Source organism: Mycobacterium angelicum, from assembly GCF_002086155.1.
GTDB classification, from domain to species: Bacteria; Actinomycetota; Actinomycetes; order Mycobacteriales; family Mycobacteriaceae; genus Mycobacterium; species Mycobacterium angelicum.
In genome coordinates this window covers 1-57,671 of record NZ_MVHE01000008.1, presented here as the reverse complement: position 1 = coordinate 57,671, position 57,671 = coordinate 1, and the positions used below count along the sequence as shown (strand labels likewise).

The window sequence follows — 57,671 nt, the reverse complement described above, 5'->3', positions numbered from 1 at the left end:
AACCCCAACCGCTCCGGGCCCCGGCACCACCTCCCCGGCCTCGCCTACATCCCCCACGACGTCGCCCACCACTAGTTCGTCGACCGTCACCGCGCTTCCCCCACCCCCACCGCAGCCGGGCATTGATTGCCGGGCGGCGGCATGACCACGCAGCTGCAGCCGCCGGTAACGGTGACACCTCCGCTGCCGACGCGGCGCAACGCGGAGTTGCTGCTGTTGTGCTTCGCGGCGGTGATCACCATTGCGGCGCTGCTGATCGTTGAGGCCAACCAGGAGCGCGGCTTGCACTGGGACCTGTTCAGCTACGGGCTGGCCTTCTTGACGCTGTTCGGATTCGCGCACCTGGCCATCAGACGTTTCGCTCCGTATACCGATCCGCTGCTGCTGCCTGTGGTGGCCCTGCTCAACGGGCTCGGCCTGGTGATGATCCACCGGCTCGACCTGGTCGACACCGAGGTCGGCCGGCATGGTCATCCCAGCGCGAACCAGCAGATGTTGTGGACGCTGGTCGGCGTGGCCGCTTTCGCGCTGGTGGTGACGTTCCTCAAGGACCACCGCCAGCTTGCCCGCTACGGCTACATCTGCGGCCTGACGGGCCTGGTGTTCCTGGCGATCCCCGCGCTGCTGCCGCGGTCGCTGTCCGAGCAGAATGGCGCCAAGATCTGGATTCGCTTGCCCGGCTTCTCAATTCAGCCCGCCGAGTTCTCCAAGATTCTGCTACTAATCTTCTTCTCGGCCGTGCTGGTGACCAAGCGCGGCCTGTTCACCAGCGTCGGCAAGCACCTGATGGGCATGACCCTGCCCCGTCCGCGCGACCTCGCGCCGGTCCTGGCGGCCTGGGTGATCTCCGTGGGCGTGATGGTCTTCGAGAAGGATCTCGGTACGTCGCTACTGCTGTACGCATCGTTTCTGGTGGTGGTTTATCTGGCCACGCAGCGGTTCAGTTGGGTCCTCATCGGCTTGGTGTTGTTCGCCGCGGGAAGTGTGGTGGCGTACTACCTATTCGCCCATGTCCGCGTGCGCGTGCAGACCTGGCTGGATCCGTTCGCCGACCCGGACGGCGCCGGCTATCAAAGCGTGCAGTCGCTGTTCAGCTTCGCCACCGGCGGCATCTTCGGAACCGGGCTGGGCAACGGCCAGCCCGACACCGTGCCGGCGGCATCGACGGACTTCATCATCGCGGCGTTCGGCGAGGAACTCGGATTGGTCGGGCTGGCAGCCATTCTCATGCTCTACACGATCATCATCGTGCGGGGGATGCGCACCGCGATCGCCAGCCGTGACAGCTTCGGCAAGCTGCTGGCCGCCGGCCTGGCATCGACCCTGGCGATTCAGCTGTTCATCGTGGTCGGCGGCGTCACCCAGCTGATCCCGCTGACCGGGCTGACCACACCCTGGATGTCCTACGGCGGATCGTCGCTGCTGGCCAACTATGTGTTGCTGGCCATCCTGGCCCGCATCTCCGACAGTGCCCGGCGCCCTTTGCGCACCCGACCACGAAATACGTCGCCGATCGCGGCGGCCGGCACCGAGGTGATCCAGAAGGTATGAACGCCTCGCTGCGCCGGATCTCGGTGACCGTGATGGCGTTGATCGTATTGCTGCTGCTCAACGCCACGTATACGCAGGTCTTTACGGCCGATGGGCTACGTGCGGACCCCCGCAATCAGCGGGTCCTGCTCGACGAGTACTCCCGTCAGCGCGGCCAGATCACCGCCGGCGGTCAGCTGCTGGCCTATTCGATGGCCACCGACAGTCATTACCGGTTTCTGCGGGTTTATCCCAACCCCGCGGTGTATGCCCCGGTCACCGGCTTTTATTCGCTGCGCTATTCCAGCGCCGGGCTGGAACGGGCCGAGGATCCGGTGCTCAACGGGTCCGACGAGCGTCTGTTCGGCCGCCGGCTGGCCGACTTCTTCACCGGCCGCGACCCACGCGGAGGCAATGTCGACACCACGATCGTGCCCCGCATCCAGCAGGCCGGCTGGGACGCAATGCAGCAGGGCTGCGGCGGTCCGCCCTGCAAGGGCGCGGTCGTCGCGCTGGAGCCGTCCACCGGCAAGATCCTGGCGATGGTGTCGTCGCCGTCCTACGATCCCAACCTGCTGGCGTCGCACAATCCCGACGTACAGGCGCAAGCCTGGCAGGCGCTGCGTGACAACCCGGACAACCCGCTGATCAACCGCGCCATCTCCGAGACGTACCCGCCGGGCTCGACCTTCAAGGTGATCACCACCGCGGCCGCCCTGGCCGCCGGAGCCAACGACACCGAGCAGTTGACGGCGGCGGCGACGATTCCCCTGCCCAACAGCACCGCCATGCTGGAGAACTATGGCGGCAACCCGTGCGGGCCCGGCCCGACCGTGTCGCTGAGCGAAGCCTTCGCCAAATCCTGCAATACCGCGTTCGTCCAACTCGGCATCCTCACCGGAGCCGACGCGCTGCGCAGCATGGCGCAGGCATTCGGTCTGGACACTTCACCCAGCCCCATTCCCCTGCAGGTCGCCGAATCGACGGTCGGAAGCATCCCGGACGCCGCCGCATTGGGTATGTCCAGTATCGGACAGAAAGACGTTGCATTGACTCCGCTGGAAAACGCGGAGGTAGCCGCGACCATCGCCAATGGCGGGATCGCGATGCGGCCCTACCTGATCGACAGCCTCAAGGGACCGGACTTGGCCAACATCACCACCACCGCTCCTTATCAGCAGCGCCGCGCGGTGTCGCCGCAGGTCGCCGCTAAGCTAACAGAGCTGATGGTCGGCGCCGAGAAAGTCGCACAGCAGAAAGGGGCCATCCCCGGCGTGCAGATCGCATCCAAGACTGGTACCGCAGAGCACGGCACCGACCCCCGCCATACCCCACCGCACGCGTGGTACATCGCCTTCGCGCCTGCGCAGGCCCCGAAGGTTGCCGTCGCGGTGCTGGTGGAGAACGGGGGCGATCGCCTGTCCGCGACCGGGGGTGCGCTCGCCGCGCCGATCGGGCGGGCCGTCATCGAAGCCGCACTGCAGGGGGGTGCATGAGTCCGAGAGTTGGAGTGACGCTGTCGGGCAGGTACCGGCTGCAGCGGCTCATCGCCACCGGCGGCATGGGCCAGGTCTGGGAAGCCGTGGACAGCCGGCTGGGCCGGCGAGTTGCCGTCAAGGTGCTCAAGAACGAGTTCTCGTCGGACCCGGAGTTCATCGAGCGGTTCCGCGCGGAAGCGCGGACCACCGCGATGCTCAACCACCCGGGTATCGCCAGCGTGCACGACTACGGCGAAAGCCAGATGGACGGCGAGGGCCGCACCGCCTACCTGGTGATGGAGCTGGTCAACGGTGAACCGCTGAACTCAGTCCTCAAGCGCACCGGCCGGCTGTCGCTGCGGCACGCGCTGGACATGCTCGAGCAGACGGGCCGCGCGCTGCAGGTCGCGCATGCCGCCGGCCTGGTGCACCGCGACGTCAAACCGGGCAATATCCTGATCACCCCCACCGGCCAGGTCAAGATCACCGACTTCGGGATCGCCAAGGCCGTCGATGCCGCGCCGGTTACCCAAACCGGCATGGTGATGGGCACCGCGCAATACATCGCACCCGAGCAGGCACTGGGTCAGGACGCGAGCCCGGCCAGTGACGTCTACTCGCTGGGAGTCGTTGGTTACGAAGTGGTTTCGGGCAAGCGGCCGTTCACTGGCGACGGTGCTTTGACGGTTGCGATGAAGCACATCAAGGAGCCCCCGCCGCCGTTGCCGCCGGACCTGCCACCGAATGTGCGTGAGCTCATCGAGATCACGCTGGTGAAGAATCCCGCTCAGCGGTATCGCAGTGGCGGACCGTTCGCCGACGCGGTAGCCGCGGTGCGGGCCGGGCGCCGGCCGCCCCGGCCCAGCCAGAGCCCACCGGCCGGCCGGGCCGCCCCGGCCGCCATCCCGTCGGCCACCCCGGCTCGGGTGGCGGCGACGCCCAGCAGCCGGACACCACCGCCGCGCCGGTCGCGCCCGGCGACGACGAGCCGGCGGCCGCCGCCGGCGCGACGCACCTTCTCGTCTGGGCAGCGCGCGCTGCTGTGGGCGGCCGGGGTGCTGGGTGCACTGGCGATCATCATCGCCGTGCTGATCGTCATCAATTCCGGCGCCGACAACCCGCAGCAACAACAGCCGCCGACGGTCACCGACACCGGTGGTCCTCCGGTGACCAAGACGCCGTCGGGACAGGGCCCGGCCTTCAATTGGACGGATGGCGAAGAAGCGGGTATTCCTGGACGTCAGGAACTGAGCCCGGCCGACGCCGCATTGACACTGCAGCATCGCGCGTCGCTGGCCCGATACGAGATAACGCGATGACCACCCCTCGGCACCTGTCCGACCGCTACGAGCTGGGCGACATCCTCGGTTTCGGGGGCATGTCCGAAGTTCACCTCGCCCGCGACCAGCGGCTGCACCGCGATGTCGCGGTCAAAGTGCTGCGTGCCGACTTGGCCCGTGATCCGAGCTTCTACCTGCGCTTTCGGCGTGAGGCGCAGAACGCCGCAGCCTTGAATCACCCGGCGATCGTGGCGGTCTACGACACCGGCGAAGCCGAGACGCCGGCCGGGCCGTTGCCCTACATCGTCATGGAATACGTCAACGGCGTCACCTTGCGCGACATCGTGCACACCGAGGGCCCGATGCCGCCCAAACGCGCGATCGAGGTCATCGCCGACGCCTGCCAGGCACTGAACTTCAGCCACCAGAACGGCATCATCCACCGCGACGTCAAGCCGGCCAACATCATGATCAGCACCACCAACGCGGTCAAGGTGATGGATTTCGGCATCGCCCGCGCGATCGCCGACAGCGGCAACAGCGTCACCCAAACGGCGGCGGTTATCGGGACGGCCCAATATCTGTCCCCGGAGCAAGCCCGCGGCGACCCGGTAGACGCGCGTTCGGACGTCTATTCGCTGGGCTGTGTCCTCTACGAGGTTCTGACCGGTGAGCCGCCGTTCACCGGTGATTCGCCGGTGTCGGTCGCCTACCAGCATGTGCGGGAAGACCCGATCCCGCCGTCGGAACGCCACGAGGGCATCTCGGCCGATCTGGACGCCGTCGTGCTCAAGGCGCTGGCCAAGAACCCGGAGAACCGTTACCAGACCGCGGCGGAGATGCGCGCCGACCTGATTCGAGTGCATAGCGGCGAACCCCCGGAGGCTCCCAAAGTCCTCACGGGTGCCGAACGGCGCTCGATGTTGTCGTCGTCGGGCGGAAGCCTCAGCGGCCCGCGCACCGACCCGCTGCCCCGGCAGCCGTACGACGTCGGCAGCCGCGACCGCAACGCCGGTTCGGTGGGCCGGTGGGTCGCCGTCGTCGCGGTCTTGGCGGTCCTGACCGTCGCCGTCTTCATCGCCATCAACACCTTCGGCGGCAACACCCGCAACATTCAGGTGCCCGACGTGCGCGGGCAGGCGTCCGCCGACGCGATCGCCGCCCTGCAGAACAGGGGCTTCAAAACCCGGACGCTGCAGAAGCCGGATTCGACCATCCCGCCCGACCACGTCATCGGCACCGACCCAGGCGCCAACTCGTCGGTGGGCGCCGGCGACGAGATCACCATCAACGTCTCCACCGGCCCCGAACAGCGCGAGCTGCCCGACGTCTCGTCACTGACCTACGCCGAGGCCGTCAAGAAGCTCACCGCCGCGGGATTCGGCAAATTCAAGCAGGCCAATTCGCCGTCGACCCCGGAACTGGCGGGCAAGGTGATCGGCACCAACCCGCCGGCCAATCAGACGTCGGCGATCACCAACGTGATCACGATCATCGTCGGCTCTGGACCGGAGACCAAGCAGATCCCCGACGTCGCGGGCCAGACCGTCGAGATGGCGCAGAACAATCTCAACGTCTACGGCTTCACCAAGTTCAGCCAGGCGTCGGTGGACAGCCCCAAACCGGCCGGCGACGTGATCGGCACCAATCCGCCGGCCGGCACTACGGTTCCGGTCGATTCGGTGATCGAGCTGCAGGTGTCCAAGGGCAACCAGTTCGTGATGCCCGACCTGTCCGGCATGTTCTGGACCGACGCCGAGCCGCGGTTGCGTGCGCTGGGCTGGACCGGGGTGCTGGACAAGGGCGCCGACGTCGACGCCGGCGGCTCCCAGCACAACCGGATCGTCTACCAGAGCCCCTCGGCCGGTTCCGGCGTGAACCGCGACGGCATTATCACGCTGAAGTTCGGTCAGTAGCCCCGGCCGGGCTCGTCGAGGCCGGGATGTGCGGCCGAACCGCCGTGAGGACTTCGTTTTCCAGCCGGCGCACCAGGGTGTCGTCGCGCGCCCATCCGCAGTACGCCAGCCAGTTCGCCAGCATCCGGTGTCCGCCCTCGGTGAGGATGGATTCGGGGTGGAATTGGACGCCGTGGATGGGCAGCGTGGTGTGCTGCACGGCCATGATCACACCGCTGCGGGTGTGGGCGGTGACCTCGAGTTCGGCCGGTAGCGACTCCGGCAGGATCGTCAGTGAATGGTAGCGGGTTGCCGTGAACGGATCCGGAAGTCCTTGCAGCACACCGATATTCGTGTGATAGACGCTGCTGGTCTTGCCGTGCAGTAACTCCGGCGCGCGGTCCACGGTGGCACCGAACGCAACCCCGATGGCCTGGTGTCCGAGGCACACCCCGAGCAGTGGCGTGCGCGCCTCCGCGCAGCCGCGGACCAGGTTGATCGACGCACCCGCACGCTCCGGTGTGCCCGGACCGGGGCTGAGCAGGACGCCGTCGAACTGGGTGGCGATGGCGGCCTCATCGGCGAGCCGGTCGTCGTCGTTGCGCCACACCTCGGCCTCGACGCCCAGCTGGCCGAGGTATTGCACCAGGTTGAACACGAAGCTGTCGTAGTTGTCGACGACGAGGATCCGCATCGTGACAGGGTACCGTCACGGATCAGCGCGCTTAGTATCCGATGGGACCCGCAGGCTTGGCGAAGTGCAGCTGGACGGGCTCGGAGTGGCCGGCGATCTGCACGTCGGACTTGACCTCTTCGCGATAACCGAGCCCGAAGCGGACCACGTACTGCTTGTAGAGCGTGACCAGTGGCGACGCGGCGAGTGCGCTTTGCATGGCGCCGGCGTTACCTATGGCGGTAATCGTGTAAGGCGGGCTGTAGGTGCGGCCGTTGAGCAATAGCGTGTTGCCGACGCAACGCACCACCGACGTGGCGATGATGCGCTGGTCCTGCATCTGGATCGCCTCGGCACCGGCGCTCCACAACGCATTGATGACGCCGTCGATGTCCTGCTGGTGCACCACGAGGTCGTCGGGGGAGGCGTCGCGCGGGAAGCGGCCGTTGGCGTCGCGTTGTGCGTCTTCCAGGCGCACGACCAGGCCGGGGCCGTGCACCGGATTCATGTCCGCCTCGGCGGCCAGCTCGGCGGATCGCTTGAGCATGGCCGCCAACTGGGTGTCCGAGGACCGGCCGTGTGCGGCGTCGATCTTCTTGGTCAGCGCTTCGCGCTGGGCATTGAGGCGGCTGACCGACGACTGCGCCTGACGAACCAGGTCCACCAGCCGCGGTGCATCGCTGCGGCGGATTTCGGCACCGCCGGACACCCCGTGCGTCGCGGCCAGCAGCAGCCCGGCCAGCACGCACACCAGGGGGACGCCGAAGCGCCACGGCGAGCGGCGCTTGTCGTTCGCCGCGTTGCGCACGGTGTCTCCGTTTCCTGGTAGGCGGGCCGGTTGGGTTAGTCTCGTAGCCAAGCTATACCGCCAGCAGCAACCGTAACCAGAGGTAGCAGATGCCGAAGTCCAAGGTCCGTAAGAAGAGTGATTTCACCGTTAGCGCGGTCAGCCGCACGCCGGTGAAGGTCAAGGCCGGACCCTCGAGCGTGTGGTTCGTCGCTTTGTTCATCGGTCTGATGTTGATCGGGCTGGTCTGGCTGATGGTGTTCCAGCTGGCGGCCGTCGGCAACAATGCCCCGACGGCCTTGCACTGGATGGCCGAACTCGGCCCGTGGAACTACGCGATCGCGTTCGCTTTCATGATCACCGGATTGTTGCTCACGATGCGGTGGCACTGACGGTTGACGCCGACGTAATGAATTCATCTTGGGGTCGCATTGTTACTGAGCCAGCAACCTTCGGGCCACCCAATCACACGCGTGTGATTTATCCCCACTGTTGATAGCGTCTGTGGATAGTTGTATCCGCGGTGGTGGGAGGGTCTAGACAGCGTATGCAGCAAACTGAGTGGGCGCCCCCTGCTGCGGGAATCGCTGGTTGCGGCGCCGCCGGCGTTGTGATGGCTATCGCCGCTGTGACTCTAGTCACAGACCCGCCCGGGCGCGTGCTGGCCGGAATTGCCGCACTGGGTCTGATCTTGTTTGCCGGCGCATCGTGGCGCGCGCGACCGAAGCTGGCAATTACGCCCGATGGTCTGGCCATCGGCGGGTGGCTGCGGACGCAGTTATTGCAACGGCGTCAAATCAAGATCATCCGGATCACCGAATTCCGCCGCCATGGGCGCACGGTGCGCTTGCTTGAGATCGAAACGGTGGGCGGGGGACTGTTCATCCTGTCCCGCTGGGATCTGGGTACCGATCCCTTGCAAGTGCTCGATGCCCTCACCGACGCCGGCTACGCCGGCGGTGCTAAGCGGTGAGGTTCGTCTAGGAGATCGTGATCGACTCGATGACCACCGGCTCGGTGGGGCGGTCGTTGCCGTCGGTGGCGGTCGAGGAAATGCTGTCGACGACACGCTGCGAATCCGCGTCGGTGACCTCACCGAAAATGGTGTGGCGCCGGTTCAGGTGTGGGGTCGGGCCGACGGTGATGAAGAACTGCGAGCCGTTGGTGCCCGGACCCGCATTGGCCATCGCGAGCAGGTAGGGCCGGTCGAACTGCAGCTCGGGGTGGAACTCGTCGGCGAACTTGTAACCCGGGCCGCCGCGGCCGGTGCCGGTCGGGTCGCCACCCTGAATCATGAAGCCCCGGATCACCCGGTGAAAGACCGCGCCGTCGTAGAACGGACCCGAGGGGCTGCCCGACGCGTTCTGGGTCGAGTACTCCTTGGTGCCCTGCGCCAGGCCCACGAAGTTGGCGACGGTCTTGGGCGCGTGGTTTCCGAACAGGGCGACCTTGATGTCTCCGCGATTGGTGTGCAGCGTGGCGGTTGCGGTCTGAATGGGGCTGTTAGTCACGGGATCACAGTCTGCCATTGCGTCTGGGCGAGGCCACACCGGGTGCGGCGTTCGCACCATAGGCACGCCGGCGTCTTTATGGTGTGCTAGGTACTTGACGCAAGCGAAAGGCGGCAGATGAGCGCTAAGGCGGAAATCCGGTTGACCCCGCGGGAGCGACTGACCCGCGGCCTGACCTACTCGGCGGTGGGACCGGTGGATGTCACCCGAGGCGTGGTCGGGCTCAGCGTCCAATCCGCGCACTCGACCGCATCCGAGCTTCGCCGCCGCTACCGCGAAGGCCGGCTGGCGCGCGAGATTGCGGCCGCCCAGGACAGCATTGCCGCTGAGCTGGCCGCTGCGCAGGAAGTGGTGGCCAGCCTGCCGCAGGTGATTCAGGATGCGCGCCGCAGGCAGCGCCGCAGTAAGCGGCCGTGGGTGATCGCCGGGGCCGCCGTTGCCGTGGTCGGCGGCGGTGCCATCGCCTTCAGCATTGTGCGGCGCTCGGTTCGTAAGGACCCGTCGCGGCTGCCGCCGAGCGTCGAGGTGCAGCCGCGTCCTTGAGTTTTTCGCGCCGAGATTGCCGTGGCGGCTGTGATTTTCGCTGAGCCACGACCCTGGCGGCAATCTCGACGAAAAATTTGTGGAGCCTAGGGGAATCGAACCCCTGACACCCGCCTTGCAAAGGCGGTGCTCTACCAACTGAGCTAAGGCCCCTCTTGGTGATTCACGATGGGATCCGAGGGTGCATCTTCGGCCATGTGCCAAACTTCGACGTCGCGCCGCGATCGCACTACCAGCGCCACCGCAGCGATCGCTGCCAGCGGCAATGCAATCTTGATGCGACGTCTCAACGGGTTCATGGTCGTGGGCCTAGGAGGACTCGAACCTCCGACCTCTTCGTTATCAGCGAAGCGCTCTAACCGCCTGAGCTATAGGCCCGTACTGGCTTGCGCCGAGCGACGAGATTACCGCAATCGCCGCCCGACCCCCAAAACGCCGTGGCGATCGCTAGCCCGGCGGAGCCGGGCGCTGCGGGTCGCCACGCATCCAACGCTAGTCGCGGTCGGCCAGCGTCACTTCGATACCGCCGATCAGATCGGTCGTCAGGTTGTAGACGAACGCCGCAATGGTGGCCATCGCGGTCATCAACACGATGTTGACCAATCCGATCAGCACCGCCCCGCCGAATATGGTGCCGCTGGAGACCAGTTCGCCGCTGCTGCCGCTGGTGTTGTTCAGCAGGTCGCCGACGTTGCTGTTCAGCTTGGCCCACACACCCATGCCGCCCAGCACCAGGTAAAGGAACGCCACCGCGATCATCCAGACGAAGAACAACGCAACCGAGAGCAACAGCGAAACCTTCAGCGTGCTCCACGGATCGATCCGCCGAATCTGCATGCTCGCCCGAACCGGCCCCCGCGCCCGCCGCGACGACACCTGCACCCGCGACTCGCGGCCCTCGCGGGCCTCGGCGGTCGCGGTTCGCCCCCCGCCCGATGCCGTCGCCGTCTCCGCCTTTCGCGGTGCCGACGGGCGCGGCGTGGGTCCGGACAGATCGGGCAATTCGCTGGCATACGCCTCAGCCGGCGGTTTCTCGGCGCGCGCCGGCAGGGCCTCGGGCTCCTTGGCCGGCGGTGGTGGTGGTTGGCTGGCCGACGGCGTCGACGTGCCCGAAATGAAGCGGTTCAGCCGGGCATCGATGCTCGACGGCGGGCGTACGTCGGTGGGCGGATCGGCCGCTTGACGTTGCGGTTGTTGAGCCGGCCGGGCACCACCGCGCTGCCATGGCGGTGAGTCTGCGGCATCGGGTATGCGGCCGGGCCCGGTCGCGGCGCGGTGCGCACCGGCACGATCGACCGAGCCATCCCCATTCGGGTTGTCGCCCCGATTGGGGGCGCCCGCCTCGTTCGGTGAAGTCACCCCGGGCTCCTAACGTATGTACTCAAGTGGCTGAGTCTAGTTGCCCGGGTTTTCCTGTCACCGGTTAGCTACTCGACTCGTCCTCGCCGTCCACGCTTTCGTCGCCGCTTTCCTCGGCATTGCGTGCGATGGCTAACAAGGTGTCGCCCTCGCCCAGGTTCATCAACCGGACGCCCTTGGTCTGCCGTCCGGCCTTGCGGACCTGGCGCGCCGCGGTGCGGATGACGCCGCCTCCAGAGGTGATCGCGTACAGCTCGCTGTCGTCGTCGACGATCAACGCGCCGACGAGCCGGCCCCGCCGCCGGTCGTACATGACCGTCAGCACGCCCTTGCCGCCGCGGTTCTGGACCGGATACTCCTCGATCGCGGTGCGCTTGGCGTAGCCCCCGGACGTGGCGACCAGCAGATAGGTGCCCTCGCGCACCACGTTCAGCGACAGCAGCCGGTCGTCGGCGTTGAACCGCATGCCCTGCACGCCCGAGGTGGCGCGTCCCATCGGCCGCAGCGCCTCGTCGGTGGCCGAGAATCTGATGGACTGGCCATTGGCCGAGACCAGCAGCAGGTCCTCTTCGGAGGAACACAGCACTGCGCCCACCAGTTCGTCGTTGTCGCGCAGGTTGATCGCCACGATGCCGCCGGAGCGGTTGGAGTCGAAGTCGGTCAGCTTGGACTTCTTGACCAACCCGTTCTGAGTGGCCAGCACCAGATACGGCGCATCCTCGTAACTCTTGATCTGGATGACCTGGGCGATGCGCTCCTCGGGCTGGAAGGCCAGCAGGTTGGCGACGTGCTGGCCGCGTGCGGTGCGCGACGCCTCGGGCAACTCGTACGCCTTGGCCCGGTACACCCGGCCCTGGGTGGTGAAGAACAGGATCCAGTCGTGGGTTGAGGACACGAAGAAGTGCCGCACGATGTCGTCCTGCTTGAGGCCGGCGCCCTGCACACCTTTACCGCCGCGTTTTTGGCTGCGGTACAGGTCGGTCTTGGTCCGCTTGGCGTAGCCGGTCTCGGTGATGGTGACGACGACGTCCTCGCGGGCGATCAGGTCCTCGTCGCTGACGTCACCGTCGGCCGCGATGATCCGGGTACGACGGTCGTCGCCGTGCTTTTCGACGATCTCGGCGAGTTCGTCGCGCACGATCTTTCGCTGCCGCTCGGGCTTGGCGAGGATGTCTTCCAGATCGGCGATCTCGGCCTCGATCTTGGCCAGGTCGTCGACGATGCGCTGGCGCTCCAGTGCGGCCAGTCGCCGCAGCTGCATGTCCAGGATGGCCTGGGCCTGGATCTCGTCGATGTCGAGCAGCTCGATCAAGCCTTGCCGGGCGATGTCGACGGTTTCCGAAGCCCGAATCAACGCGATGACCTCGTCGAGCGCGTCGAGCGCTTTGACTAGACCGCGCAGAATGTGGGCCCGCTCGTTGGCCTTTCGCAACCGGTAGGTGGTGCGCCGGACGATCACGTCGAGTTGGTGCTCGACGTAGTAGCGGATCATCTGGTCGAGGCGCAGCGTGCGCGGCACCCCGTCGACGATGGACAGCATGTTGGCGCCGAAGCTGGTCTGCAGCTGGGTGTGCTTGTAGAGGTTGTTCAGCACCACCTTTGCCACCGCGTCGCGCTTGATCTCGACGACGATGCGCAAGCCAACCCGGTCGCTGGACTGGTCCTCGATGTTGGAGATGCCGGCCAGCTTGCCGTCCCGAACCTGCTCGGCGATCGAGGTGATGAAGTTGTCGTGATTGACCTGATACGGCAGCTCGGTGATCACCAGCGAGGTGCGGCCGCGTGAATCCTCTTCTACTTCAACGACTCCGCGCATCCGGATGGAACCGCGGCCGGTCTTGTAAGCATCGGAAATGCCCTGGGATCCGACGATCAGTCCAGAGGTGGGGAAGTCGGGGCCTTTGACCCGCTCCATGACCGCGGCCAGCGTCGCTTCTTCGTCGGCGTCGTAATTGTCGAGCGCCCAGAACACCGCCTCGGCGAGTTCGCGCAGGTTGTGCGGCGGGATGTTGGTGGCCATGCCGACCGCGATCCCGCCGGACCCATTGGCCAACAGGTTGGGGAACCGGCTGGGCAGTACCGTCGGCTCCTGTACCCGACCGTCGTAGTTCGGGATGAAATCGACTGTCTCCTCGTCGATTTCGCGCAACATCTCCATGGCTAGCGGAGTCAGCCGCGCTTCGGTGTTGTGGCTTACAAATCCGTTAGTGAGGAAGGCGTGATCGTCGGTGTCGACACGCAAGCTGTAGACAGCCTGGACGCCGGCTTCGGTCACCGAGGCGACGCGTGCGTAATAGAAGCGGCCGTCGGTGAGGTCGGTCGCAATCGCACGCACATCCGGATCGGCTATGTGCGAAAGGATTTCGTCGCCGTCGCGCCGCCACCGCGAAAGGCGGTCGATGTTGTGCTTTCGCAGCCATTCCTTATCGACCCACCGGCTGCCGCAATGCCGGCGGATAAACCGGGCCAGCCCCGGGACGTGATCGCTGTCCATGCCGGCGCATGGCGGCATGGACGACAGGATCGTGGTGAGCTTGGCTTGCTTGGCGCCGCCGAAACCGACTTGACTGGCGAATAATTCAGCTTGCGCACGATTGGTGATGACGACCTTGTACTCGCCGACGGCATGCAGATAGCGCCGCGAGACCACCCCGAATTCGAGCAGCATCTGTTGTACGTCGACGGCCAACTGCTTACTGCGCGTTGAGTACGAGATCTGAATCGTGTTGCGCGGCAGCCTAGAGCAGGATCCATCTCCCTCGAAGAGCGCCTGTAAGAACACTCGCTTGATGGCGGCAGGGGCGTGCCACATCCACTCTGGAACTGACTTGTCGGCCGACCGTTGACCACTCAGGTCACGCAGTCGCGTCTTCTGCAATTCAGTGAGATTGTGAATATCGAGCTCGAACAGTGTCGAACCAGAGGCGATGGTCCGAGACGACGTGTAGCGCCGGCCACCGACCACCGCGTCGTATGCGGCGACCACCATGTCGAAGTAGTCCGGGTCGAGGTTGTTGAACCCGGCACGTGTGTTGGACACGAAACCCTCGCTGATGAAGGCTCCCAACAGCAGCGCTTCCATGCCGTCATGCACGTCTGCCGGACCGAACTCGACTGGCGGGGTCCGCTGAACAACCACGTGATCATCGGGGCGGATTTCCTCTATCAGCTTCCACAGCAGCGTCGGTACGCCGGCGACGTCGACCAGGCATAGCAACGGGTGGTTGGCGGTGCCGGTGACCTCGTAGCCTTCGGCCGTACGCACCGTATAGGTCTGATGCTCGCCGGAATGGAACAAGCGGTCAACCGCAACGGGGTCGCCGTGCCGGTCGAGGACCTTGAAATCGACGGCATTATCCGAATTCGGCCGCGCGCCCGGAACAACATCACCGATCCGCACTGAACGCCCGAATGGCAACCGTACCAACGCATCTCCGGCCAGACAGTACCGCATGGCGGCTGGCGGGTCGTTGCCCGGCGAGCCGAAGTTGCCCTGCCCGTCGACCAACGGATAACGCAGCGACCACGGTTGGGCCATGCGCACCAAGGTGTCGTAAATCGACGCGTCGCCGTGCGGGTGGTAGTTACCCATGGTCTCGGCGACCGAGCGCGCCGACTTGGCGTGGCTGCGGTCGGGGCGGAAGCCGGAGTCGTACATGGCATACAGCACCCGGCGGTGCACCGGCTTGAGCCCGTCGCGCACCTCGGGCAACGCTCGGCCGACGATCACGCTCATCGCGTAATCGATGTAGCTGCGCTGCATCTCCTGCTGGATGTCGACCGGCTCGATGCGGTCGACCGAGTCGTCACCAGGCGGCAACGTCGTGTCAGTCATCTATTCCTCGTTTTGATCGAAGGCGGACTGGTTAAACGTCTAGGAAGCGAACGTCCTTGGCATTGCGGGTGATAAAGCTGCGGCGCGCGTCCACGTCCTCACCCATCAGAATCGAGAACAGCTCGTCGGCCGAAGCGGCGTCGTCGAGGGTGACTTGCCGCAGCACCCGCACCGACGGGTCCATGGTGGTCTCCCACAACTCCTTTGCGTCCATCTCGCCCAGACCCTTGTAGCGCTGAATGCCGTCTTCTTTGTTGATCTTCTTGCCCGACTTCAGTCCAGCCTCGAGCAGACCGTCGCGTTCGCGGTCGGAGTAGGCGAACTCCGGTTCGGTGCGTTGCCACTTCAGTTTGTACAGCGGCGGCTGCGCCAGGAATACGTGCCCGTTCTCGATGAGCGGGCGCATGAACCGGAACAACAACGTCAACAACAGCGTCGAGATGTGTTGGCCGTCCACGTCGGCGTCTGCCATCAGCACGATCTTGTGGTAGCGCAGCTTGCTGATGTCGAACTCGTCGTGAATACCGGTGCCCAGGGCGGTGATGATCGCCTGGACTTCGGTGTTCTTCAGCACCCGATCAATGCGGGCCTTCTCGACGTTGATGATCTTGCCGCGCAACGGAAGTATCGCCTGAAACATCGAGTCGCGACCGCTCTTTGCCGAACCACCGGCCGAGTCCCCTTCCACCACATACAATTCCGACTTGCGCGGATCGGTGGAGCGGCAGTCGGCCAGCTTGCCGGGCAGCCCGCCGAGATCGGTAGCACTCTTGCGGCGCACCAACTCTCGCGCCTTCCGGGCGGCGATACGCGCCTGCGCCGACGAAACCGCCTTGTTCACAACGGTTTTGGCTTCCGACGGGTTGGCCTCGAACCAGTGCGTCAGCTGCTCGTTGCAGACCTTCTGGACGAACGACTTGACCTCGGTGTTGCCCAGCTTGGTCTTGGTCTGGCCCTCGAACTGCGGTTCGGCGACTTTGACCGAGATGACGGCCGCCAAGCCCTCACGAATGTCGTCGCCGGTGAGGTTGGCGTCTTTTTCCTTGAGCAGCTTCTTGTCTTTGGCGTACTTGTTCACCACCGACGTCAGCGCGCTGCGGAACCCTTCTTCGTGGGTGCCGCCCTCGTGGGTGTTGATGGTGTTGGCGAAGGTGTGCACCGACTCCGAATAGCCGCCGTTCCACTGCATTGCGATCTCGACCTCGTGCCCCTCGCCCTTGCCTTCGAAGGCGACGACACTCTGCTGGATGGGGCTCTTTGTCCGGTTGATGTGTTTGACGAAATCGATCAGCCCGCCCGGGTAATGGAAGGTGCGGTGCTTAACCTTGTGCGGCCCTTTGGATTCGGCCGCCTTTTCCTCGGCGGACTTGGGCGCCTCGGCGGTATCGCTGACGACCTCGTCGACCACCTCGTCCTGGGCGACCCGCTCGTCGGTGAGGTTGATGGTCAGGCCCTTGTTCAGGAATGCCATTTCCTGTAGCCGGCGCGCGACGGTCTCGAAGTCGTATTCGGTGGTCTCGAAGATGTCGGGGTCGGCCCAGAACCGGATGGTAGTGCCGGTCTTCTTGGTGGCCTCACCCTGTTTGAGCGTGCCGGGCACCGCCTTGTCATAGAACTGCGACCACTCGTGGCCGTCGCGTTTGATGTCGACCTCGAGCCTGGTCGACAGGGCGTTCACCACCGACACCCCGACGCCGTGCAAACCGCCACTGACGTTGTAGCCACTGTTCTCGCCGCCGAACTTGCCGCCGGCGTGCAGTTGGGTCATGACCACGTCGACGGTGGGGGCACCGGTGGCATGCATGGCGACCGGGATACCTCGCCCGTTGTCGGCGACTTCGACGCTGCCGTCGTCCAGTAGTCGCACATCGACTCGGTCGGCGTAGCCGGCCATGGCCTCGTCCACCGAGTTGTCGACCACCTCCCAGACGAGGTGGTGCAAACCACGCTCGCCGGTAGAGCCGATGTACATGCCTGGGCGTTTGCGGACGGCCTCGAGGCCTTCAAGAACGGTGATCGCCGAAGCGCCGTATTCGTCTTGTGCCTTCTTCTTTTGGGCAGCCACGTTCGGAATGCTCTCCTTGGGGTTGCATGCGAGCGGTTCAGTCACCGCAGCGGTCGCATCACACCACTCTACCGTGAGGGACCGTCAGCACCGATTTTGTGGGCGCGTTTCCACCTATCTGATTGCGCCGTGCGCTTGATTTCTTCATTCAAGTCGCGTCCCGACGTTCGAGAAACGGCTCTGATTCGTCCTCGTGGCTCTGAGACGTCCCTCGTTTCGGGCCGGTTCAACCCGTTTCAACACACTATCCATAGGTGTCGCGAGGCCCCCGGCCGGCGATGTGCCGCGGGCCTTTGCGCCAGGACGGGCTGACCGGACCGGTGATTTTCAGCGACGTGACCACACCGTTGCCGACGGCGGCGGCGATGCGGCTCAGCAGCTGGGCTTGGATGATGCGCAACTGCGTGGCCCACGCCGTCGATTCGGCGGTCACACTGAGCACCCCGTCGTTGAGCGCGGTCGGGGTGGCATGGTCGGCGATCTGCTGGCCGACCACCGATCCCCATTGGCCGAACACCATGCCCTCGGCGACCTGCGTGGACCAGCCGCGTTTTTTTGCCATATCCCGCGCCAGCCGGCCCAGGGGCTGGGGATCACGAGCGTCGGGCCCCGGCCCCGACCAACTGCGGCGCTGGCCCGCAACGCGCCTCGGTACCCCGGGTCCGGCGCGGCCGCGGCCGGCATCCATGCCCCGGGCCCGGGCTGCGGCGCGGGCCTCCTCCAGCGTGCGTTTCACCAAATCGATGCCGCGCAGCTGGTTCGCCTCGCCCTCGTTCTGGCCGATGTCTTCGTTGTCTGTCATTCCTGCACCTCCGAAACCCGGCCGGATTCGCCGTCGCGCAGCTCGACGTGCACCCGTCGCGCGTCCCAGCCTTCGGGAATGTCCTCTAATACCGCGGCGGTCACCAATACCTGCTCGGCGGATTCGGCGACCGTCGCCAGCGCACGCCGACGCTTGGTGTCCAGTTCGGCGAACACATCGTCGAGCAATAACACCGGCTCGCTGCCGTCGGCGCGTAACAACTCGTAGGCCGCCAACCGCAGTGCCACCGCCATGGACCAGGATTCCCCATGGCTGGCAAAGCCTTTCGCGGGCTGATCACCCAGCCGTAACTCCAGATCGTCACGATGCGGACCGACCAGGCACACCCCGCGTTCCAGCTCCGCCTCCCGCCGGGCGGCCAGCGCGGTCAACAACGCCGCTTCGAGCAGTTCCCGGTCGGTTCCGGCGCCCGCGATGTCCATGCTGGCGCGGTAGCCGATGGCGGCCGCGCGTGATTCCGGTGCCAGCACCTGGTAGGCCTTCTCCACTTCAGGCGCCAGTTGATTCACCAAATCGATACGCGCGGCTATCAATTCGGCCCCGTGCCGAGCCAACCGGCTGTCCCACACGTCGAGGGTGTCCAACGCACCGCGATCACCGCGGTAACGCGCGCCCGACACGGATTTCAGCAAGGCCGTGCGCTGCCGCAGCACCTTGTCGTAATCGGCGCGCACCCCGGCAATCGTCGGGCGGCGCACCGTCGCCAGATCGTCGAGATAACGGCGCCGCTCGGAGGGATCCCCGCGGACCAATGCCAGATCTTCCGGAGCAAACAGCACCGCGCGCAGCACCCCGACCACTTCACGGGTGCTGCGCACCGGCGACCGGTTCAGCCGGGCCTTGTTCGCCCGCCCCGCCGCAATCTCCAGGTCGACCGCGCATTCGCGACCCTCGTTGACAACGATGGTCGAGATGACCGCGCGCTCGGCACCCGCGCGAATCAACGGCGCGTCAGTACCAACCCGATGCGAACCCAATGTCGTCGAATACCACAGCGCCTCAAGCAGATTCGTTTTACCGAAGCCATTGCGGCCGACAAACACCGTCCGGCCCGGAGCGAGTTCGAGGTCGGCGTGGGCCCAGGACCGGAAATCGCGCAGTCCTAAATGCCGGACATACACCTATCCGGGCAACCGAACCGGCATCAACAGATAAACGTAATCGGTGGGCACCGCCGGGAACGGGCCGCTGCCGGTCGGCACCGAATCCTCGGCCGACGCCGGGCGCAGCAACGCCGGCTTGCCCGGAGTCGTGAAACCGAACGACACCCGCTCAGAATGCAGCGAGCCCAACCCGTCGGTCAGATACGTGGGATTGAACGCGATGGTCAACGGTTCACCGGCGTAGTCCACCGCGAGGTCCTCTTCGGCACGCCCCACATCGTCGGCGCCGGCCGACAACCGCAGCATGCCGTCGGCGAACTCCATTCGCACCTGTGCGCCGCGGTCGGCCACCAGGGCAACCAGCTTGATCGCTTCGGTCAGCTGGGCGACGTCGATGCTGGCCACCGCGGTGTGTTCGGCCGGCAACAACTGGCGAAACTTCGGGAATTCGGCGTCGAGAAGCCGGGTGGTGCTGCGCTTGCCGTTGCCGGTGATGCCAAGCAGGCCTTCCTTGCCCACGCCCGGTCCAGATCCCAGGGACAACCGAACGTCGCCGCCGTCGGTACCGGCTTTGGCCGCTTCGGCCAGTGTCTTGGCCGGCACCAGAACCGAGGCCTCGATGTCGGGCGACAACGCGGTCCAGGTCAGCTCGCGGACCGCCAGCCGGAATCTGTCGGTGGCCGCCAAAACCACTGTCTCCCCGGATATTTCGACACGAATGCCGGTCAGCATGGGCAACGTGTCGTCGCGCCCCGCCGCGATGGCGACCTGGCCGATCGCCTCGGCGAACAACTCCGCCGGCAACGACCCGGTCTCCTCGGGCAGCGAGGGCAGCGTCGGGTAATCCTCAACGGCCATCGTCGGCAGCGAAAACCGGGCGCTGCCGCAGGTCAAGGCGACCCGGTTGCCGTCAACGTAGAAGTCGACGGGTTTGTTGGGCAGCGCCCGAGTGATGTCTGACAACAACCGTCCGGACACCAAAACACTTCCCGGAGAAGCGATTTCGGCAGGAACCTGTACTTCTGCCGACACCTCGTAGTCGAAGCCGGAAATCGTCAGGCCCTCGTCCGAACCGGTCAGCAGCACCCCGGAGAGCACCGGCACCGCGGGCCTGGTGGGCAGATTCTTTGCCACCCACGACACCGCATCGGCAAAGGACTCTCGCACCAAACGAAACTTCAAGTCGGTGAGACCAGCTCGGGTCGTAGCCGCGTCCATTGCGTCCCTTCACCTAACAGTGAGTTCGAAATCCGTCAAGGCGATTGGCAAGCGCCCCCGCCAGCGCATCGACGACCGTAACGGCAGTCGAACACCAACCGTAGAGCTTCTCGCGCCAAGTTGAAAGCTAATCACTCACCCTGACAAGCACCGTCAGGCGGGCTCACTAAACGCACTGTGCGTGCGGTGTCCCCAACGCTGTTTTGCAAAGAAGAAACAACGAAGAGATCTCAATAACAGTATTAAGGGGTGTGGATTCTGGGGACAGGCGCCTCTCGGCGCTGCTAGGTGACCAGACGGGGTTGTGGATGACGGCCGGGACAGTTGTGTGGTGCGTGTTGGGCCGCTGGGGATGAATCAGATGTGTGCACGGAAGGGCAAAGCTTCCACGGGATTCTGCGCGCTCTGTACACAGGGCTGCGCACAACGCGGCCGTGTGGCTGGTGTGACATACGGGAGAGAAGTTTTTTGGAAAAAGTGCGCGGGGAGGTGCGCCGGTGCGCGGGAAGATGTGCGAGTCAGCGCTTGGAGCGCTGCCGGATGCGAGTGGTCAGCTCTTTGACGTGATCGAAGACCTCACGACGCTCGGCCATCTCGGACAGGATCTTGCGCTGGGCGTACATGACCGTGGTGTGATCGCGGCCGAAGGCCTGGCCGATCTTGGGCAGCGAGAGATCAGTGAGCTCGCGGCACAAATACATGGCGATCTGTCGCGACTGGGCCAGCGCCCGGGTCTTGCCGGGGCCGCGTAACTCTTCGACAGTGGTGTCGAAGTATTCGGCGGTGGCAGCCATGATGGTCGCCGAGCTGATCTGCATCGTGCTCGCGTCGGCGATCAGGTCGCGCAACACGATCTCGGCCAGCGCCTTGTCGATCGGCGTCTTGTTCAGCGACGCGAAGGCGGTGACCCGGATGAGGGCACCCTCGAGTTCGCGGATGTTGCGTTCGATGCTGGACGCGATGAGTTCCAAGACATCGTCGGGCACCGCGAGCCGTTCCATCTGTGCTTTCTTGCGCAGGATGGCGATGCGCGTCTCCAGCTCCGGCGGCTGCACATCGGTGATCAGCCCCCACTCGAAGCGGGTGCGCAGCCGGTCCTCGAGGGTGGCGAGCTGTTTGGGCGGGCGGTCTGAGGAGATGACGATCTGCTTGTTGGCGTTGTGCAACGTATTGAAGGTATGGAAGAACTCCTCCTGGATACCTTCCTTGCCTTCGATGAACTGAATGTCATCGACCAGCAGCACGTCGACGTCGCGGTAGCTGCGCTTGAAGGCGACCTTGCGATCGTCGCGCAGTGAGTTGATGAAGTCGTTGGTGAATTCCTCGGTGGAGACGTACTTGACCCGCATGCCCGGAAACAGTCGCTGGGCGTAATTACCCGCCGCGTGCAACAGATGCGTCTTGCCCAGTCCCGATTCACCCCAGATGAAAAGAGGGTTGTACGCACGCGCCGGCGCTTCGGCGATGGCCAGAGTAGCCGCGTGCGCGAACCGGTTGGAGGCGCCGATGACGAAGGTGTCGAAGGTGTAGCGACGGTTCAGGCTGGTGCCGCCGGCGGCCGCGGAGTCGGTGCTCGATGGCCGCTCGGTGAAGTACGTCGGCCAAGCCGACTGACCGCCGTGCTCGTCGGCTTCGTCGGTATCCCGGTCGGATCCGTTCTCGTCGGCCGGGGAGAAGGTGTCGGGTGCGGTGAAGGTGTCCGACGGGGCGAAGTTGCTGTCTTGGGCGGGCGCGCTGTCGTCGTCGGATTGGGGTGGAGCGATGCGCACCCCGAGCTGAATCTGATGGCCGAGCCGGCGGCTGAGTGCATCGGTGATCGGGGTGCGCAGATGACGTTCGATTTCGTTTTGCACGAAGCTGCTGGGCACCGACAGCAGAGCAAACCCCTCGACGATCGTGAGCGGCTGGACGAGGTTGAGCCATGCTCTTTGCTGAGGAGTCAGCGGATTGGCCAGGGTGGCGCCGTTGGTGGACTCCCCGTTGAGTTCGGAGACGACCGCGCCCCACACTGTGGCAAAAGCGGAACCGGGGTCATCGGTCAACGACGCATCTCCCTGATTTCTCGCTCGACGACGACGAAGCAACTGTCCACATGGTTATCCACAGATGTGGAAAGGGTCGGTCGGAAAACGTGCCGCAGCCTACCGGCAACGGCTCGCGATCTCCGTGGCTGGAGACAACCACCGGGTTGTCTGGGCAGCTAGTCGATCCGCCATCCTCGCTTCATTGTCGACAGCCGATCCAAATTCGAAGCGGCTTGCAAACTACACCCGCCCGAAGCTAACAGTTTTCGGTGCGGCTGCCAACCGTTGTTTTGTATTCGGCTGGGTTCTTTTTCGTTGCGCGCCTAAGGGTCTTGATGTGGGCGAGGTTTGACCAGGACAAGCCTCGTCAGTACCCTCAAACAGTCGCCCGAAAGTCGGCGATGCGGCTGCGACCCGGGTGAAGTTATCCGGGGACCGCGCCGGCCAGTTTGCGAGACCACCTCCGACCGACGAGTTGCCAAGCGTAAGCGCCGGCCGGATGGTAATGCCAGACACACCAAGGAGAACGTCGTGGCCAAGGGCAAGCGGACCTTCCAGCCGAACAACCGGCGCCGAGCCCGCGTTCATGGTTTTCGGTTGCGGATGCGCACGCGTGCCGGGCGGGCCATCGTCTCCGGTCGGCGCCGCAAGGGTCGCCGCGCTTTAACTGCCTGATCGCAACACGGGTTTCTTAGCGGTGCTTTGTGCACGCAACCGCATGCGGCGGTCCACCGAGTTTGATGCGACGGTGAAGTACGGGATGCGCACGGTGCAACCTGACGTCATCGTCCATGTCCGGCGCGGCAGCGAGCGCGAGGAAAGCCTCAACAAGGGTCGCGGTCCGCGAGTCGGTCTGATCATCGCCAAGCCGGTGGGGTCCGCCGTCGAACGCCATCGGGTGGCTCGCCGGCTGCGCCACGTTGCCCGGCCGATGTTGGATTCTCTGCATCCGCGCGACCAGGTGGTGATTCGCGCGCTGCCCAGCAGCCGGCACGTGTCCTCGGCGTGGCTGGAACAACAACTACGAAGCGGCTTGCGGCGCGCCTTCGAACTGGCGGGCAGCGAGCGGTGACGGCCTCGGCGGGAAACCCTGGGAGTGTGGTCCGGGCCGCCGGCCGCAAGATCGCGCGTGGGTTGATCTTTGTGATCCAGCTGTACCGGCACATGATCTCACCGCTGCGCCCGGCATCCTGCCGCTTCATTCCGACCTGTAGTCAGTACGCCGTCGATGCCCTCACCGAATACGGGTTGATCCGGGGGAGCTGGCTGACCGTAGTCCGGCTCGGCAAGTGCGGACCGTGGCATCGGGGAGGATGGGACCCGATACCGGAGCGCCATGAATGCCGGGCCGACGAGCGGGCCGACGAGCGGGCCGACGAGCGCGCCGGCGAGCACGCCGACGGGACCGTTACGGGCCGGGACGACTGTGAAGACGCCAGCTGGGGCAGCCCAGCGTTGCGAGGGGAGAGCAAGTCTCTTGTTTGATTTTTTCAGCCTTGACTTCGTGTACTACCCGGTGTCGTGGATCATGCTGCTTTGGTACAAGCTGTTTGCGCTGCTGCTGGGGCCGTCGAATTTCTTCGCCTGGGCGCTGTCGGTGATGTTCCTCGTCTTCACCCTGCGGGCGCTGCTGTACAAGCCGTTCGTGCGTCAGATCCGCACCACGCGGCAGATGCAGGAACTGCAACCGCAAATCAAGGCCCTGCAGAAGAAGTACGGCAAGGACCGTCAGCGCATGGCGCTCGAGATGCAGAAGCTGCAGCGCGAACACGGCTTCAATCCCATCCTCGGGTGCCTGCCGATGCTTGCGCAGATCCCGGTGTTCCTCGGGCTGTATCACGTATTGCGTTCGTTCAACCGAACCACGGGCGGCATCGGTCAGCAGCAGCTGTCGGTGGTGCAGAACCGCCTCACGGGTAACTACGCATTCACGCCGACCGATGTGGGCCACTTCCTGGACGCCAACTTGTTCGGGGCGCCGATTGGTGCCTCGATGACGCAGCGCGGTGGACTGGACGCCTTCATCGACTTCAGTCGGCCCGCGGTGATCGCGGTCGGGGTGCCGGTGATGATTCTGGCGGGCATCGCGACCTACTTCAACAGTCGTGCGTCGATCGCCCGGCAGAGTCCGGAGGCGGCGGCCAATCCGCAGACCGCGATGATGAACAAGCTGGCGCTCTACGTCTTCCCGCTGGGCGTCGTGGTCGGCGGTCCGTTCCTGCCGCTGGCGATCATCCTGTACTGGTTCTCCAACAACATCTGGACGTTCGGTCAGCAGCACTACGTGTTCGGCATGATCGAAAAAGAGGAAGAAGCCAAGAAGCAGGAAGCCATCCAGCGCCGGGCGGCCAACGCGCCGGCCCCGGGTGCTAAGCCGAAGCGGACCACCAAGCCGGCACCGGCGAGCGGCAATGGCTCCGTAGCGGAGAGCGACGGCGAAGCCCAACCCGACCCAGCCGATTCCGAAGCGCAGGCGACCGATCCCGAAAAGCCGACTCCGGGCGCGAGTAACAGCAGTGCGGTCAACCGCACACCGCGGCCCGGAGCTCGACCGAAGAAGCGCAAACGTTGAACAGCGCGCCACAGACTTACCGGGGCTAGCCGTACCGCGCCCCAGAAGAACATCGCGAATACCGCGACTTACCGACCCGTGGATGAGGGGAGAAAGCTATGACCGAGGCCGACACCACCGAACTGAAGAACGATCTCGCCGGTGACGCACAGACTCCGGACGCCGGCGACGATACCGCCGCGGCCGATGCCGGTGCGCCAGATTCGGACGAGGGCGATGACTTGGAAGAGCGGCTAGTGGCCGAAGGCGAGATTGCCGGCGACTATCTGGAAGAGCTGCTGGATCTGCTCGACTTCGACGGCGACATCGACCTGGATGTCGAAGGCAGTCGTGCGGTGGTGAGCATTGACGGCAGTAACGACCTGAACAAGTTGGTGGGCCGTGGGGGAGAGGTGCTGGACGCGCTTCAGGAACTCACCCGATTGGCGGTCCATCAGAAGACCGGCGTGCGCAGCAGGCTGATGCTCGACATCGCGAGCTGGCGCCGCCGCCGGCGCGAGGAGCTCGCGGCCCTGGGCGACAAGGTGGCGCGGCGGGTCGCCGAGACCGGCGAGCGCGAGGAGCTGTCGCCGATGACGCCGTTCGAGCGCAAGATCGTCCATGACGCGGTTGCCGCGGTGCCCGGTGTGCACAGCGAGAGCGAGGGCGCCGAGCCGTCGCGCCGCGTAGTCGTCCTTCGTGACTAGCTTGTGATCCGGCCGTGACCGAGGGCTGAAGAGGTCACGCGGAGTTACAGCTGTGTAGTTCACGTGGGTCGCGGGCCCGGACGAGCGGAGGATGTTTCACGTGAAACATGGCGGAAGTTGCGATCGGGTGGGCGTGGGCGATAACGGCCCCGCCGTGCCGGCCGCGGCTGCCGCGGTGTTCGGACCGCGACTCGATTCGGCACGGCGATACGCGGAGTTGTTGGCGGGGCCGGGGGTAGAGCGCGGCCTTCTCGGGCCACGGGAAGTCGACCGGCTGTGGGAGCGCCACCTATTGAACTGTGCCGCGATCGGCGAGCTGCTTGACGAAGGCGAACTTGTGGTGGACATCGGCAGCGGCGCCGGGCTACCCGGGATCCCTCTGGCGATCGCCCGACCGGATCTCCGAATAGTTCTGTTGGAGCCGCTACTGCGGCGCAGCGAGTTCTTGCATGAGGTGATCGCGGAACTCGGTCTGGCGGTAGGTGTGGTCCGCGGTCGGGCCGAGGATCCCGGGGTCCGGGAGCAGATCGGTCGCAGAGACGCCGCAGTGTCGCGGGCCGTGGCCGCATTGGACAAAGTGACGAAGTGGAGTATGCCGTTGCTAAGGCACGACGGGCGAATGCTTGCGATCAAGGGGGAGCGTGCTCCCGACGAACTCCGGGAACACCGGCGTGTGATGGCCGCTTCGGGGGCGGTGGATGCCAGGGTGGTGACATGTGGCGCGAACTATTTACATCCTCCCGCAACCGTGGTGGTAGCCCGGCGCGGAAGGCAGACGCGACACAAACCGGCACCGTCGGGGAACAGGGGTACGGCATGACATCTATACATGGTGCTGTCGCCGCGACAGTCGCCGTCGGCCACACGCCCATCCCCGGCCATGCGCCGGCCGTCGTTGCGGGAACCACCTCGACACCCGCGCCAACGGCGGTGGCCGCGCAGCCGTCGGCGCGTGTGACTGCACCGACACCGGGCGGAGTGGCGTCGGCGCGCGGGACGGCGCACAATCCCACGGTGAATGTTTCACGTGAAACATCGACCGAATTGGACACCCCGATCGGGGCCGCCGCAGAACGTGCGATGCGGGTCCTGCACACCACCCATGAGCCGTTGCAGCGGCCCCGGCAGCGGCGAGTCTTCACGGTCGCGAACCAGAAGGGCGGCGTGGGTAAGACGACCACGGCGGTGAACCTGGCCGCCGCGCTTGCCGTGCAGGGACTCAAGACGCTCGTCATCGACTTGGATCCACAGGGCAACGCGAGCACCGCGCTGGGCATCACCGACCGGAAGTCGGGGACGCCGTCGTCGTACGAAGTGCTCCTCGGCGAGGTCTCGCTGCAGCAGGCGTTGCGGCGCAGCCCGCACAGCGAGCGGCTGTTCTGTGTGCCGGCCACGATCGACCTGGCCGGCGCCGAGATCGAGTTGGTCAGCATGGTCGCACGCGAAAATCGCCTCCGCACCGCCTTGGCCGAGCTGGAGAACTTCGACTTCGACTACGTGTTCGTGGACTGCCCGCCGTCGCTGGGACTGCTCACCATCAACGCGTTGGTGGCGGCTCCGGAGGTGCTGATTCCCATCCAGTGCGAGTACTACGCGCTCGAGGGTGTGTCACAGCTGATGCGGAACATCGAGATGGTGAAGGCACATCTCAATCCTCAACTCGACGTCACCACCGTCATCCTCACCATGTACGACGGCCGGACGAAGCTCGCCGATCAGGTGGCCGAGGAGGTGCGCCGGTACTTCGGCGACAAGGTGCTGCGCACCGTGATTCCGCGCAGCGTCAAGGTATCCGAGGCGCCGGGCTACAGCATGACAATCATCGATTACGATCCCGGTTCGCGGGGCGCGATGAGCTATCTCGACGCCAGCCGCGAACTGGCTCAGCGCGATCGACCAGCCGGGAGGGGACAACAATGACGAACCCGTCGCGCAGCAGGAAGGGCGGGCTGGGTAGGGGACTGGCTTCGCTGATCCCTACCGGTCCGGCCGAGGGTGACGGCCCGGCGACGTTCGGCCCGCGGATGGGAGCCGCGGCCGCTGACGTCGTAATCGGCGGCCCGTTGCCCGATGCCACCGCAATGGGCGCGGTGTACCGCGAGATCGCGCCCGGCGATATCGAGGCCAACCCGCGCCAACCGCGCCAGGTGTTCGATGAAGAGGCACTCTCGGAGTTGGTCCACTCGATCCGCGAGTTCGGGCTCTTGCAGCCGATCGTGGTGCGGGCGGCCGAGCGATCCGCAAGCGGAGCGCGCTATCAGATCGTGATGGGGGAGCGGCGTTGGCGGGCCGCGCAGGAAGTGGGCTTGGCCACCATCCCGGCCATCGTTCGCGAGACGGGCGATGACAACCTGCTGCGCGACGCCCTGCTCGAGAACATCCACCGGGTCCAGCTGAACCCGTTGGAAGAAGCGGCCGCCTACCAACAGCTGCTCGACGAGTTCGGGGTCACCCACGACGAACTCGCCGCCCGCATCGGCCGGTCGCGACCGCTGATCACCAACATGATCCGCTTGCTCAAGCTGCCGATCCCGGTCCAGCGCCGGGTTGCCGCCGGGGTTCTATCCGCCGGCCATGCCCGCGCACTGTTGTCGTTGGAAGCCGGTGCTGAAGCACAAGAGGAGTTGGCCAGCCGCATTGTCGCCGAAGGCCTTTCGGTGCGCGCCACCGAAGAGGCGGTTACGCTGGCTAACCACGAGGCCGATCGCGGAACCGCCACGCCGACGGCGCCGCGGCGCAAGCCGATTCAGATGCCCGGCCTGCAAGACGTTGCCGAACGACTGTCGAATGCGTTCGACACCCGGGTGACGGTCAGCCTTGGCAAACGCAAGGGCAAGATCGTGGTGGAGTTCGGCTCGGTCGACGATCTGCAACGCATCATCGAAGTGATGACCGCGGGGAAGTCCTGAAACGGCTCGGCGAAGCCCCGACCGGACATACGCTGTAATTACGTCACTGTGACACTGCAACGGCGCCTGGTTGGCGAGAAGTTTGCCACCGGGATCGCGATCCGACGGAGACCCGGTGTGCATCAAGTCATTTCGAGAGTCGCGCGGCCGATAGACCGGCTTGGAAACTTCGCTGGGGCCGGGTCCGGCGGCGCGGCGGGGCCGCCGGCAATGTGGCTAGTCCAACACTGGCCCGATCGCGACCAACTCTCCTATCCTAGAGAGGCTGCTGGTGCACATCAGCCTGGGGGAGATCCGGGTTCCAGTACCGCACGGAGGCCAGGAGACTAGTGTCAGCTCGTATCACAGCGCTGCGGCTCGAAGCCTTTGAGCAGCTTCCCAAGCATGCGCGCCGCTGCGTCTTCTGGGAGGTCGATCCCGCGACCCTTGGCAAAGAGGATCACCTGGCCGATCCCGAATTCGAAAAGGAAGCGTGGCTGTCGATGGTCATGCTGGAGTGGGGCTCCTGTGGGCAGGTCGCTTGGGCGGTTTCCAAACCGGTACCCGACGAGCGCAGCCAGGTCGAGCCGCCGTGTTTGGGGTATGTGCTCTACGCGCCGCCTCGCGCGGTACCCCGTGCGCATCGCTTTCCGACCGGACCGGTGTCCGCGGACGCGGTGTTGCTGACTTCGATGGGGATCGAGCGCGGACAAGCAACCGACGATCTGCCGCACAGCCTGATCGCTCGGGTCATCGACGAGTTGGTCCGCCGCGGTGTGCGGGCGCTGGAAGCATTCGGCCGCACCCCGGCCGCGACCGAGTTACAGGATCCGTCGCTGGCGGACCTCGACGTTCGGCCGGTGTTGGAATCGCTCGGCGATTGTTCGGTCGAGCACTGCATCATCGACGCGGACTTCTTGATCGACGCGGGTTTCGTTGTGGTGGCGCCACATCGGTACTTTCCGCGGCTGCGGCTGGAGCTGGATAAGGGGCTGGGCTGGAAGGCGGAAGTCGAAGCCGCGTTGGAGCGCCTGCTGGAGAACGCTCAACTGCAGCAACCGGTCGGCGCGGCATCGTCGGTCGGTAACACCTTGCAGGCCACCGAAGCCGGGGCTACTGCAGATTGGGATGCAGATTAGGAACCGCTGAGCCTGCTGGCGCGTTCGACCGACAACTCGTGGGCCAGCAATTCGGCGAAAGTGAATGTGCCCGTGGGGCGGTCGTTCTTGCCCAGCAGATACAGCCGCTTGACCGCGGCGAGGATGCCCTCCGCAATGGCGTCACGGGTCTGCGTGGATACCAGCATTCCGCGATCGCGGGGGTTGGTGATGTAGCCGACGTCGACCTGAACGGTGGGCATTCTGGTCAGCCGCAACAGATCCCACGTCCGGCCGTGAACGCGGCAATCGCGCAAACCGGTGCGTGCCACCACTTCTCGCTGAATGAAGTCGGCCAAATTGCGGCCGATGGTGGAGACGGAGCCGTGCGAGTTGCCGAAATGGAAGGAGGCCACGCCGTTGGCCGAAGGGCTGGTTTGGGTTTCGCAGCGCAGGCTGATCATCAGGTCGGCGCCGACGGCGTTGGCGGTGGCCGCGCGTTCGGCGTCCGACGGGCTGCGGTTGGTGGGCCGCGACAGGAAGGTCTCCATGCCGATAGCGGTCATCCGGCCTTCGAGCCGACTTGCCAAGTCCCACAAGACGTCTGCTTCGCTGATGGGTCCGGCGGGCCCGTGCGTGATCAGTCCGTGGTCGCTGCCGCCACGGCCCGGATCGATAATGATCCGCTTACCGGAAAGTTTCGGCCCGGAGCTGCGGACCAGCTCCTCCTCGCGAATCGCGTGCGGCGAGCCGCCGCTGACCCGTGAACTCAGAAAATACAAGGAGCGCAACGTTTCTGGCCCACAGATGCCGTCGGCGGACAGCCCGTATTCGCGCTGGTATGACATCAGCGCGTTGTGGGTCTGCAGTCCGAAGTGGCCGTCGACCAGCCCGGTGTAGAAGCCGAGGTCTTGCAGGCGGGCCTGCAGTGTGGCCACGTCGTCACCGTAGAGCGGTGCCCCGAATTGGTGATACAGCGTGCGGGCGCCCAGCCGGTAGGACGCTTCCTTCAACGCGCGGTAGGTGGCTTCGCCGACGATGCCGTCCACCAGCAGGCCGCGGTGCTGCTGAAAGGCCCGAACCGCCTGGTCGAGTTCGTCATCGAACAACTCGACGGCGACGTGCCGGCCGGTGCTCAGGTCCTCGTCTGGATTGTCCAGCATTCCCAGTGCGGACAGCGCGGCCCGGATCTCGGTCACAGCTGCGCTGCGGTCACCACAGCGCAGTGCGTCGCCTTCTTCGCGGCGCGGACTCGGCATACCAAGGGCCCTCCGGGACTCACAGACTTCGCTGCCAAATTCACGACAGCTAATCGGTATTGTCGCAGATCCTCGCCGATATCGGGAAAACGCCAGGCTAACCGCGAGCCTGATCCGGCGCCCCCAGGACTAGCCGAGGTTGGGAACCACGTCGGAAAGCTCGCGCAGCAACGCCGCCTTACCCTTGGCTCCGACGATGCGCTTCACCGGCTGGCCGTCCTTGAACAAGATCATGGTCGGTATCGAGACGACCTGGAAGTCGCGGGCGGTTTCGGGGTTGGCGTCCACGTCGAGCTTGGCGACGGTGAGGTTGTCGCCGCGCTCGGCGGCGATCTCCTCGAGCACGGGGGCAACCATCTTGCACGGTCCGCACCACGTTGCCCAAAAGTCAACCAGCACAGGCTTATTGCTGGACAACACGTCAGTGGAGAACGTGGCGTCGGAAACTTCGATTGTGCCGCCGGGCTTTTCGGATTCGGTCATCGCTGTGCTCCAATCAACGTGTCGGTACTGTCGGCGTCCCCGGATGTTTCGTGTTCGGCCAGCCAGCGCTCGGCGTCGATGGCCGCGGCACAGCCACTGCCCGCGGCCGTCACCGCCTGGCGGTAGGTCCGGTCGACCAGGTCGCCCGCGGCGAATACGCCTTCCAGCGACGTGCTGGTGGTGCGCCCTTGCACCAGAACGTACCCGTCGGGGTCGACGTCGATGACGTCGCGCACCAACTCCGAACGGGGTTCGTGCCCGATGGCGACGAACACACCGGTGACCGGCAGGGTGGTTTCCTCGCCGGTGAGCCTGTCGCGCAGCCGCAATCCGGTGACGGTGGTGTCACCGTCCACCGCAACCACCGCCTTGTTGGTGAGGATGGTGATCTTTTCGTTGGCCTCGGCGCGGTTGAGCATGATCTTGGAAGCGCGGAACTCCTCGCGCCGGTGCACCAGCGTCACGCTGCGGGCAAACCGGGTCAGGAAGGTGGCCTCCTCCATAGCCGAGTCGCCGCCGCCGATCACCGCGATGTCCTGGTCGCGGAAGAAGAACCCGTCACAGGTGGCACACGAACTCACGCCGCGCCCCAGTAGCTCTTGCTCCCCGGGAACGTGCAGATAGCGGGCCGCGGCACCCATCGCCAGGATGACCGCGCGGGCGCGATGCGTCTCGCCGTCGGCGGTGACCACCGATTTGATCGGCCCGTCCAGCGATACCGACTCCACGTCTTCCATCCGCAGGTCGGCGCCGAACCGCAGCGCCTGCTCGCGCATCTGGTCCATCAACTCCGGACCGGTGATGCCGTCGCGGAATCCCGGGTAGTTCTCCACCTCGGTGGTGGTCATCAGGGCGCCGCCGAACGAGGTTCCCTCGAAGACCAGCGGCGCCAGCTGGGCGCGGGCGGTGTAGAGGGCGGCGGTGTAGCCGGCGGGCCCGGACCCGATGACGATTACCTCGTGGACGGTGTCTTTGGCGGCGGAGTCGGCGGTCATGCGGGCCTTTCAGGTGCGGGATGTACGTCTACGAACGCCAGGGTAGGCGTGGGTGTTCCCGCCGGCATCTTGCACCACATTACGAACGGGGGACCGTGGTGCTGGCCAACAAGCCGGTGTCGGCGGCGCTGCAATTCAACGCCACCGCGTACACGGCCAAGTCACCGGGTGTGTCGCCCTGCACTACCAGCAGCACTCCGGGACGGGCGTTGATGTCGACTGGCCGGGCGGCCAGCACCTGAGTGGCCGCGGGATAGCCCAGGCCGCTCAGGCAGGACGCGCGCAGCGCGGGGCTGCTCAACGGGCCGTAGGCGGGCGGTTGGTGCAGCAGTTCGAGGATCTCAGCCGGTGACAGTGGGATGGTGGGCGGCGGCGTGGACACCGTGATGTGTTGTGCGGTGGCGGGTGCGCTCGGTGCCGTCGGCGTCGGCTCGTTGAGCAACGCCCGGGTGCCGAAGCCGATCGCCGCGGCCACCGCGCCCAATCCGGCGACCCCGGCGATGACCCGGGCGGGGCGGATGCGGGGACGGGCGGCGTGGGCGGCGCCGGCATCGAAGGACTGCAGCGCCGCGGAGAGCTGTGCGGTGACGTCGGGGGGCGGGTCGGGCGCGGGACTCTCGTCTAGCGCGGCGAGATCTTGGCGCACCTGCTGCAGGGCGCGCAGAGTTGCTTCGGCTTGAGGGTCGGTGCGGATTTGGTTGCGGACGCGAGCGGCGGTGTCGTCATCGAGCAGTCCGGCCTGTAGGTCGGCCAGGAGCTCGGCCGTCAGCGGGGGCTCGTTTTCGGCTGCGCTCATCCGCCCCAGTGTGGCGGATCTGATCGCCGAATCGGTAAAAGTCAGGTGCAGGCCGCGCCGGTGTTCAGGTAACCGAGTAGCTGGGCCAGGCGGGCTCTGCCCCGAGCGCACCGGCTTTTGACCGTGCCCTCGGGCACTCCCAAGAGGACCGCGGCGTCGGCGATCGAATAGCCCTGCATGTCGACGGCGACCACGGTCGCCCGCTGCTCGACCGGCAGCCGCATCAGCGCCCGTTGCACCAGAATGGCCGTCTCAACCTGGGCAGTGCGATCGGGAACCGGATAGACATCCTCGAGCGGCGTGGTCGGTTGCGCCTTGACCCGCCGCAGCCGGTCCAGGCAGGCGTTGACCACGATGCGGTGCAGCCAGCTCCCCACCGCCGCGTCGTGGCGAAACGAACCGGCGTAGCGGTGCGCCGACAACATGGCCTCTTGCAGCACATCGTCGGCGTCTTCCCGGCTGCGGCTGCTCAGCCGGGCCAGGCGGTACAGCTGCCGGTGATGACGAAGGAACAGCTGGCCGAACGCGTCGCGTTCGCCGGCCACATGGGCTGCCAGTAACTCCGCGTCGCTGCGTTCCCTCCCGAAACCCACCGCCGGACAGTAACCAATCGGGCACCGCCGGGCACTTCACCCGAACGCAGGCTCAGGATGCTGCTTGAACGGTGATTTCGGAGAGGTCGGCGCGGCTCTTGCCGTCGGTGGTGCCCAGCGTGGAAATCCAGACCAGCACATTCGACGTCTGCGACGAGGACTTGACCGGGATGGTGTTGTGCCCGGGCTTGAGGGCGGTGGCCGGAGTCAGCACGGTGGTGTCGTTGAGCTTCGACGGGTTCGGGCTGGCCGACGAGCGGATCTCCACCTTTGTTCCGGTGCTGGAGATGTCGATGTTGACGGCGCCGACGACGGTCGGCTTGGGCAGCTGCAGCATCAGGCCCACCCCGTTCTTGAAGCTGGGGAACGGGACGGCGTCGGTGTAGGTGTCGGTCTGCCATACGCTGCCCGGGTTGCCGTCGATTGCGTTCCCGGCGTCGGCGGGGTTGTCGGCTTCGCCGTCGGGGGAGAAGACGGTTGCCTTGGTGGGCTTGATGACGTTGCCGGCCGGCGCGGAGGTGCCGGGCGACCCCGACGTCGACGAGCTGGGCGCGTTGAGGCCGAGCTGGTCTTTGTTCAGGCCGTTGCCCAGGTCGAACATCTTGTTCAGGACCGACGCCAGGACCAGCAGTGCAACCAGGATGACCGCGGCGGCCGCGCTGATGCCGATGATCAGATTGCGACGACGGCTGCCGAACAACGCGGGGTTGCGGACGGATTGCTCGCGGGGAGTCACCGGTGCCGGGGGTTCGTCAATCGGCCCGATGATTTCGGTTCGGTCGGCCACGGCGGTGGCCTGCTGCAGCAGGTTCAGCAGCGTGGACGCGCTGCGTATCCCGCCGTCATCTTGAACCGAGCGCACCGCGACCGCAGATATCTGGAACGGGATGTCGCGGTCGACGACGGTGGGTTCGACGGGGTTGCCGGCGCCATCGCGTTCGGCCGGCGCCAAGCCGCTGCGGGTCCCGGACTCCGGCAGCGGCCAGCGGTTGACCAGCAGTGCATACAGCGCGGCACCGATACCGCGGATGTCGTCCTGCGGGTTGGCGTCGGGCATGGTCGCCGGGTAGGCCAGCACCACGTCGCCGTCGATGCTCACGCGCACCCGGCTGGGATGGTCGATCGACAGGGCGACGCCGGCCCGGTGGGCGGCATCGGCGGCCGCGGCCAGCGACTGCATGGCCCGGATGGCGCCCAGCGGCGACGGGGAGGTGTCGGCGACCTCCTGCAACGAACCGCCGCGAATCCACTCGGCGACGACCAGGCCGCCGGAGCCGGTGTGCATGACGTCGAGGACTCGCGCGATGCCGGGCTTGTCGATCCGGCTGAGCCGCAGGGTGCGGGACAGGATTTCCTGCAACACGTCGTCGGGCAGAGTGCCGTCCGGGTCGACGAAGGTGAGCGCCACCTGCCGGTCCAGCGCGGTGTCCAGCGCCTGCCAGAACTGCAACGGCGGGGTGCCGCCATGGCTGATCAGCAGCCGGTAGCGGCCGTTGGCGATGCGGCCGCCGGGGACCAGGCTGACGTCGTCCCTGGGAGGTTCGGGTCCGCGCTCGCGGGGGGCGTCGAAGGGGATGGGCCCGCGCGGGTCGGGAGCCAGATCGCCGTTGAGCTGCTCGGGTGTGCGCGAGGCCGGACCCCGGTCGCGGTCCGGCGGAATGTCGGGCTGGAAGTCGTCAGCAACGGGCCGTGGCTGTTCAGGGCCGGAATGCGATGAAGCGCTGTCCAGTGGGCGGTCGGTCACCTCCGGTCCTTTCGCTATCCCGGCTCTGGCTACCGGAGGTCGGCGCCGGATCGGCTTCGGGACCGTGTTTGCCCCCGGCAGGGACGAATTTCTCTGCTCAGGGTACGTGACCGGGTTCCCGCGAGACGATCCGTCTGCCACAGCGGCCTTGCTGGATGGGCGCCGGCGGCCGAGGCGCGCGTTGATTACGGCCAGCGCCGCCCGCGCCTCGGGTACCTGCGCGCGCAGCATGACCGCGACCAGGATCGGCGCCATGATCACCGTCAGCAACGTCAGCCGCAGCAACGAACCCATCCCGCCGCCGTGGGCCGTCAGCGCGCTCAGGCCCAGCAGCCGGTCGGCCAGGTAGGCCACCAGGCCGGCCAACATCGACGCGGCGGTGGTCACCAGAATGGTGCGTACCTCGGCGACGCCGATCAGCTGGCCACCTTTGGGGCGCAGCGCACGACGCAACAGCAGGTAGCCGACGATCGCGCCGGCCAGAAAGCCCAGCCCGTTGGCCAGTCCGAGATAGCCGGCGACCAGCTCGTGGTCGCTGGTCAGCTGCGGCGCCAGCACCGAGCCGGCGATCTTGACGGCGGTGATGACGACGATGATCACGATCGGGGTCCACGGTTGCTCCCGGGCGTAGAACACCCGCAGCTGCAACAGCACCAGGGCGTAGGGGATCAACGTGAACGCCGACAGCGCGATCGCGGCGCCCAGGTATCCGGCGTCGACGTCACCGAAATGGCCGTAGGCGAACAGCGCGCTGCCGATCGCCCGCCCGCCGACGGTCATCAACGCGACCGTCGGAATCAGGGTGATCATGGTGAGCCGGGTGGCCAGCGACAGGTCGGCGAGTACGGCGGCGGTGTCGTCGGCGGCGGCATTGCGGCTCAGCCGCGGCATCACCACCGTGAGCACGGTCACGCCGATCATGCCGAACGGCAGCATCAGCACCAGCCAGGTGTAGTTGTAGATCGCCGGGCCGGAAGCCGCTGCGGTACTGGCGATCTGGTTGCCGATGACCAGGCCCACCTGGCTGATCAGCACATAGAGCACCATCGCGGCGGCCATCGCCCCGAATCGCTTGAGCCGCTGGTCGATTCCCCACAGCGGGCGCAGGCTGATGCGTTCGCGGCCGATCGCGCCCAGCAGCACCGCGGTCTGCGCGAACACGCCCAACGTGGTCCCGATTCCGAGCACCAGCAGCTTGGGATTGCCCATCTCGACCGGGTCGATCGACAGCTTGCCGGGCACGGCCAGGTACACACCCAGCGTCGCGATCGCGACCACGTTGTTGACCACCGGTGCCCACGCCGGCGGCCCGAATACGTTGCGAGTGTTCAGGATTGCCATCAAGACCGACGACAAACCATACGCCAGCACCTGTGGCAGGAGCAGGTACGCGAAGGCGATGGTCAGCGGCTCGTTGACCTGCGGGCTGCGGCCCAGCATCAACCGCACCAGCAGGGGTGCGGCCACCACCGACAGCGCCGTCGCCGCCAGCAGCAGCGTAGTGGCCAGGGTGACCAGGCGGCGCACGAACGCCGCGCCGCCGTCGGCGTCGTCCTGCTCGGCCCGGGCGAGTACCGGCACGAAGATCGCGGTGAAGGTGGCCTCCAGGACCAGCGCGGCGACCAGGTTGGGCAGCTGATTGGCCACCGAGAACGAACTGGCCAGCGCCGCACCCAGCATCGCGGCCAGCAGCACGATCCGGGCGAAGCCGGTGAGGCGGCTGATCAGCGTCGCGAACGCCATTCCCCACGACCGCGACACCAGCGCGGCGTCGGACAGCTCGGGCTTGCGTTGCGGTGCGACGGGTGCTGGTGGCCGGGCGGGGATCCGGACCGCCGGCGAGCGCTGTGGTTGCACCCGCCGCGGAGCCGGTTTCATACGCGGTGCTCTTCGCTGACCCGACTCTCGATCTGCCGGGGCTGCTCGGCGTGGCGGGCGTGTGGCGGGTCGGGGCGATCCAGGTCGGCGCGGTCGGGCTGGCCGCGGAACCGGTGCCACAGCCGCCGCCCGGCCAGCGCCACCAACACCGCCGCGGCCGAAAGCGTGATCGCGAACAGCACCTTGCCGTAGGCGTTGGAGTGCACCGACAGCCGCACCGGCGCACCCAGCGCCGTACCGTCCGGCGTCTTGAGCGCCACGTCGATGGCCACTCGCTGGGTGAAGTTCACTTCGACCGGTACTCGCAGCGGCAGATAGCCCGGCGGCAGCTCGATCTGGCCCACGTCGGTGACCGTCATCCCGGGCGGAGCGTCGACCTGCAGCTTGACCTTGATCGGCACGGCGAGGCCGTTGTGTAGCGCCAGCGGGAGCGGACTGTGCTCGGTGGCCAGGGTGTAGGAGCCGCCCGGGTTGACGATCGTCACCGCGCCGAAGAAGTCGTTGATCGTGGTGCCGACGACCGACAGGCGCTGCTGGGCCAGCCCGTTGCGGGTGTCCGGCGGCACCGATTGGCTCAGCGCGCGCAGCATGTCCTCGCGCAGCGGCGCGGTGTACTGCACCCCGGTCAGGCCGGTTCGTTCGTCGGCGGTCATTGCCGAGGTGAGCTTCCACAGCCGGCCGTTCTGGCCGGCGATCTGGGCGGTGACGTCGTCGCTGAACCGGCCGCGCGCGCTGTCATAGTCACCGGGCAGGGAGGGTGGGTCGGTGCGGGCATTGCCGTCGGCGATCACCGCCGGTAGCGGGCGTGGTACCGCCAGGCCGGACCGGATGGTGGTGGCCAGCGCGGTCAGGATCACCTGGGCGTCGTCGCCCTGCAGATTCCAGGTGCCCGGCGGCATCAGGATCTGGGTGCGTGGCGCGGCGTCGGGGGTGAGACTGCGCCACATCATGGCGCCGACGGCGTCCTGGCGGCGCGCGGTGGCCGAGTCGTGGGTGATCCGGACCGATAGGGAGGAGTCCAGATAGGTGGGCATGATCGGATTGGTTCCCGCCGCGGCCAGCGCTGCGCCGACGGCCGGGTCGAATGGCACGCGGACCAGCTCCGGAGACAGCCGTCGCGGCGAGGTGTCCGGACCGGCTGCGCCGGGGTCGGTGGGGTCCTGGGTGGTGTAGTCGGCGGCCGCGATCGCGACCATGCTGTCGTTGGCGCTGAGCAGGTTGACCGCGGGCAGGGTCAGCGGGCCGTCGGGTAGCAGGGTTGCGCCGCGGGTAGAGCTGACGTCGAGGATGCGGTCGACTATGTCGCTGGTGCTGAGGGTGGCGATCGCGCTGAGCCGCGGATCGTTGACCCGCTGCAGGGCGTCCAGATCGGCCTGCGCATACGGCAGCGGCGCCACGCAGGTGCGATGCGCCAGCGCGCGCAGCCGGTTGAGCCACACGCCGGCCGCGGCCTGACCGGTGCCCGGGTGGGTGGGCGTGCCCGGCAGTTGAGCGGTGCCGTCGGGGGAGTTGGACACGACGTAGCCGGCGGTCATCGCGTTGACGGTGACCAGCAGATCGGGGTCGACGGCCAGGCACAGCGCGCGCCCGACGGCGCCGTCCGGATCGACATCGCGGCTGGTGGCGAGTTCGGCGGCGGCCAGCAGCGTGTCCAGCCGGCCGCCGTTGGCCAGCGAGTTGGCCAGCTCGTCGTCGACCAGTCGGACCGGGATGGTGCCGCCGGGTACACCCGGGGCCAGCCGGGGCTTGTCGGCCAGCGGCCACAGCATGGTGATCCACACCGGCTTCGTCGTTTCGGGTGCGACGGCGGTGTCGAAACTGCCGGCCTTGTCGGGCGGCACCCCAACCACCGGCAGCAGGAACCGTGCGTTGTCCAGCCGGGCCGGCGCGCCGTAGTCCGGTGTTCCGTTCACGTTGACCAGAACCGGGTAAATACCGGGCTGGTCGACGGCCAGCGACGGCTTGGACAGCGAGCGCAGCGGGGCCGACAGGGTGAAGCCGGCCTGCTGGCCGCGCTGCAGTTCGGGCGCCACGGTGAGGAAGTCGGCGGCTGCCTCGTACTGGTCGGTGCTGCCGTCCAGCGAGGTGCGCAGCGCCGCCGACGACGTGACCGCCGCGGCGTGCTCGAGACGGACCATCACGTCGCGGACCGGACGGTCGCCGATGTTGGTCACCATGCCGCTCACGGTGACGACGGGTTCGCTGCTGGTGGTGACGACGTCGGGGGTGACCTGATCGATGCGGACCTGGACGAATGGGGTCGCGGTGGGTTCACCCGCCGCGGCGTGCGGCGCGGTGCACACTACGGAGAAACCGGCCACCATGCCGATTACTGCGGCCAGCCGCCACAAACCGGCCCACCGAACTCGCAGCCCGGTCACGACCCCGGCCCGTGACCGTTCTTCCGGCCCGATGCGGGCCCCTCTGCGTGGCGCGTGCGCGAATGCGTCTGCGGGCGCCGGCGGGGTTGGCTGGGCGGCAGCGGCGGAAGTGCGGCCGGGCCGTCGGTCTGCAGCTTGTCGATGAGTTCGTCGGCCACCTCGGCGAGTCGGCGCTCGTCGGCGTAGGCGAGCCGGGAGGGCAGTTCGTGGATGGGGACCCAGGCCACCTCGGCGACCTCGAGATCCTCGTCGGACAGCTCGCCGCCCAGGAAGCGCATCAAATAGTGGTGCACCGTCTTGTGCACCCGGCGGCCGTCGGTGACGAACCAGTAGTCGATGCGTCCCAGCGCGGCCAGCACGCTGCCGCGAATACCCGTTTCTTCGGCGACCTCACGGATGGCGGTTTGCTCGGCCGTCTCGCCCTGTTCGATGTGGCCTTTGGGCAGCGACCACAGCATCCGTCCGCGCCGGTCTACGCGCCCAATCAGCGCGGCGACCTGGGCGTCTCGCGGCCCGTCGATACCGTCGATGACCAGCCCCCCCGCCGAGGTCTCGTGCACAGTGCGCATCCGTTCGGGCCCGCGGCGCGAGCGTGCGCGGCGCGGCTTTACGGTGGCCGGTGTTGCGGCGGCTGCCGGAACGGCGTCCGCGGCCGGTTGGGTGTCGGTATGTTTTTGGGCTGAACCCGCGCCGCCACGACCGCGGCGCCGGCCGCGGCGTCGTCGTGGTTTGGCTTGTTCGCCGTCGGACACTCAAGCGATATTAGCTGGCACGGGCGGGTGTTCCTGATGTACTCGCCGGTTGGCAGGTGGGTGGCCGGTGGGTGGCCGGCGTACCGAGCCTGCGTTGACGGAGCCAAATCGCCGACGGGGCTGAATTGTCGGGCTCCTCCTCGGGTCGTCCCGGCCCGCATCGTCGCCCGACGGGGCTGGATTGTCGGGCTTCTCCTCGGGCCGTCCCGGCCCGCATCGTCGCCCGACTAGGCTGATCGAACGTGTCTCATGCCGCCCACGATGCCGAGCTGCTGACCGCTGCCGCGGTCACCCTGCATCAGCACGCCACCGTGCTGCGTGACCTGGGCGCGGCGTTCGACGTCGCGGGTCACGAGCTGTATCTGGTCGGCGGTTCGGTGCGCGACGCATTGTTGGGCCGGCTCAGCCCAGATCTCGACTTCACCACCGATGCGCGCCCCGAGCAGGTGCAGAAGATCGTGCGGCCGTTCGCCGATGCGATGTGGGACACCGGGATCCAATTCGGCACCGTCGGCGCCGGCAAGGACGACTACCGGCTGGAGATCACCACCTTTCGCGCCGACGCCTACGACCAGGTGTCACGCAATCCGCAGGTGCGCTTCGGCGACAACCTGGACGACGACCTGGTACGTCGCGACTTCACCGTCAACGCGATGGCGGTGCGCGTCACACCGAACGGCCCCGGCGAATTCCTCGATCCCCTCGGCGGTTTGGTGGCGCTACGCGCCCGGGTGCTGGACACCCCGTCGGCGCCGTCGGTGTCTTTCGGCGACGACCCGCTGCGGATGCTGCGCGCCGCGCGTTTCGTCGCGCAGCTCGGCTTCACCGTTGCGCCGCGGGTGCGCACCGCAATCGAGGAGATGGCCCCGCAGCTGGCCCGCATCAGCGCCGAACGGGTGGCCGCCGAGCTGGACAAGATGCTGCTGGGCGACGACCCGGTCGCCGGGATCGACCTGCTGGTGCAGACCGGGATGGGCCAGGTGGTGCTGCCCGAGATCGGCGGCATGCAGATGGCCATCGACGAACACCACCAGCACAAGGACGTCTACCAGCATTCGCTGACCGTGCTGCGCCAGGCGATCGCGCTCGAAGACCCCCTTCCCGAGGGAGGCCCGGATCTGGTGTTGCGCTGGGCGGCGCTGCTGCACGACATCGGCAAGCCCGCCACCCGTCGGCACGAGCCCAACGGCGGGGTGAGTTTTCACCACCACGAGGTGGTGGGCGCCAAGATGGTCCGCAAGCGGATGCGGGCGCTGAAGTACTCCAAGCAGATGGTCGACGACGTGTCGCAGCTGGTGTATCTGCATCTGCGCTTCCACGGCTATGGCGACGGGAAGTGGACCGACTCGGCCGTACGCCGCTACGTCACCGACGCCGGGCCGCTGCTGGGACGACTGCACAAGCTGGTGCGCGCCGACTGCACCACCCGCAACCAGCGCCGCGCGGCGCGGCTGCGGGGCAACTACGACCGGCTCGAACAGCGCATCGCCGAGCTGGCCGCCCAGGAGGACCTGGACCGGGTGCGCCCGGATCTGGACGGCAACGAGATCATGACGCTGCTCGACATTCCGGCCGGACCGCAGGTTGGCGAGGCGTGGCGGTTTCTGAAGGAGCTGCGGCTGGACCGCGGGCCGTTGACCCACGAGGAAGCGAAGGCCGAATTGTTGGCCTGGTGGAAAACCCGGGGGAACGCTTCGCCGTAGCGCCGCGTCTGAACAGTCGTGGAGTACTGCATGGGCGGCGACGACGGGACCGCGGCCATCTGGAACCACCCGCCCGAGCTCGACCTGGACCATGACGGCCGGCTCGACGCCATCGGTTTGGATTTCGACGGCGACGGCATGCGCGACGACGCGCTGGCCGACTTCGACGGCGACGGCATGGCCGACCATGCCGTTCTCGACCTCGACAACGACGGGACCCCGGAAAGCTACTTCACCGACGACGGATCGGGGACGTGGGCGGTGGCCGTCGACCACCGCGGCTCGGTGCGCTGGTTCGGCCTCGACGGAGTCGAGCACACCGGCGGTCCGTTGGTCGATTTCGACGGCCGCGGTCACCCGGACGACCGGCTGTTCGACACCGACGGCGACGGGGTCGCCGACCGCGTGCTGTGTGCGGGGGAGGGCGGCGTGACCGGATACGTGGATACCGACGGCGACGGCCGCTGGAACATCCGGCTCACCGACAGCGACGGCGACGGCAGCGCCGACGGCGCCGCCGCATTGTGAAGTCCAGCTAACTGCTGTCAATCTGCTGGCTCTTCCGTGTGTGGTGCAACTCGCACGGCAGCACGCGCGCACATCCGCTACCGTTTGACAGGCGCTGAACTGTGGTGACGGCTAAACGGCCTGTTCGGGTGCCATTCGGACCGGTGAACGGGTGAAGTGACAGGCGGCTGCGGCTGGTCTAGCTTTACCGAGATCCCGGCTCGGGAAGCGCAATTAATTGAGGGAGACGTAAATTATGGCAAACGCGACCATCGTCACTCCGGAACTGCTGCGAAGCACTCAGCAGCGCATTGAAACGCGACTGCAGGAGGCCGCTGCAATCGCCAATCAGTACCTCAGTGGCCACGAGAACATCATCAGCGGCACCGGATGGGCCGGCGATGCCGGCACCACGTCCCTCAACACCGCCGGCCAGATCCACCACGATCTGCAGCAGATCATGAACGGCGGCCAGCGGCTGGCACATGGGCTCGGCCAGGCCGCGGTCCTGATGGAAAACCACGAAGCCGATGCCGCCCACAACCTCAACGGTGTCTTCGGCGGCGGCGCCCAGGCCGTTTAAAGCCCCAATCCCATCAGAACTATCCAGTAAGGAAGCACTGTCATGGCAGATCAGATCGTCTACAACCACGGCGCCGTCGTCGGCTTCGCCGGCGAGGTCGGCTCACAAGCGGCGCAGTTGATGGAGATCCACAGTGATGTCCTCAACATGACCCAGGCGCTCGGCGACTTCTTCCAAGGCCACGGCGCGACCGCCTTCTTCGACGCGCAGCAGCAGATGCTGCACGGTCTGGAAGACCTGATCCAGACCGTCAGCCGGCACGCCCACACCGTGCACAGCGTCGACGAGATGGCCCAGGCGTGCGATGCGCAGATGGGCACCTTGTTCGGGTAACGACTGCGAAGAACCTGTGAAGAGGGTTGGCGGGCGCACGCTGTGCGTGCGCCCGCCGCCTATGTTGAGGACAACGTGTTAACCACCACCGTCGACGGGCTCTGGGCCCTGCAAGTGCTCACCGGCATCGAGTCCATCGCCCCTGAGTTGGGCCTGCGCCCGCTCCTGCCCAGCGTCGAGCCGAAGCACCTGGCGTTGGCGCATCCCGTGACCGCCGAGCTGAAGGCAGCCGGTGTTATCGACGAGTCCGACGCGGTGGACAGCACCGTGGTGGAGTGGCTGACCGTGCTGTCTCGGCGTGACATCGCGCTGTTGCTGCAGATCCGCACACCCGAAGACGAGGAGCCGGCGTGCGTGCTGTTGGCCAGGTTCGCGCAGTGGTGGGTGGTGCTGGAACGATCCGCGGATCTCATTCGCATCAGCGGCGCGGGAATCGCCAACGCCGAAGGAGCCGCCAGCGCAGTGCTCAACGCGCAGATCGCGCGGCTGTGCGGTGAAAACGCGGCGGCGCCGCTGCGGCCGGTCACTCTGGACTCCGACGCCCTGCGCGCGGCGGCCACCACCCACGAGGGGTTCGCCGCCTTCCTGGCCGATCAGCGGCTGGACGCCGATCAGCTGCGCACCCTGCGGCTCGCCACAGATCCCGGTCAATCGGCCCAGGCGTCCATCATCGCCATTCAGTCCGGAGTGGCGACGGGCCAAAGCCGGCGAACACACATCGACGGCAGCGCAGTGACCATTATCGACATCCCGGAGGGGCGCCTCATCGCCGAGGACGTCCAATCGGCCGGGAAGAAGTGGATGATCGTCGCCCCCGGCACCAAGAGCAACATCGCCACCGCGATCAACCACATGCTGCGGCGTCTGCCCGCCGACCAGGAATGGCATTCGTACCGAAAAGTCGTGTAGTCGAGAGGTATCCACAAGTGTTAGAAGAAGCCGGATCGATGCAGTTGCAGCGGGACGCCCCGCGTCACCAGCATCAGGATTCCGTGTCGGGAACACTGCGCATCTCGGATATGGTTGCGCCACGCAAGATTCCGCCAGGCGCCGGTTGGCGAAAGGTCATCTACGGCTTGTCCTTTCGCACCATAAATCTGGGCGAATCGCCGGCCGAACGGCACTACCGCGAACTGCAGGAGCGCATCCGGCGCCACATCCGCAAGCAGTACGTCATCGGCGTCGTCTCCGGGAAGGGCGGCGTCGGCAAGACCACCATGACCGCATGCATCGGCGCGGCGTTCCGGGAATGCCGGCCCGACAACATCGTCGCCGTCGACGCGGCACCCGGCTTCGGGACGCTGGCCGGGCGCATCGACGAATCCCCACCGGGTGACTACTCGGCCGTCCTCAACGACACCGACGTCCAGGGGTACGCGGATATCCGGGAACACTTGGGACAGAACAGCATTGGACTCGATGTGCTGGCCGGCAACCGCGTGTCGGACCAACCCCGGCCGCTGGTTCCGTCGATGTTCACCGGAGTGCTCTCACGGCTGCGCCGCACCCACACCGTCATCGTGGTGGACACCTCCGACGACCTGGAGCACCCGGTGATGAAAGCCGTCCTGGATTCCTGCGACGCACTGGTTTTCGTGTCCGGCTTGACCGCCGACACGTCGCTTCCGGTGACGCGCGCGATCGATCTGCTGCGTTCGATGGGATACCACGAATTGGTCTCCCGCAGCATGGTGGTGCTGAACGACAGCCGCAACAAGTACGACCCGAATGCGCGCGCGTACCTGACCGAGCGGTTCGGTCAGTCCGGTGCCAGCGTCGAATTCATGCCGTATGACCCGTATCTCGCCAAGGGCGGGATCATCGACACCCGCCACGAGCTGAAGAAGAGGACCCGGCTGCGGCTCTTCGAAATCACCGCGATCCTGGCCGACAAGTACATTCCGGATGCCGACAGGCCGCATTAATGGCGAAGGTCTCGTTTCCGGCGCGCTGCGCCGTCGCCGTCGTATGCGGCGAACACCTTGTCTCGCAGGTCTATCCGGCGTCGGTGCCGATCGAGGTCTTCATCGACAACGTCGTCGAACTGCTCAATGACGAGCTGAAGCGCCGGGGCCTGGCCGGGCTCGAGTCCGGCATCGGCTACGAACTGCACAAGGCCAACGGCGTTCGCCTGGACATCACCAAGACCCTCGACGAACTCGGCGTCGAGGACGGCGCCACCTTGGCCCTGGTGCCGGCGGCCCAGGGCGAGTCGTTCGAACCGCAGTACGAGTCGCTGTCGACCGGACTGGCCCGGGTCGCCAAGTCGCTCTTCGAACCGGTCACGGTGCAGACCGCCGCGCACACGGCGCTGGCGATCCTGACCATGATCGGGGCGACCGTGCTGGGACTTGCCGTGCGCCAACGCATCTCCGTCGACTCGCTGACTCCCACGCTGGTGACCGGAACACTTGGCTTGCTGTCCGCCGGCGGCGCGGTCGCGGTGTGGCGCTGGTGGCCGCAGCGCACCGACATGCTGGACGGATTCGGGTGGCTGGCCGTGCCGCTGCTGGCGGTTGCCCTGGGCGCCGGCGCGCCGGGCCGTCTTGGCGCCGCGCACCTGTTCATCACCGCGCTCGCGGTTGGCGTGCTGACGTGTGGCATGGCCGCGGCGACGCGCCGGCACGTCAATGTTGCGTCGACGGTGGTGACCTTGTGCGGACTCGGTGGCATCGTCGCCGCGGCCAGGATGTGGTGGCCGATCCCGGCCCAGTGGCTGGGGATGTGCACGCTGGTTGCGCTGCTGCTGTTGCTGACTATGGCGCCGACGATCGCACTGTGGGTCGCCCGCATCCGGCCCCCGTACTTCGGCTCCATCACCGGGCGGGACTTGTTCCGGCGCAGCGCCGGCCTGCCGGTCGATGCGGTGTCGCCGGTCAACGACGCGGCCGAAAGTGCCGAAGACGACGTCAATCCCGACACCACCCCGCGCGGCGCGCAGATTGCAGCGGCAGCGGTACGGGCCAATCACGTACTGACCGGAATCTGCGTGGCGGCCGGGTTGGCACTGCCCGCCGCGGTGTGGGCAACTTTGATGCCGGGGCGCGACCGCGGTACCGCGGCCGCCGTCCTGGCCGGGCTGTTCGTGGTGATCTTCGTCAGCAGGGGCCGTGCGTTCGCCGACAAGCGCCAGGCCGTGGCGCTGGTGTGCGGTGCGGCGGCGGCGGCCTGCGTCGGTGTCGTCAAATACGTCGGGCATGAACCGGCGGCATCGGGCCAGCCGCTGGTGTGGGGCGTGTTGGCATTGGCCGCTTTCGGCGGCGCCGGCCTGATCGCGGCGCTGCTGGTCCCGGTTACCAGGTTCACTCCGCTGGTGCGGATGACCGCCGAGTGGCTGGAGATCGCGGCCATCATCGCCGCCCTTCCGTTGGCGGCCTGGATAGGTGGATTGTTCACCTGGGTGCGCATGCGATGACCCAACTCCGGCGCATCTGCGCGACGGTCCTGTCCAGCGCGCTCGTGGCGATGTTAGCGAGCCTTCCTGCGGCACAGGCGATTCCGCCGCCCAGCATCGATCCCGCGCGGGTACCGGCGGACGGCAGACCGGCCGCAGAGCAGCCGATGCGGCAGAGCAACATGTGCGCGCGGACCATCACCGTCGCCGATCCCAATCTGGCGGTCACCGCACCCGGCTTCACCATGCTCAACATCAGCAAGGCCTGGCAGTACTCGACCGGCAATGGTGTGCCGGTGGCCGTCATCGACACCGGGATCAACCCCAGTCCGCGGCTGCGGGTGGTCCCCGGCGGCGACTACATCATGGGCGGCGACGGCCTGATGGACTGCGACGCCCATGGCACCATCGTGGCCTCGGTGATCGGAGCGGCCCCGCAAGGCAGCCCGATGCCCGCACCGATGCCCAGCGCCCCGGCCTTTCCGCCGCCGGCGGCCCCGCCGGCGACCGACTCGGCACCACCGCCGCCGGGCGGACCGCCACCGCCGGCGGCGCCCCCACCGCCGCCCACGCCGGTGACTATCACCGAGACCAAACCGGCGCCGCCGCCTCCACCACCGGACGAACCATCCAATGGCCCAGGGGATCCGGGCAACGGCGCGCCCGACGATCCCGAGGTACCCCCGCTGCCGCCGGGCGCCCCCGACGGCGTCGTCGGCGTCGCGCCGCACGCGGTGATCATGTCCATCCGCCAGTCCTCGCGGGCATACGAACCGGTCAACCCCGGACCGGGCGACTCGGAGGTGCGCAAGAAGGCCGGTTCGATCACGACACTCGCCAGCGCGATCGTGCACGCCGCCAACATGGGTGCCAAGGTGATCAACATCAGTGTCACATCGTGCGTTTCGGCTGCTGACCCACTCGACCAAGCGGCCATCGGCGCCGCCGTCTGGTATGCCGCCACCGTCAAAGACGCCCTGATCGTCGCCGCCGCGGGCAATGACAGCGAGGATGGCTGCGCTCAAAACCCGTCGTTCGATCCGTTGAACCCGGCAGACTCCCGCGATTGGCATCAGGTCAAAACGGTCTCGTCGCCGTCGTGGTTCTCCGACTACGTGTTATCGGTTGGGGCGGTGGACAATACGGGTGCTCCGCTGGCCAAGAGCCTGGCCGGTCCGTGGGTGGCGGCCGCGGCTCCGGGCATCGGCATCATGGGGTTGTCGCCGCAAACCGGGGGACCGGTCAACGGCTACCCGCCAATTCACCCGGGCGACAAGAACATGCCGATCTGGGGCACCAGCTTCTCGGCGGCCTACGTCAGCGGGGTGGCCGCTTTGGTGCGGGCCAAGTATCCGGGCCTATCGGCACACCAGATCATCAACCGGATCGTGCAGACGGCGCACAACCCGCCGCGCGGCGTCGACAACCAGGTCGGCTACGGAGTGGTCGATCCGGTGGCCGCGCTGACGTTCGATGTGCCTGCGGGAGAACGGCTTCCGCCGTCAGCGCACAACCGGATCATTACGCCGGCCGCGCCGCCGCCACCGCCGGATCACCGCGCCCGCGCCATCGCCATCGCGTTCGCCGGCGTCGTGCTGGCAGCGATCGCGGTGGCGTCGTTGATCGCTCGCGCGCGGCGGCACCGATGAGCGCCCCGACCCGGCTGGCGATCATCGTCGGCATCTTCGTATCCGTGCTGACGGGCTGGGCGATCGGCGGATACTTCGGTGCCGCAACCGGTTTGGCGGTGGGGATGGTGTGCGGCGTCATTCGGTGGCGGGGCCAGCCGCTGTGGTCGTGGCTGAATCTGTGGCTGCGTCGCAACCAGCCGATCGAGTGGACCGAGCCCCGCACGGTGGCCAACGACCGCGCCGGCGGCGGGGTCCGCTTTCAGGACGGCGTGGCCGTGGCCGCGGTGCAACTGCTCGGAAAGGCCCACACGCCGACGTTGTTCACCGGATCGACCACCACCGTCACCGAGAACGCCTTCGACCTCACGGATTTGCAGGCGCTGTTGCGGCAAAGCCTTGGGCTGCAAGTGGAATCGCTCAGCGTGGTCAGTGCGGGCGCGCGCCGCCGCAGCACGGGCGACTACCCGCGCGTGTACGACACGCTGATCGGCACCCCACCGTATGCAGGTCAGCGTGAAACCTGGCTCGTCGTGCGAATCTGTGCTCTCGAGAATGCCGAAGCGCTGCAGGGCCGCGCCTCGGTCGGCACCGCGGCCCTGGCGGCCGCGCAGCGGATCTGTTCGGCAATGCGGCAGCAGGGCATCCGGGCGAAGGTGGCGACCGCGACCGACATCGTCGAGATGGAGCGCAGGCTGGGGCGTTCGGCCCTGCAAGTACTGAATCGGCGCTGGCGCTCGGTGCGCGGGGACGGCGGCTGGCTGACCACCTACTGGTATAGGCCCGGCAATATCACCGGCGAAAAGCTGGCCCAGGCCTGGTCCATGCGGGCCGACGGAATCACCCAGAACACCACGCTTTTCGGTGACGGCACGGCAGCGGCCACGCTGACGGTGCGCAGCGGGCAGCCACCGACCGCGCCCCCGAGCACCATGCTGCAGACGTTGCCCGGCGAGCAGGCCCAGGCCGTCGCGGCCAATCTGTGTGGTCCGCGGCCGGCGCTGCGCGGCATCCGGCGTGGATCGCTGACGGGTCCGCTCGTCGTACCGATCGGGCCGTCGGGTGTGTTGCTCGGCAAGGTCGGTGGCGGGAACCGGCTGATGCTGCCGCTGGATGATCCGGGCGAATTCAGCCGTGTGCACATCGCCGCCGACGACTCGCTGGCCAAACGGATCGTGGTGCGGCTGGCCGGGGCGGGGGAGCGGGTCACCGTGCATACCCGAAACCTGCAGCGGTGGGCCAGCGTTCGGATGCCCGACATTGCGGTCAGCGACCAGGCCAAGCCGGTATCGGGGACCACGGTCAGCATCGTCGACGGCACGCTCACCCCGGCGCCGCGCCCGAATACGCTGATCTCCGTGGGTGATCCGGACACGCCGTACCGGGGTGGCGCCAATGTCGTTGTCACCCAGAAGGGTCCGGCCACCATTGAAGTGACAGCGGCCGGCCAGGTACACACGGTCGAGGTGGAATTGTTCCGCGCCGAGAACCGCTACGTCTCGTCGGAACCGGTGTCTCTGCGCAGCGCCGAACTGGAAACGGTGGATACGCCATGATGGCTGGCAGCACGACAACGGCCGCCGCACGCAAGCGGTTCGATCAGGCAATGACGTTGTTGGACAAGGATATTGCCGCGGCGGGGGGGCAATTTCGGGAAGCCACCGAAATCGACCCGTCGATGGCCGACGCCTGGCTCGGCCGGATCGCCGCGGGCGACGAAACATTGTCGACGGTGCAACAGCTCTACGCCTACGGCAACCGGCTACACCGGGAGACCAACCGGCTCGGCGTACGCCTCTCCGCCCCCATCAAGGCCGGGCCGTACCTGTCGATCTCGGTGACCGAGTCGTCCCACGCCGGCCTGGCACTGGCCAGCGCCCTAATCGACGATCGACAGTACGAGAAAGCCCAAGGGCTGCTTGCGGATCCCGTGCTGTTGGACACCTGGGAGAACCACCAGTGGCAGCAGTACATCGAGGCGTATCTGATGTTCGCCGCGCAGCGCTGGCCCGATGTGATCTCGGTGGCGGCGACCGTACTACCGCCGCAGGCCATCATCATGGCCGCGGTGACGGCGGCAACCTGCGCGCTGGCCGCGCATGCTGCCGCGCACCTCGGCCAGTCGCGGGTCGCGCTGGACTGGACCGACCGGGTCGAGGTGCGCGCGGCACACCAGAGTCCGACGCAGTCGCGCCGCGACCGCAACGACATGACGATCACCGCCATCGACCCGAACGACTTTCCTTTGATAGCAGCAGATTTGGCGTATGTGCGCGGCATGGCGCATCGCCAGCTCGGCGAAGAACACAAGGCGCAGGTGTGGTTATCCAGGGCGACCATCAACGGTGCGCTGACCGCGCCGGCCAAACAGGCGCTGGCCGACTCCACGCTGGAGTTGGTCATCACCGACGAGCAGACGATCGCAACTCGGACCGACAAGTGGGATGTGAGCACTCAGCGTTCCGCCCAGCAGCGCACCGAGGCCGAGCATCAGGAGCGGCGCACCGAACTTCTGGAGGACGGGCGTGCGCTGCTGGATAACCAGGTCGGCCTGGCCGAGGTCAAACGCGCGGTCGCCGAGCTCGAGGACCAGATCGAGGTTAGGGCGCTGCGGCTGGCGGCCGGGCTGCCGGTGGCCAACCAGACCAACCACATGCTGCTGGTGGGACCGCCCGGCACCGGTAAGACCACCACCGCCGAGGCACTGGGGAAGATTTACGCCGGGCTGGGGATCGTCCGGCATCCCGAGATCATCGAAGTCAAGCGCGCCGATTTCTGTGGCGAACACATCGGGGCGTCGGGACCCAAGACCAACGAACTCATCAATCGCTCCCTGGGCCGGATCCTGTTCATGGACGAGTTCTATTCGCTGGTGGAGCGACACCAAGACGGCCGGCCGGACATGATCGGCATGGAAGCCGTCAACCAGTTGCTGGTGGCGCTCGAGGTGCACCGGTTCGACTTCTGCTTCATCGGCGCGGGATACGAGAAGGAAGTCGACGAGTTCCTCACCGTCAACCCGGGTCTGGGCGGCCGGTTCAACCGCAAGTTGCGGTTCGAGTCCTACAGCCCGGGCGAGCTGGTGGAAATCGCGGTTCGCTACGGCAAGCCGCGGGCCACTGTCATCGAGCCCGCGGCCGCCGAAGCGCTGGCCCAAGCCTGTACGACGCTAAGGACCTACACCGCACCCGACGGCGCGCACGGCATCGACGCCATGCACAACGGGCGCTTTGCCCGCAACGTGGTCGAGCGTGCCGAACGGCTGCGGGATTCGCGGGTGGCCGCCCAGCATCGCAGCGCCAAAGGCTCGGTGACCGTCGAGGATCTGCAGACGCTGCGGACCGAGGACGTCGTCAAGGCGGTAGGCGAGGCGTGCGCGGAAAAGCATGTGCCGATAGCCCTTTGAGCGTGCATCTTGAGTGTGCATCCGCGGCTTCGAAAGTGACCCCATGGCGCCGCCGGAGCTGCAGCCCCGCCCAGCACGCACACTCGATTGCTGGAGCTACTCCGTTTACGCACTTGTTACGTCTAAACTGCACGCAGACGTGACACGCACGCCAACGCCGCTAAATGAACGGAGTGATTCGGGGGTGCACCGGATCTTGCTGATGACGGTGGCGCTAGCGTTGCTGACCGCCGGAGCCGCCCCGCCCGCACTGGCGATCACCCCGCCCTCCATCGATCCGGGCGCGGTGCCGCCCGACGTGACCGGGCCCGACCAGCCCACCGAACAGCGTGTGTTGTGTTCGGCGCCCACGGTTTTGCCGGATTCCAGCTTTCACGACCCGCCTTGGAGCAACGCCTATCTCGGGGTGACCGATGCGCACAAGTTCGCCACCGGGGCCGGTGTGACGGTCGCTGTCATCGACACCGGTGTCAACGCGTCACCGCGCGTACCCGCCGAGCCCGGCGGCGATTTCGTCGATCAGGCCGGCAACGGCTTGTCCGACTGCGATGCCCACGGCACGCTCACCGCATCGATCATCGCCGGCCGGCCCGCACCCACCGACGGGTTCATCGGCGTCGCGCCCGACGCGCGGCTGCTCTCGTTGCGGCAGACCTCGGAGGCCTTCGAACCCGTCGGCTCGCAACCCAACCCCAACGACCCCAACGCGACCCCGGCCGCCGGATCCATCCGCAGCCTGGCCCGCGCCGTCGTGCACGCCGCCAATCTGGGCGCCGGCGTGATCAACATCAGTGAAGCGGCCTGCTACAAGGTGAGCCGGCCCATCGATGAGGCGACACTGGGTGCGGCCATCAATTACGCGGTCAACGTCAAAGGCGCGGTGATCGTGGTCGCCGCCGGCAACGCCGGCGGCGACTGCGCACAGAACCCACTGCCCGACGCCTCCACGCCTAACGACCCGCGCGGCTGGAACAAGGTGCAGACGATAGTGACGCCGGCGTGGTACGCACCGTTGGTGCTGACCGTCGGCGGTATCGGCCAAAACGGGGTGCCGAGTTCGTTTTCGATGCACGGACCGTGGGTGGGCGTAGCCGCGCCCGCGGAGAACATCGTGGCCCTGGGCGACCGGGGTGAGCCGGTGAACGCGCTGCAGGGCAAGGAGGGTCCGGTTCCCATCGCCGGTACTTCCTTTGCGGCGGCATATGTCTCGGGTCTGGCGGCGCTGCTGCGGCAGCGGTTTCCGGAACTGACGCCGATTCAGATCATGAACCGGATAACCGCCACCGCGCGCCACCCCGGCGGGGGAGTCGACGACCTCGTCGGCGCCGGCGTCATCAACGCTCTGGCCGCGCTGACGTGGGACATGCCGGCCGGCGCCCCGACCATCCCCTACGAGGTCCGCCGAATTCCGCCACCGGTGATCGAGCCAGGTCCCGATCGTCGACCGATCACGGTAGTGACGCTGACGGTGGTCGGCCTGGTGGTTGCGCTGGGGCTGGGTTCGCTGACGGCGCGGGCCATGAGGCGCCGGTGAACAGCTCATGAGGAATCCCATCCGACTGCGGTTCAGCACGGGCCACACGTTGATCGTCGCGGTGCTGGCGCCGCCCGCCATCCTGTTCTTCCTGCACATGCGGTATTGGTGGGTGGGCATCGTGATCGCGGCGGCATTGGCCGTCATCGCCTTCGTCACCTTCTTCGGCCGTCGCGTAACCGGTTGGGTGGCAACGGTATTCGCCTGGCTGCGCCGGCGCCGCAAGCCGCCGGACATTCCGTCGGAGCCAGTCGTGGGTGCCACCGTGAAGCCGGGAGATCACGTCGCGGTGCGCTGGCGCCGCGACCACCTCATCGCGGTCATCGAGCTCAAGGCGCGCCCGTTCACCCCGACGGTCATCGTCGATGGGCAGGCGCACACCGACGATGTGCTGGACACCCGGTTGTTGCAGGAACTGCTGGCGGTGCACTGTCCGGACCTCGAGGCCGATGTGGTGTCGGCCGGATACCGCGTCGGCCACACCGCCACGCCCGACGTGGTGGGTCTGTACCAGCAGGTGATCGGGGCCGACCCGGCGCCGGCCAACCGGCGCACCTGGATCATGCTGCGCGCCGACCCGGTAACCGCGCACAAGTCGGCGCAGCGCCGTGACGAAGGTGTCTCCGGGCTGGCCCGGTATCTGGTGGCCTCGGCGACTCGCATCGCCGACAACCTGGCCGGCCACGGGGTCGACGCGCTGTGCGGCCGCAGCTTCGACGACTACGACCACGCCACCGACATCGGCTTCGTGCGGGAGAAGTGGTCGATGATCCAGGGGCGCGAGGCCTACACCGCCGCCTACACCGCGCCCGGCGGTCCGGATTTGTGGTGGTCGGCCCGCGCCGACCACACCATCACCAGGGTGCGGATCGCTCCGGAAATGCCGCCGCAGACCACGGTCCTATTGACAACGATCGGTAAGCCCAAGACGCCGCGCGGCTTCACCCGACTGTTCGGTGGCCAGCGGCCGGCGTTGGTGGGCCAGGACCTGGTCGCCAACCGGCACTGCCAGATCCCAATCGGCTCGGCCGGTGTGCTGATCGGGGAAACGGTGAACCGGTGTCCGGTCTACATGCCGTTCGATGACGTCGACTCCAGCATCAACCTGCCCGACGCCCAGACATTTACGCAGTTCACGGTGCGTGCGGCGGCCGCAGGTGCGATTGTCACCGTTGCGCCGCAGTTCGAGGAATTCGCCCGGTTGATCGGTGCGCACACCGGTCCGGTTGCCAAGGTGGTGTGGCCGAATGTGACGACCTATCTGGGTCCGCACGCCGGCATCGACCGGGTGATTCTGCGGCACAACCTGATCGGTACGCCGCGGCACCGTGAGCTGCCGATCCGCCGGATTTTGCCGCCCGAGGAGAGCCGATTCCAGATGGCTTTGCCCAAGTAGTGCCCAAGTAGTGCCCGAGTAGTGCCCAAGTAGTGCCGGACTAGTGCCGGAGCAGGCCGAATTTTTTGGTGCATGGACCCCCGGCGCTCAGCGACGATAATGGCTGTAGCACTAAGGAGGATGAACCGAGATGTCGCAGCCGCAGACCGTCAAGGTGGATCAGCAAGAGATCCTGAACCGGGCTACCGAAGTGGAAACCCCGATGGCAGTTCCACCCACTGATGTTCCCCAGCCGCCGTGCACGCTCACCGCGGCCCAGAACGCGGCCAAACAGATGGACGTGTCCGCCCAGAACATGCGGCTCTACCTGGAGGCCGGCGCACGCGAGCGCGCGCGGTTGGCGACATCGCTGCGCAACGCGGCCAAGGCCTACGGCGACGTCGACGAGGATTCTGCGACGGCGCTCAATAGCGACGGCGACGCGTCGATGCACGAGGAGGGGGCGGTAGGCGAGGGCGGCGACAGCTCGGCCGGGCTACAGGAGACCCCGAAGATCGCAGCGGCCGGCGACCCGGACTTCAGCGACCTCAAATCCACCGCGACCAAGCTCGAATCGGGCGATCAGGGCCAGTCGTTGACCGGCTTTGCCGACGGGTGGAATTCGCTCAACCTGGCGCTGCAGGGCGACATCCGGCGGTTCCGCGGTTTTGACAACTGGGAAGGCGACGCGGCCACGGCCTGCGAGGACTCGCTGGACGGGCAGAAGAAGTGGATCATGTACATGGCGCAGCTGGCGGCGGGGCTGTCCAAGCAAGCCACCTACATGGCACAACTTCAGGTTTGGGCCAGGCGGTCGCATCCCTCGTTGGCGGACATCAACAAGCTCGAGGAGATGTCGAAGGACCCCAAGTATCAAGAGCAAGCCATCAAGCTCTACGCCGAGTACCAGCAGACCTCGGAAAAGGTACTCAAGGAGTACAACACCAAGGCCGAGCTGGAACCGGTGAATCCCGAGAAGCCGCCGCGCGCGATCAAGATCGACCCGCCGCCACCACCGCAGGCGCAGGGGTTGATCCCGGGCTTCCTGATGCCGCCGAGCGACGGCTCCGGCGGTACCGGCGGCACCACGCCGATGGCTCCGATGGCCCCGATGACGGGTGCCGGCGCCGGCGGCGGTATGCCGGCCGGCACCGCGGCCGAGCTGACCGCCGCCGGGCGCGAGGCCGCGGCGAACCTATCCGGGGAACTGGGCGTGAAGCCGATGTCGCTGGGTGGTGGCGGCGGCGGCGGTGGTATGCCGTCGATGCCGTTGGCTCCCGCGACCGGCATTGACGGCGAGTCCGTGCGTCCGGCGTCTGCCGGCGACATTGGCGGTGTGGGCGCGGGTAAGGCGCCCGCCGGCAGTGGAATGGCCGGCGGCGGCATGGGCATGCCGATGGGCGCGCACGGCCAGGGCCAGGGAGGTTCCAAGTCCAAGGGCGCAACCGGTGACGACGAAGCGCTCTACACCGAAGACAGAGAATGGACCGAGGCCGTCATCGGTCAACGCCGCCGGCAAGACAGCAAGGAGTCAAAGTGAGTTTCTACGAAATTCCGCCCGACGTAGCGCAGGTATTGGCCCTCGCAGGACAGTTCCAATCCGCGCTGGACGGCACGCTTAACCAAATGAACACGGGGTCTTTCCGTGGCACCGATGAGGCCAAAACGGTCGAAGTCACGATCAATGGGCACCAATGGCTCACCGGTGTTCGCATTGACGACGGCCTGATCAAAGAGGTGGGTGCCGAAGTGGTCGGTGCCCGCGTCAACGAGGCGCTGCAGAACGCCCAGGCCACGGCGAGCGCCTACAACAACGCGGCGGGCCAGCAACTCACCGCAGCGTTGGAGGCCATGTCCAAGACGATGAACCACGGGCTGGCCTAAAGCTTTTCCGGTCACCTTCAAGCGTGGGCGCAGACGCGCCCACGCTTGCCTTGTCGACGGCTCGGCCACCCGGCATTGCTCCACCAAATTGCCGCATCTAGCAGGCCATAACCTCGGTTAGGCTGGTTAAGCATGACGTTGTTGGAAGGAAAGTAGCAATGGGCATTCCCAGGCCGACGGGCGAGTACGCCGGTCAAATGCTCGAGCCCGGTGGATGGCCGGAAGCGAACGAGGACACCTTCTACGACCGTGCGCAGGAGTACAACCAGCTGCTGCGTCAGGTCACCGACGTCATGGACGCCGCCAAGCGCCAGCAGGTGGAAATCTTCGAAGGTGGGGTCTGGTCGGGGGGTGCCGCCAATGCCGCCAATGGCGCACTCGGCACCAATCTCAATGAAATGAGCACGCTGCAGGATTACCTTGCCACCGTCATTACCTGGCATCGCCATATCGGCGGATTGATCGTGCAGGCTAAATCCGATATCGGCAACAACGTCGACGGGGCGCAACGGGAAATAACCATTTTGGAGAACGACCCCGATTTGGAGGCCGAACAGCGCCAGGCCGCGGTCGATGAATTGGTCCGCGCCACCCACAACGCCAATACCAGCGTCGTTGCCGAAACGGCCGAACAGGTGCTGGCATCCAAGAATTGGAAACCGCCGCACAACGCGCTGGCGGATCTGCTGCACCAGGTGACCCCGCCGACGCCCGAGGTTCCGACGATCGTCGTCCCGACCCCGAATGGGCCGTCGCCGGTCATCCCGCCCGCGACGCCATTCGAGCCGGTGCCGGCCAACCCCTACACACCGATTACTCCCGGTGCGCCGGTGACCCCGGTGAACCCGACTCCGTTCGAACCGGTGCCGCCGACACCGTTCGACCCGCTGAACCCCACCCCGGTTACCCCGATCACCCCGATCAACCCGGCGCCGATAACCCCGGTGACCCCGGTCAACCCGGTGACGCCGATTACCCCGGGCGCGCCGGTAACTCCGATCACCCCGGTCAATCCGCGGCCGAACCCGAATCAGCCGGTCACTCCGATAACCCCGGTCAACCCGGCCCCGGCACCC

The 57,671-nt window shown here is 66.7% G+C and carries 49 protein-coding genes, 2 tRNA genes and 1 pseudogene (1 of these 52 running past the window's edge); 32 read left to right on the top strand and 20 right to left on the bottom strand.

Annotation, left to right across the window (positions count from 1 at the left end):
* The 5 genes in view from BST12_RS08080 to pknB are tightly spaced (each overlapping or abutting the next) and all read left to right on the top strand, a layout consistent with a single transcriptional unit that may run on beyond the window.
* On the top strand, positions 1–145 hold the final stretch of the coding sequence (locus BST12_RS08080) for a PP2C family protein-serine/threonine phosphatase (protein ID WP_083112593.1). It extends 1,382 nt beyond the left edge of the window; only the last 145 of its 1,527 coding nucleotides appear in the window; its start codon lies off the left edge, out of view; the stop codon is at positions 143–145.
* A complete protein-coding gene (locus BST12_RS08075) occupies positions 142–1,551 on the top strand; it encodes an FtsW/RodA/SpoVE family cell cycle protein (protein WP_083112592.1) in 1,410 nt (469 codons plus the stop codon). Before BST12_RS08080 ends, BST12_RS08075 begins: the two co-directional genes overlap by 4 nt.
* A complete protein-coding gene (gene pbpA / locus BST12_RS08070; RefSeq protein ID WP_083112591.1) occupies positions 1,548–3,026 on the top strand; it encodes a D,D-transpeptidase PbpA in 1,479 nt (492 codons plus the stop codon). Before BST12_RS08075 ends, pbpA begins: the two co-directional genes overlap by 4 nt.
* Positions 3,023–4,327 (top strand): serine/threonine-protein kinase, encoded by a 1,305-nt coding sequence (locus BST12_RS08065; protein ID WP_083112590.1) that lies wholly within the window; start codon positions 3,023–3,025, stop codon positions 4,325–4,327. The genes pbpA and BST12_RS08065 overlap by 4 nt, the downstream gene beginning before the upstream one ends.
* Positions 4,324–6,204 carry a Stk1 family PASTA domain-containing Ser/Thr kinase gene (pknB, locus tag BST12_RS08060; RefSeq protein WP_083112589.1) on the top strand — a complete coding sequence of 627 codons (1,881 nt, stop codon included), beginning with the start codon at positions 4,324–4,326 and terminating at the stop codon, positions 6,202–6,204. The genes BST12_RS08065 and pknB overlap by 4 nt, the downstream gene beginning before the upstream one ends.
* Here pknB and BST12_RS08055 read toward each other — a convergent pair.
* Both BST12_RS08055 and BST12_RS08050 read right to left on the bottom strand, forming a co-directional pair.
* The gene (locus tag BST12_RS08055) at positions 6,182–6,877 is read right to left on the bottom strand and encodes an aminodeoxychorismate/anthranilate synthase component II (RefSeq protein ID WP_083112588.1); all 696 of its coding nucleotides are present in this window, start codon (positions 6,875–6,877) and stop codon (positions 6,182–6,184) included. The genes pknB and BST12_RS08055 overlap by 23 nt on opposite strands.
* Positions 6,878–6,908: 31 nt before the next feature.
* Positions 6,909–7,664 carry a DUF881 domain-containing protein gene (locus tag BST12_RS08050; RefSeq protein WP_083112587.1) on the bottom strand — a complete coding sequence of 252 codons (756 nt, stop codon included), beginning with the start codon at positions 7,662–7,664 and terminating at the stop codon, positions 6,909–6,911.
* A gap of 89 nt (positions 7,665–7,753) precedes the next feature.
* Between BST12_RS08050 and crgA the strand changes: the two genes are divergently transcribed.
* Positions 7,754–8,035 carry a cell division protein CrgA gene (crgA, locus tag BST12_RS08045; protein WP_083112586.1) on the top strand — a complete coding sequence of 94 codons (282 nt, stop codon included), beginning with the start codon at positions 7,754–7,756 and terminating at the stop codon, positions 8,033–8,035.
* Between the two features lie 155 nt (positions 8,036–8,190).
* Positions 8,191–8,616: a PH domain-containing protein gene (locus tag BST12_RS08040; RefSeq protein ID WP_083112585.1), complete on the top strand. Its 426-nt coding sequence runs from the start codon at positions 8,191–8,193 to the stop codon at positions 8,614–8,616.
* A 7-nt stretch (positions 8,617–8,623) separates the two neighbouring features.
* Here the strand turns inward: BST12_RS08040 and BST12_RS08035 are convergent, their stop codons facing one another.
* Positions 8,624–9,154 carry a peptidylprolyl isomerase gene (locus tag BST12_RS08035; RefSeq protein ID WP_211281232.1) on the bottom strand — a complete coding sequence of 177 codons (531 nt, stop codon included), beginning with the start codon at positions 9,152–9,154 and terminating at the stop codon, positions 8,624–8,626.
* 117 nt (positions 9,155–9,271) lie between these two features.
* On the opposite strand from BST12_RS08035, the gene cwsA reads away from it, so the two are divergent.
* The gene (gene cwsA / locus BST12_RS08030; protein WP_083112583.1) at positions 9,272–9,697 is read left to right on the top strand and encodes a cell wall synthesis protein CwsA; all 426 of its coding nucleotides are present in this window, start codon (positions 9,272–9,274) and stop codon (positions 9,695–9,697) included.
* Positions 9,698–9,777: 80 nt separating this feature from the next.
* On the opposite strand, the gene BST12_RS08025 is transcribed toward cwsA, so the two are convergent.
* The 9 genes from BST12_RS08025 to dnaA all read right to left on the bottom strand — a co-directional run bounded on the left by BST12_RS08025 (position 9,778) and on the right by dnaA (position 22,142).
* Positions 9,778–9,850, bottom strand: a tRNA-Ala gene (locus BST12_RS08025).
* A gap of 151 nt (positions 9,851–10,001) precedes the next feature.
* Positions 10,002–10,075, bottom strand: a tRNA-Ile gene (locus BST12_RS08020).
* A gap of 114 nt (positions 10,076–10,189) precedes the next feature.
* The gene (locus tag BST12_RS08015) at positions 10,190–11,056 is read right to left on the bottom strand and encodes a DUF3566 domain-containing protein (RefSeq protein ID WP_083112582.1); all 867 of its coding nucleotides are present in this window, start codon (positions 11,054–11,056) and stop codon (positions 10,190–10,192) included.
* A 64-nt stretch (positions 11,057–11,120) separates the two neighbouring features.
* Positions 11,121–14,891, bottom strand: a complete 3,771-nt coding sequence (gene gyrA, locus BST12_RS08010; protein WP_083112581.1) for an intein-containing DNA gyrase subunit A — start codon at positions 14,889–14,891, stop codon at positions 11,121–11,123.
* A 31-nt stretch (positions 14,892–14,922) separates the two neighbouring features.
* The gene (gene gyrB / locus BST12_RS08005; RefSeq protein WP_083112664.1) at positions 14,923–16,956 is read right to left on the bottom strand and encodes a DNA topoisomerase (ATP-hydrolyzing) subunit B; all 2,034 of its coding nucleotides are present in this window, start codon (positions 16,954–16,956) and stop codon (positions 14,923–14,925) included.
* 244 nt (positions 16,957–17,200) lie between these two features.
* Positions 17,201–17,758, bottom strand: a complete 558-nt coding sequence (locus BST12_RS08000; RefSeq protein ID WP_083112580.1) for a DUF721 family protein — start codon at positions 17,756–17,758, stop codon at positions 17,201–17,203.
* A complete protein-coding gene (gene recF, locus BST12_RS07995) occupies positions 17,755–18,900 on the bottom strand; it encodes a DNA replication/repair protein RecF (protein WP_083112579.1) in 1,146 nt (381 codons plus the stop codon). Before recF ends, BST12_RS08000 begins: the two co-directional genes overlap by 4 nt.
* Positions 18,901–20,100 (bottom strand): DNA polymerase III subunit beta, encoded by a 1,200-nt coding sequence (dnaN, locus tag BST12_RS07990; protein ID WP_083112578.1) that lies wholly within the window; start codon positions 20,098–20,100, stop codon positions 18,901–18,903.
* A gap of 518 nt (positions 20,101–20,618) precedes the next feature.
* Complete coding sequence (dnaA, locus tag BST12_RS07985) at positions 20,619–22,142, bottom strand: chromosomal replication initiator protein DnaA (RefSeq protein ID WP_083112577.1); 1,524 nt, start codon at positions 22,140–22,142, stop codon at positions 20,619–20,621.
* Between the two features lie 513 nt (positions 22,143–22,655).
* Between dnaA and rpmH the strand changes: the two genes are divergently transcribed.
* The 9 genes from rpmH to BST12_RS07940 all read left to right on the top strand — a co-directional run bounded on the left by rpmH (position 22,656) and on the right by BST12_RS07940 (position 29,409).
* Complete coding sequence (rpmH, locus tag BST12_RS07980; protein WP_068111553.1) at positions 22,656–22,799, top strand: 50S ribosomal protein L34; 144 nt, start codon at positions 22,656–22,658, stop codon at positions 22,797–22,799.
* A gap of 22 nt (positions 22,800–22,821) precedes the next feature.
* Positions 22,822–23,196, top strand: coding sequence for a ribonuclease P protein component (gene rnpA / locus BST12_RS07975; RefSeq protein WP_083112576.1), 375 nt, complete (start codon positions 22,822–22,824; stop codon positions 23,194–23,196).
* Entirely contained in the window at positions 23,193–23,609 is a 417-nt protein-coding gene (gene yidD / locus BST12_RS07970) for a membrane protein insertion efficiency factor YidD (protein WP_245850131.1), read from the top strand. The genes rnpA and yidD overlap by 4 nt, the downstream gene beginning before the upstream one ends.
* 43 nt (positions 23,610–23,652) lie before the next feature.
* Positions 23,653–24,696, top strand: coding sequence for a membrane protein insertase YidC (gene yidC / locus BST12_RS07965; protein WP_245850143.1), 1,044 nt, complete (start codon positions 23,653–23,655; stop codon positions 24,694–24,696).
* 98 nt (positions 24,697–24,794) lie between these two features.
* A complete protein-coding gene (locus BST12_RS07960) occupies positions 24,795–25,382 on the top strand; it encodes a Jag family protein (protein ID WP_083112574.1) in 588 nt (195 codons plus the stop codon).
* A gap of 91 nt (positions 25,383–25,473) precedes the next feature.
* Complete coding sequence (gene rsmG, locus BST12_RS07955; RefSeq protein WP_083112573.1) at positions 25,474–26,202, top strand: 16S rRNA (guanine(527)-N(7))-methyltransferase RsmG; 729 nt, start codon at positions 25,474–25,476, stop codon at positions 26,200–26,202.
* A 134-nt stretch (positions 26,203–26,336) separates the two neighbouring features.
* Positions 26,337–27,302, top strand: coding sequence for a ParA family protein (locus BST12_RS07950; RefSeq protein ID WP_083112663.1), 966 nt, complete (start codon positions 26,337–26,339; stop codon positions 27,300–27,302).
* Positions 27,299–28,291, top strand: coding sequence for a ParB/RepB/Spo0J family partition protein (locus BST12_RS07945; protein WP_083112572.1), 993 nt, complete (start codon positions 27,299–27,301; stop codon positions 28,289–28,291). Before BST12_RS07950 ends, BST12_RS07945 begins: the two co-directional genes overlap by 4 nt.
* Before the next feature lie 329 nt (positions 28,292–28,620).
* Positions 28,621–29,409 (top strand): acetyltransferase, encoded by a 789-nt coding sequence (locus BST12_RS07940; RefSeq protein ID WP_083112571.1) that lies wholly within the window; start codon positions 28,621–28,623, stop codon positions 29,407–29,409.
* On the opposite strand, the gene cwlM is transcribed toward BST12_RS07940, so the two are convergent.
* The 8 genes from cwlM to BST12_RS07900 all read right to left on the bottom strand — a co-directional run bounded on the left by cwlM (position 29,406) and on the right by BST12_RS07900 (position 40,248).
* Complete coding sequence (gene cwlM / locus BST12_RS07935; RefSeq protein ID WP_083112570.1) at positions 29,406–30,626, bottom strand: N-acetylmuramoyl-L-alanine amidase CwlM; 1,221 nt, start codon at positions 30,624–30,626, stop codon at positions 29,406–29,408. The two genes, BST12_RS07940 and cwlM, sit on opposite strands and share 4 nt — an antisense overlap.
* Positions 30,627–30,755: 129 nt before the next feature.
* Positions 30,756–31,109, bottom strand: coding sequence for a thioredoxin (gene trxA / locus BST12_RS07930; protein WP_083112569.1), 354 nt, complete (start codon positions 31,107–31,109; stop codon positions 30,756–30,758).
* Positions 31,106–32,104: a thioredoxin-disulfide reductase gene (gene trxB / locus BST12_RS07925; RefSeq protein ID WP_083112568.1), complete on the bottom strand. Its 999-nt coding sequence runs from the start codon at positions 32,102–32,104 to the stop codon at positions 31,106–31,108. Before trxB ends, trxA begins: the two co-directional genes overlap by 4 nt.
* Positions 32,105–32,183: 79 nt before the next feature.
* On the bottom strand, positions 32,184–32,900 hold the full coding sequence (locus BST12_RS07920) for an anti-sigma factor (protein WP_083112567.1): 717 nt from the start codon (positions 32,898–32,900) through the stop codon (positions 32,184–32,186).
* A 41-nt stretch (positions 32,901–32,941) separates the two neighbouring features.
* Positions 32,942–33,493: an RNA polymerase sigma factor SigM gene (sigM, locus tag BST12_RS07915; protein WP_083112566.1), complete on the bottom strand. Its 552-nt coding sequence runs from the start codon at positions 33,491–33,493 to the stop codon at positions 32,942–32,944.
* A gap of 52 nt (positions 33,494–33,545) precedes the next feature.
* The gene (murJ, locus tag BST12_RS07910; RefSeq protein WP_083112565.1) at positions 33,546–37,115 is read right to left on the bottom strand and encodes a murein biosynthesis integral membrane protein MurJ; all 3,570 of its coding nucleotides are present in this window, start codon (positions 37,113–37,115) and stop codon (positions 33,546–33,548) included.
* The gene (locus BST12_RS07905) at positions 37,112–39,439 is read right to left on the bottom strand and encodes a hypothetical protein (RefSeq protein ID WP_276030106.1); all 2,328 of its coding nucleotides are present in this window, start codon (positions 39,437–39,439) and stop codon (positions 37,112–37,114) included. Before BST12_RS07905 ends, murJ begins: the two co-directional genes overlap by 4 nt.
* Positions 39,440–39,492: 53 nt before the next feature.
* Positions 39,493–40,248 carry an NUDIX hydrolase gene (locus BST12_RS07900; RefSeq protein ID WP_083112563.1) on the bottom strand — a complete coding sequence of 252 codons (756 nt, stop codon included), beginning with the start codon at positions 40,246–40,248 and terminating at the stop codon, positions 39,493–39,495.
* 242 nt (positions 40,249–40,490) lie between these two features.
* On the opposite strand from BST12_RS07900, the gene BST12_RS07895 reads away from it, so the two are divergent.
* From BST12_RS07895 to BST12_RS07825, 15 genes and pseudogenes are all read left to right on the top strand, one after another.
* The gene (locus tag BST12_RS07895) at positions 40,491–41,951 is read left to right on the top strand and encodes a CCA tRNA nucleotidyltransferase (RefSeq protein ID WP_083112562.1); all 1,461 of its coding nucleotides are present in this window, start codon (positions 40,491–40,493) and stop codon (positions 41,949–41,951) included.
* Positions 41,952–41,969: 18 nt separating this feature from the next.
* Complete coding sequence (locus BST12_RS07890) at positions 41,970–42,479, top strand: pullulanase (protein WP_083112561.1); 510 nt, start codon at positions 41,970–41,972, stop codon at positions 42,477–42,479.
* Between the two features lie 235 nt (positions 42,480–42,714).
* A complete protein-coding gene (locus BST12_RS07885) occupies positions 42,715–43,041 on the top strand; it encodes a WXG100 family type VII secretion target (protein ID WP_083112560.1) in 327 nt (108 codons plus the stop codon).
* Between the two features lie 42 nt (positions 43,042–43,083).
* Positions 43,084–43,374: a WXG100 family type VII secretion target gene (locus BST12_RS07880; protein ID WP_083112559.1), complete on the top strand. Its 291-nt coding sequence runs from the start codon at positions 43,084–43,086 to the stop codon at positions 43,372–43,374.
* A gap of 75 nt (positions 43,375–43,449) precedes the next feature.
* A complete protein-coding gene (locus BST12_RS07875) occupies positions 43,450–44,283 on the top strand; it encodes an ESX secretion-associated protein EspG (RefSeq protein ID WP_083112662.1) in 834 nt (277 codons plus the stop codon).
* A 38-nt stretch (positions 44,284–44,321) separates the two neighbouring features.
* Complete coding sequence (locus BST12_RS07870) at positions 44,322–45,299, top strand: MinD/ParA family ATP-binding protein (protein ID WP_211281235.1); 978 nt, start codon at positions 44,322–44,324, stop codon at positions 45,297–45,299.
* Positions 45,299–46,789 carry a type VII secretion integral membrane protein EccD gene (gene eccD / locus BST12_RS07865; RefSeq protein ID WP_083112558.1) on the top strand — a complete coding sequence of 497 codons (1,491 nt, stop codon included), beginning with the start codon at positions 45,299–45,301 and terminating at the stop codon, positions 46,787–46,789. Before BST12_RS07870 ends, eccD begins: the two co-directional genes overlap by 1 nt.
* Entirely contained in the window at positions 46,786–48,417 is a 1,632-nt protein-coding gene (gene mycP, locus BST12_RS07860; RefSeq protein WP_083112557.1) for a type VII secretion-associated serine protease mycosin, read from the top strand. Before eccD ends, mycP (BST12_RS07860) begins: the two co-directional genes overlap by 4 nt.
* Complete coding sequence (gene eccE / locus BST12_RS07855) at positions 48,414–49,952, top strand: type VII secretion protein EccE (protein WP_083112556.1); 1,539 nt, start codon at positions 48,414–48,416, stop codon at positions 49,950–49,952. The genes mycP (BST12_RS07860) and eccE (BST12_RS07855) overlap by 4 nt, the downstream gene beginning before the upstream one ends.
* Entirely contained in the window at positions 49,952–51,802 is a 1,851-nt protein-coding gene (eccA, locus tag BST12_RS07850; RefSeq protein ID WP_083112660.1) for a type VII secretion AAA-ATPase EccA, read from the top strand. The genes eccE (BST12_RS07855) and eccA overlap by 1 nt, the downstream gene beginning before the upstream one ends.
* 184 nt (positions 51,803–51,986) lie before the next feature.
* On the top strand, positions 51,987–53,336 hold the full coding sequence (gene mycP, locus BST12_RS07845) for a type VII secretion-associated serine protease mycosin (RefSeq protein ID WP_083112555.1): 1,350 nt from the start codon (positions 51,987–51,989) through the stop codon (positions 53,334–53,336).
* 7 nt (positions 53,337–53,343) lie between these two features.
* A complete protein-coding gene (eccE, locus tag BST12_RS07840) occupies positions 53,344–54,732 on the top strand; it encodes a type VII secretion protein EccE (protein ID WP_083112554.1) in 1,389 nt (462 codons plus the stop codon).
* Between the two features lie 130 nt (positions 54,733–54,862).
* Positions 54,863–56,251, top strand: a complete 1,389-nt coding sequence (espB, locus tag BST12_RS07835) for an EspB family ESX-1 secretion system-associated protein (protein WP_083112553.1) — start codon at positions 54,863–54,865, stop codon at positions 56,249–56,251.
* On the top strand, positions 56,248–56,595 hold the full coding sequence (locus BST12_RS07830; protein WP_083112552.1) for a YbaB/EbfC family nucleoid-associated protein: 348 nt from the start codon (positions 56,248–56,250) through the stop codon (positions 56,593–56,595). Before espB ends, BST12_RS07830 begins: the two co-directional genes overlap by 4 nt.
* A 158-nt stretch (positions 56,596–56,753) precedes the next feature.
* Positions 56,754–57,671, top strand: a pseudogene (locus BST12_RS07825) (secretion protein EspK); the annotation flags it as partial.

Bases quoted from the DNA above. Each gene is read 5' to 3' on its own strand.
- mycP (WP_083112557.1), top strand. From the start codon at position 46,786: ATGACCCAACTCCGGCGCATCTGCGCGACGGTCCTGTCCAGCGCGCTC.
- eccD (WP_083112558.1), top strand. From the start codon at position 45,299: ATGGCGAAGGTCTCGTTTCCGGCGCGCTGCGCCGTCGCCGTCGTATGC.
- rsmG (WP_083112573.1), top strand. From the start codon at position 25,474: ATGTTTCACGTGAAACATGGCGGAAGTTGCGATCGGGTGGGCGTGGGC.
- trxB (WP_083112568.1), bottom strand. From the start codon at position 32,104: ATGACCGCCGACTCCGCCGCCAAAGACACCGTCCACGAGGTAATCGTC.
- espB (WP_083112553.1), top strand. From the start codon at position 54,863: ATGTCGCAGCCGCAGACCGTCAAGGTGGATCAGCAAGAGATCCTGAAC.
- eccE (WP_083112556.1), top strand. From the start codon at position 48,414: ATGAGCGCCCCGACCCGGCTGGCGATCATCGTCGGCATCTTCGTATCC.
- dnaN (WP_083112578.1), bottom strand. From the start codon at position 20,100: ATGGACGCGGCTACGACCCGAGCTGGTCTCACCGACTTGAAGTTTCGT.
- gyrA (WP_083112581.1), bottom strand. From the start codon at position 14,891: ATGACTGACACGACGTTGCCGCCTGGTGACGACTCGGTCGACCGCATC.
- BST12_RS08000 (WP_083112580.1), bottom strand. From the start codon at position 17,758: ATGACAGACAACGAAGACATCGGCCAGAACGAGGGCGAGGCGAACCAG.
- BST12_RS07945 (WP_083112572.1), top strand. From the start codon at position 27,299: ATGACGAACCCGTCGCGCAGCAGGAAGGGCGGGCTGGGTAGGGGACTG.
- pbpA (WP_083112591.1), top strand. From the start codon at position 1,548: ATGAACGCCTCGCTGCGCCGGATCTCGGTGACCGTGATGGCGTTGATC.
- BST12_RS08075 (WP_083112592.1), top strand. From the start codon at position 142: ATGACCACGCAGCTGCAGCCGCCGGTAACGGTGACACCTCCGCTGCCG.
- eccE (WP_083112554.1), top strand. From the start codon at position 53,344: ATGAGGAATCCCATCCGACTGCGGTTCAGCACGGGCCACACGTTGATC.
- BST12_RS07905 (WP_276030106.1), bottom strand. From the start codon at position 39,439: ATGGTGGCCGGTTTCTCCGTAGTGTGCACCGCGCCGCACGCCGCGGCG.
- yidC (WP_245850143.1), top strand. From the start codon at position 23,653: ATGCTGCTTTGGTACAAGCTGTTTGCGCTGCTGCTGGGGCCGTCGAAT.
- BST12_RS07920 (WP_083112567.1), bottom strand. From the start codon at position 32,900: ATGAGCGCAGCCGAAAACGAGCCCCCGCTGACGGCCGAGCTCCTGGCC.
- BST12_RS07870 (WP_211281235.1), top strand. From the start codon at position 44,322: ATGCAGTTGCAGCGGGACGCCCCGCGTCACCAGCATCAGGATTCCGTG.
- cwlM (WP_083112570.1), bottom strand. From the start codon at position 30,626: ATGCCGAGTCCGCGCCGCGAAGAAGGCGACGCACTGCGCTGTGGTGAC.
- crgA (WP_083112586.1), top strand. From the start codon at position 7,754: ATGCCGAAGTCCAAGGTCCGTAAGAAGAGTGATTTCACCGTTAGCGCG.
- BST12_RS07880 (WP_083112559.1), top strand. From the start codon at position 43,084: ATGGCAGATCAGATCGTCTACAACCACGGCGCCGTCGTCGGCTTCGCC.
- BST12_RS08065 (WP_083112590.1), top strand. From the start codon at position 3,023: ATGAGTCCGAGAGTTGGAGTGACGCTGTCGGGCAGGTACCGGCTGCAG.
- BST12_RS08040 (WP_083112585.1), top strand. From the start codon at position 8,191: ATGCAGCAAACTGAGTGGGCGCCCCCTGCTGCGGGAATCGCTGGTTGC.
- murJ (WP_083112565.1), bottom strand. From the start codon at position 37,115: ATGAAACCGGCTCCGCGGCGGGTGCAACCACAGCGCTCGCCGGCGGTC.
- cwsA (WP_083112583.1), top strand. From the start codon at position 9,272: ATGAGCGCTAAGGCGGAAATCCGGTTGACCCCGCGGGAGCGACTGACC.
- trxA (WP_083112569.1), bottom strand. From the start codon at position 31,109: ATGACCGAATCCGAAAAGCCCGGCGGCACAATCGAAGTTTCCGACGCC.
- BST12_RS08055 (WP_083112588.1), bottom strand. From the start codon at position 6,877: ATGCGGATCCTCGTCGTCGACAACTACGACAGCTTCGTGTTCAACCTG.
- BST12_RS07885 (WP_083112560.1), top strand. From the start codon at position 42,715: ATGGCAAACGCGACCATCGTCACTCCGGAACTGCTGCGAAGCACTCAG.
- pknB (WP_083112589.1), top strand. From the start codon at position 4,324: ATGACCACCCCTCGGCACCTGTCCGACCGCTACGAGCTGGGCGACATC.
- eccA (WP_083112660.1), top strand. From the start codon at position 49,952: ATGGCTGGCAGCACGACAACGGCCGCCGCACGCAAGCGGTTCGATCAG.
- BST12_RS07960 (WP_083112574.1), top strand. From the start codon at position 24,795: ATGACCGAGGCCGACACCACCGAACTGAAGAACGATCTCGCCGGTGAC.